Source organism: Streptomyces sp. NPDC054849 (genome assembly GCF_053610945.1).
Genome location: NZ_JBSGZI010000046.1, coordinates 1 through 54,778, shown reverse-complemented (window position 1 = coordinate 54,778; position 54,778 = coordinate 1). Strand labels below are relative to the sequence as shown.

The window sequence follows — 54,778 nt, the reverse complement described above, 5'->3', positions numbered from 1 at the left end:
GGAACGACGCGACGACATCCACGAGGCCTTCCTCGGCCTCGCCACCTGCCTCATCACCCACCGCCACGTCCAACGCCTTTGTTAGGACCCCTAAGTACCTGACGCTGTCGGCGATCTTGGTAGTCACATTCTTCGGGCCTAGGGTGAGCCGCATGGACATGCGCAGGATCGTCGCAGTGCTGGCCGAGGAAGCCGAACGGCAGATTCGAGAGCAGATGTGGGAACTGGCGCCGAGCGACCGCGTTCTCGCTCTTGAGGCCGAGGCCGGCCTGCGCCGCGTTGTCGGCCCGCCGGACGTCCAGGAGGCATTGCCCCAGATCGACCGGCTCGGACAGCTGCGGGAAGCTCTTGCCGTTCTGGCGGTCTCCCTCGCTCGTACCCACGGCCGCCTGGCCTGGTTCCTCTCCGGTGCTATCGACGCCCTCGAACCGGTCTTGCGCTGGCGTGCCCTGACTGCTGACCGGGGCAGCACTTTCGGCACTGTCCTCCCGAGCCTTGAGGAATACACGGAGGCGGAGGATGCCGTCCGCCGACTCCGCGACACCCTTGCGCAGATCACTGCCGAGTCAGTCAACCCCAGCAACGTTCGACCAGGTCAACAGACGAACGAGGCCTGAGACTCCGCCGGTGGAACCGTGGACCCTAACCTGGCCCTGCTCCTCGGCCTCAACTCCATCCACCCCAGCACTGAAGAGGACTGATCACGCACAGCGGCCCGGAGGGCAGGCCGCGCCTCCGGCGAGGCTGGCCAGCCCCCTCGGTATCGGAGCCGCGGGCTACGGCGTCGGCTCCCACGCTTCGGGGCCTGTCCCCTCCACTCCACGAAGTCGGGGGTCGGTGAGAACCACGTCCTCAGCGCGGCCAGGGCCGCAGGTAAGGAGCGTCTCATCGAAATCCCCCATGACGTGGCCTCCGGCCCGCACCTAGACCTGCGGAGAGGCTGCCCACCCACCGGGGAGCCCCCGCCCCCGTTTGGACCCGGCGGCCAGGGCGCGGAACCGGTGGCGTGCTTGGTCGTTGGAGGGCTGGGACGCACCTCGTCCCGGGCATGTCCTGCCGTTCTCCTCGGCCTGCCCGGGATGGTCCCGGGTCCTGACGTCTGACGCGTTCCGTTCCTTGCTGCTGTCGCCGGGGGAAGGGTGTCGCCGTTCGTGGTGGTGGCAGCGTCGGGTGTCAGGACCAGTTTCCGGGTTGTGCTTCGACCGGTGCGGGTGGCGGTTAGGGTCGTGGCCGGCCTGCGCCGATAGGGCGTGCGTGGGTGAGGCCCGGTGCTCAGAGCGCTCTGGGGCAGCAGTACCACCGGGCCGCCCCACCGTCACCAGCCGCCGATCAGCTCGTGTCCCGACTCCGCCCCGCGAAGCCGGCGGGACGGCGAGCCGGCTCTTACATCCGTGTCACGGTGGTGGGGTCGGCGTGCCACTCGCATCCGCCGCGCTCCGGCGAGATGAACGCCACCGTGTGCCGTCGGCGGCCGCCGGGCGGGTCGGAGGCGTCTTCCCAAGTCGATGTCCCGCAGGATCCCGGCCCGCCGTACGCGTCCTGGACACGCTCCCCCTCGGCTGCGCCCTCGGTCCCAGGGCCTCGCCATGGCCTGACGGGCGGGCGGGCTCGCTATTGCCGCGGTTTTCCGGGGTTTCGTCCTGCGCGCCTGCGGCTGCTGGGAGCATCGGGGTAGGTGAGAGGTCTTGCCCGTGCCGCCACCGCAGGAGCAGACGATGGAACCGACGACACGATCCCGCCCTTCAGCAGACGTGTTCCCCTTGAAGGTCGCCTTCTGCGGCTTTTGCCGGGCCACTGCGGCCACGGGCGGAGCTCGGACTCTCAGCGCCGAGGGGGAGTTCCTGTCGGTGACCTGGCACACCCCTGCCTGCCCGCACCACGCAGCCGATCTCATCCTCGCTGGGCAGTTGACGCCAACTATCTCCGCCGAATCGCGGGAGGCGCGGAGAACTGGCTAGGCACCCTGCCAAGGCCGCGCGGGAAGCACACGGGGAGCGCCTGGGGGGCTCCTGGCGCGGTGACATTCCTTGGGCGTGATCGTTTCTCAGCGCATGAAGCCCATGCCGCGCATCATCACTGTCGCCCTGTTGGCCGCCCTCCCGCTCACCGTCGCCGTTCCCGCCTTCGCCGACGGCCCCCATGGCCTTGGCGACATCACCGCCGACAAGGTGCCCGAAGCAGCCATCGCCGGGGCGGCTGGGCAGGCCAAGCCCAATGTCCCGTTCGGGGTCGCCAAATTCGTCCAGGATCGCGCAGGGGAGGCCTTCGTCAAGGCGCAGGGCAAGAAGGAAGCAGTAGTCAACTCATAAGGCGGCGGCCGTGGGGCTGTGTGAGTCGGGTTGCAGGGACGGCCATGGGCAGCCCTTGACCGGGCTGAGAGCCTGCGGTCCGCCGCCTGAGAGACCCCCCGACGAACCCCAGCGCGGGCTGCCACCACCCGGCGGCGGCCCGCGCTGTCGTGTGTCCGGGACCAGCCCCAGACGCCCGCAAGGGTGCATTTTTCCCTCGCGTACGCGTAGGAGGCTTGTGCGGTGTGCTCCCAGCTCGCTCCAGACTCAGGGCGTTCCCCGGTCCTGGGCACCGTCGTTGGCCTGATCGAGTGGTCGAGGCTGAAGCGGCCCTTTCGGGGACGTCGTGCGGCTTCTGTGACCGACACCATCGAGTAGCCCTGCACCGTGCAGGAAGCACACCATCAACGAAAGGGCGACAGCATGTCCGGATCGTGGAAGGTTTATGTGGACACCAACCTTGTGGGTTCAGGCAAGATCAGCGAGGCCGCCATCGTCGGCCATGACGGCGTCGTATGGGCAGCCAGCCCGGGGCTTCACATCTCGTCCGACGAGGTCGCAGGTTTCGTGAAAGCCTTCGACGACCCGTCCGCCGCCAGGACCCAGGGCCTCCGTCTCGGCGGCCGCAAGTACTTCACCCTTCACGCCACCGACAGCAGTATCTACCTGAAGTCGAACGCGGACGGGGTTGTCGCCGTTAAAACGGGCCAGGCAGTCGTCATGGGCGCATACCAGGCGCCCATCCAGGCAGGAGAAGCGACCCCGGTCGTCGAACAGTTCGGCGAATACCTGAGGGGTTCGGGCTACTAGGACACATTTCGCGTTGCTCTCCGAGCTCGTAGGTGTCCTTCGTGCGGCCCGGTCCGAGGAGCCGCTCCGCTACTTTGCGGCTGCTGTCTGAGCTAGGGCGCCGGAGCCAAGGAGGCCCGTACGGCATCCCGCCGACGGGCCTCCTTCATGCGTCCAGCGCCCTCCGCGGGGTCAGCGGCGGTACATGACGTACAGCTTGCCGGTGTGGGAGGCCGCGGCCGGCTCGTCCATGGAGGTGATGCGCTTCCCGCCGACGTAGCCGGCGTCGAGCCATGGGGCGGCGTCGGTGTAGGTGGCGGCACGCAGGGCGCCGTCCAGTTCCTGGCGGATGGCCCAGATCTTGGACTCGTGGACGGTGAGGGCGAGCCCGCGGGGGGTGCTCCAGTTGGCCTTGGAGACGTCAGTGCGCCAGCTGGTGTCCGAGCCGGAGATCATGAAGTGGACCTTGTTGTCGCCTCCGCAGGCCAGTCGCCACACCTGCCCGGTTCCGTGGGGGACCATCGCGGCGGCGCTCTTGACCCGCCAGTCGACGTTGGACTGGAAGGCACGGCTCCAGCCGCTGCCTCCGTCGGTGTTGTGGTAGAGCAGGCCGTCGGTTCCGACGTGTGTCAGCCAAATCCGGTTGGGGATCGCGGCAATGGAAGGGGCGAAGCCCGACCGGTAGCTGTCCCACTTGCCGATGCTGCTCCAGCCGCCGGACGTGGTGTAGGTGCGCCAGTACAGGCCGCCGTTGGTGCCGGTGACGGCGTAGAACAGCTTGCCTTTGAACGCGCACAGGGCGGGGGCGAAAAGGCTCTGGTCCTGGCCGATCCGCTCGGGCTTGCGCCACACCCCGTTCTCCAGGCGGCTCCACATCACCGCCTTGTCCTCGCGGATGAACGCGACGTGGAGCCTTCCGTCGAAGGAGGCCAGAGCGGGCGGGGTGATGCTCTTCCACGGAAGAGTGACCGGCGCGCTCCAGCTGCTCCCGGTACGCATGGCGTATTCGAGCGTGCCGACGGGGAAGGGCACCGGGTCGCCGGTGTACTTCACCCTCAGTTCGTGGTGGCCGTCGCCGTTGAAGTGCCAGGCGGTCTGGCCGCGGTGGGACAGGACGGCCAGGTCCTGGCGGTCCAGCCCGATGGTGCGGACACAGGACAGGTCGTCGTAGTTGCGGAAGAGGTGCATGAAGGTGACGAAGGACTTCCCGACCTCCCAGGCGATCGTCGCCCACGTGGGCATGCTGAACTTCGTCAGGATGTCAGCGGCCATGAGGTAGTAGTCGATGGACTTGATGGCCTTGTTCAGGGCCTTCTGGAGCTCGCTGAACCATGCGGCGTTGCTCTGGTCGGCTTCCCAGCAGCAGATCGTCGTGCCGACGAATCCGGTGGAGGGCCCGTCGAAGAAGACCTTCCTGGCGGCGTTGAAGGACCGGGTGTCGCCCTTCTTTCGACAACTGAGCCCCCGCCGCGTCCAGCAGGATCTGCTCCAGGTCGGTGGGCGTCTTCCCCTGCCGCAGCCGGTCCGCACCATGCAGCAGCGCCCCCAGCAGCACGTTTGCGTAAACGCCCTGACCCAGCGCCAACACCTGACCCACACGCTCCTGCGCCCGCTGCCCCGACAGCAGCCCCCGCAACCGCTGCAGCCGGTCCTGCTCCGTCGACTCCACCTGCTCAGACATCACGACTCCCTCACCATCAACCCTGTCCGTAACCAATCAGCTACGGACCGTTACAGGCTAGGGTGCTCCGACCGGCCCAATCAGCGCAGAAGCGTTAAATCAGACATGAAAGGGCGAAAAAACACCGTCTTGCGCCGGGCCTCTCCGGCGGGCAGGCACCCGGAATGCCTCTGGACCCCGCGTACAGGCCGTCGGACCACCGGAACAGCCAGTACCGCGCTGAGCATTGGGTCTTGTGGCCGGCCTTCCGGCCTGGGCCGGGCGGTGCGGCGTCGGGCAGGGTTCCGCCGGACGTAACCCGGCTGGCTTCAAGATCGTTGGCTGGGCATGAACAACACCAAGCGGGTACTTGCTGCGTTCGCCCTCGCGGGGGCCGCTCTGTCGTTCACGGGCACCGCAATGGCTGACCAGAGCGACGGTCTCGGGAACATCGGGAGCGTTGCACGGGACGAGTCGTTCAACTTCAACTCGCAGACCTTCGGTGACTCGGTGAACAACGGGATCGGAAACGTGATCAACGCAGTCGACGACCTCCAAGGGACAGGCGACCAGCTCACCTAGAAGCCGTTCCACCTCGGCCAGACCATGCCCGCCCCGGTACGGATGTTGTCACTGTGCCGGGGCGGAGCCGCGCCCGTCCCTCGGGTGAACGGCGCCCCAGGGCCTGCCGGGCCGGCCCGTCCGGCGGACCCTTGGAAGAGGGACCCGCGAGAAGGGCCCGGTGTGACGCTGTACCCGCCGGTTGAGCCGATGCTGGCGCAGGCTGCCGAGGCGCTGCAGGGCCCGGGTGTGCTGGCGGGCGGGGCTGCCTTTGAGCAGAAGTTCGACGGGCACCGCGCGCTCCTCTTCACCTCGGCCTCTCCGGGTGGGCGGGTGGTGGTGCAGACCCGCCGCGGATCGCTGGTGCAGGACCGGTTCCCGGATCTGGTGGCCGCAGCGGAGCGGCAGTTGCCGGGCGGCCTGGTCCTCGATGGCGAACTCCTCGTCTGGGACGCCGAGGCGGGCCGGCTGTCGTTCGAGGGGTTGCAGCGCCGGGCGGCGGCCCGCAGCCGGGGCGCCCCCGGCCTGGCCGTCAGGTGGCCGGCCTACTTCGTGGCGTTCGACGTGTTGCAGCTGGACGGGGTGGAGCTCCTCGCCCGCCCGTACCGGGAGCGCAGGGCGCTCCTGGAGGACCTGTTCACCGACCACGCCCTGACCGCCCCGTGGACGCTGTGTCCGATGACCACCGACCCGGTCACGGCGCGCGAGTGGCTGGAGTCCTGGACGGACGTGTCAGGTGTCGAAGGCGTCGTGGCCAAGGGCATGAACCAGCCCTACCGGCCCTCCGTACGGGGCTGGACCAAGGTCCGCCGCCGCGACACGACCGAAGCCATCATCGGCGCCATCACTGGCACCCTCGCCCGCCCGCAGCTCCTCGTCCTGGGCCGCCACGACCCGGCGGGCCGCCTGCGCGCGGTCGGCCGGACGGGCCTGCTGCGGCCGGAGCAAGCCGACCAGGTGGGGGCATTCAGGCGCGCAGCTTCGTTCACGTCCAACCGTTCTCGTGTACAGAGCCAACACAGTCATAAATGAGCGAGTAGCCCGAGGCCCGCTGGGTCACCGCCGAGGAGTTCACCGGACTGCGCCCCACGTTCGCCGGCAACCGTCCCTTCTTCGACGATGTGCTGCCGACGCGGGGACATCAGGTTCCCGAGGGAGCCTGTTCAGAACTGACTCCCCACCGCGCCGGCCACTCCGCTCCGGCTACTTCGCGCTCAGTGTTCGTGCGTCACCTGAGCCAGCAGCTCACGGATCTCCCGCAGGCTCATCCGCGTACCGGGGTCGGAGTCCCGCTCCTCGATCTGCGCGAAGTGCTGTTCGGCCGTGGCCAGGTCGCCGCGGCGCCGGGCCAGTCGGCCGGCGAGGCGGTGGCCGGCGAGGTGGCCCGGGTACTCGGCGAGGATGTCCGCGACGAGTGGCGCGGCCTCCTCGTCGCGTTCCGCCTCGACGAGCAGCTCGGCCAGCTCGGGACGGGGATCGACGCGCCGTTCGAGCGGTCCGGGCGGTGGGTCGAAGTCGCCGGAGCGCTCCACCGCGCGGCGCAGCCACTGTTCGGCCTCCGCGGTGCGTCCGAGCCGGCGCAGCGCCCTGCCGAGGTGGTACGCCGCCTCGGGGATGTCGTTCTCCCACGCCTTCACGAGCCACCGCTCGGCCTCGGCGTACCGCCCCCAGCGCACCATGCTGCGACCGGCCAGGAACGCGGGCCGCGCCAGACCGCCCTCGGCGGCGCGCACATACCAGCGCTCCGCGAACTGCGGGTCCCCGCCCCGCTCTTCGGAGGTCCAGCCGACGCCCCAGGCTGCCCTCGCGTGACCGAGCTCCGCGGCCTTCAGCGTCCAGATGCCGGCGGCCCGCTCGTTCTTCGCGTGGGTGTGGATCCCGGCGATGCTGTACGCAGCCCCCGCGTCCCCGGCCTCGGCGGCCGGCTCGAAGTACGGCACGAGCAGGGTCTCGTCGGCCTGGCAGTCCTGCAGCATGCGGCCGAGCTCGAGCAGCGCGCGCGGAGTGCCGGTCTTGCGGTACCAGTCGGCGGCGTCGGGCAGCCGGTAGAGGCGGTCGAGTGCATCGGCGTGCGCGAAGCACTCCTCGGGACCGCCGGACTCCGCAGCCGCCCGCAACTCGGGCAGGCGCGCCGAGAGACCGGGGTCGGGCAGCCGGGCGGGGTCGGCGCGAATCGCCGCGATCTCCTCGAGCTGCTCGACGAACATCTTGGGCAGGCCGCCGTACTGATCGTTCTCGTCCTCGGTGTCGCCGGTGAGACGCAGCCATCGCTCGGCCTCGTCCAGCCGCCGCTGCATGATGCCGATCAGACCGAGGTAGAAGCGGGCATAGTCGTGACCATCGGGTGCTGCGGCCGCCGTCTCGAACCAATGCTCGGCCGTGCGCTGGTCACCCCGCTCGAAGGCCCAGACACCCAGGACGTAGGCCGCGCCCGAGTAGCCGAGCTCGTGCGCCCGTACGGCCAGGGCGCGTGCCTCCTCGATCCGGTCGCTGTCGCGGGCCACCAGGATGGCCTGCTCGACCAGGGCCTGGTGCGATCCGACTGCCGCGGCTCGCGCGTAGAGAGCCTCCGCCGCGCGGATCGTGCTCGGGTAGTACGTGAACATGTCCGCGTACTCCGGGTCCCGCAGCGGACTCAGCGCCTCGAACGCGGCCTCGGCGTCCCCGTCAGCCTCCGCCCGCGTGAGCCGCTCCTCCCAGAGCTCAAGGTCGTCGACGATGTTCTCGATCACCTGACGGGCCGAGGCCGCCTTGCGGTCACCCAGTTCGGCCGCCTCGTCCAGCTGCGCCTGTGCTTCGGCGAAGGCACCGTGGCGGGCGGCCTTGAGCACCGCGCCGTTGGTGAGGCTCTGGACGTGGCCGAGTGCGGCTCCCCGCGCGTACCACTCCTCTGCTCCGTCCTGGTCGCCGGACTCCTTCAGGAGTGTGGCGAGCCCGAAGGCGCAGCCGCCGTCACGGTCGGCAGCGCTGCGGTACCAGCGCTCGGCTTCGGCGAACTCCCAGCGGTCCTTGTGGCAGATCGCGAGCGTGCGCGCCGCATCTGCGTCCCCGTGCTCGGCGGCCTTGGCCCACCAGGGCAGGGCCTGGTCCATCCGGCCGCTCTTGCCGAGGAATGTGGCGTAGGCGCGGTACGCGCCGTCCTGTCCGGCCTCGGCAGCGGCCGCCAACTCGGCTTCCTGGTCGCGTATGTGCTCATGCGTTTCCCCGTGTGTCATTCCGTGATCGTGTCAGGCGGCCACGGCCGGTGCGGATACGGGGGTGCCGGGGTGGAAGGACACGTTCCACCTCAACGCGAAGCGCCCCTCGACCTGCTGTGCTGCGCCTGGCCGAGGCAGCCCGACTGCGCCCGCCCCAGCCGCCCGTGGCCATGCGCACCGGCAAGCGGGGCGCCGTGGTGTGGGACTGGCGGGAGGTACGGGAAGCACACGGGTACGGGCCGACGCCAGCCGCCCGCTGACCGGCACGGCGGCCCTGCCTGAGGTCACACGAGGGAGAAGTCGATGAAGTCGATATCTCCGAGGACCACCTGCAGACCGTGCGCGTGCTCGCCGCCACCGCGGAAGTAGGCGTGCCCCAGGGCACGGGAGAGGATCAGCTCGTGCTGCTTCTCGCCGGCACCCCCCCCACGGCGGCGAACATCTCCCGCGTCACCGCGCCGGGCAGACGTGCCGTGATCAGCCGCAAGCGGGCATCATCCGAAAATGGGCGAACTTACTCAGGGGGTGTTGTGGCGCGGGCTGGGCTGCAGCTCACGATCTCGATTGCTGCGCGCAGTCCGCTGGGGTGGTCGCCCATGAGTCTGGTGGTGACGAAGATGGCGTTGATCATGCTCAGGCCTTGATCTTTCAGGTGCTGCTGGACCGTGTCCATGGACCTGCCTGTCACCAGGAGGCGTCGGCATTCGTCGATGTGGTCGGCGAACCACTGCGCACGCTCAGGGGTCAGACCGCTGACGTTGGTGAGGAGTTCTTCCGCCGTGGGGCTTGACATGTCGGTGATCTTTTCAGCGGATCACTGCCACCTCCACACAGTTTCTGCTCGGCCTACTGCGCCCAGTCCACGCCCAGCTTGGCGAGCGCCCGAAGCTGGTCGGGGTGGAGCCGGTCGCGGCGGGCTTTCTGGTTGCTGATCCAGATCCCGGTGCGGTGTTCGGTGCCGTCGGGGAGCCGCTCGACGACGGTCCGCCCTGGCATCCCGCTCTCCCGGACGATGTGCTGCGTGAGGGCCTGGAGGCCCTTCTGGAAGGCTTCTCCGCCTGCGCGTGGCCCGGACGCCGTGGCCGGCTTCGCCGGGGCCCTCCGGGCGCGTACGGCCTTCTGCGTTTTCACGCCCAGCGCGTCGAGCCTGCGCTGCTGCTCCTCGTTGAGCTTGCTGAAGTCCCGGCGCTGCGAAGCGAGCCAGCGGCCGACGTCCTCGTCGTGCAGGGTGACCCCGGGCACGACGTCGGCGAGCCGGGCGCCGCCGGCCAGGAGTTGGGCGAGGTAGGCGTAGTGCCGCTGCCAGTCGACCGTCCACCCGTTCTCGCGCGGCCGTGAGCTTCTCCGCCCGCCGACCGGCTGATGTGCCGCGTTGGGGTGTCTGGGGCTGGCCGCGTTGGTGTCAGTGGTTGTTTCCGCGGGTGAGGGGCGTGGTGGGGCTGACGCTTGTGCGGTCGTGGTTGTGGCGTGGGTGCGGTTTTTGTGGTGTCGGTGGAGTGCGGTGGGTGTGGGTCATGGCTTGGGTGGGTTGGTTTTGAGGTAGTTCTCTATCTCGCCGGTGAGGCTTGGTTGTGCGGTGGAGGGGCGGCCTTGGGGGCGGGTGGATGCTTCGTGGATGCCGAGGCTGCCGGTCCAGATGTAGCCGAAGGCGGATTCGTCGTCGATGTCCGGGCTGATCTGGATGTCGAGTTGTTTCAGGCGGGCTGTGGTGGCGGCGATGTAGAGGGTGGCTGTGACGCGTCGCTGGGGGTAGAGGGTGTAGTCGCGGATGGTTTCGCTGGCGGTGGTGTCGATGAACGCAGCGTGGCCGTCGGGGCCGACGCGGACGTCGTAGTGGTAGGTGTGTGCGGCGAGTTTGATGGTGCGGGATTCGATGCCGCGGTTTTCGAAGGTGACGTAGAAGCGGGCGTAGGTGAGGCCTTTGGCTTCTTGCCTGCGGCCGCGTCGTGGTTCGTCTTTCGTGAAGCTGTGTACGCGGACGCGTAGTCCGGTCCATTGCTTGGACTGGTACTCCTGCCAGTCACCGATGACGTTCGGGACGTCCATGTCTTACCCCCTGTCTGGCCTGGGGATTGTATGCGGGGCAGGCAGGTTGGATGTGTGGCGCGGGCGGCGCGTGAGGGCCTTCTGTGCCTGTTGCAGGTGGTGGCGGGCTTGGTGGAGGTGGGTGCGGGAGGCTGCGGGTTCGGGCTCGGGGAGGTGGTGGTGTGCCTCGAGCAGATGGGCTGCTGCCTGAGCGGCGTGCTGGGCGGCCTGGGTGAGGACAGCGAGCTGGCGGGCTTGGTGTGGAAGCCCCCGGGCTCGCCTTGGCCCACGCAGCAACTGACTCCACCGCAGCAGGCCCCCGAATCCGGTTCCGCGCTACGTACCGTTTCGGATCTTTGGCGCATCGTGCGGCCGGGTCGGGAATGGGCTGTGTCGGGAGGGAGGCGGGCCGGTCATTAGAGTGATTCGCATGGACATGCGAAGGATCGTCGCAGTGCTGGCCGAGGAAGCTGAACAGCAGATCGAAGACCGTGTATGGAAAGTGGCACCGGACGACCGCGCACACGCTCTTACTACCGAAGCCGGCCTGCGTGAGGCTGTAGGCCCGCCGGACCCCCAGGAGGCCTTGCCGCAGATCAAGCGGCTCGAACACCTGCGGGAATCGCTCGCCGTTCTGGCGATCTCCCTGGCGCGTACTCACGGCCGCATGGCCTGGTTTCTCTCCGGTGCTCTCAACGCGCTTGAACCGGTCCTGCGCTGGCGTGCCATGCCTACGGACGGTGGAGGCTCCTTCGGCACCGTCTTGCCAAGCGTTGAGGAGTACACGGAGGCGGAGGAGGCTGTCCGCCGGCTTCAGGACGTCCTTGCACAGATCAGCCGAGCCCGTTGACCCCGGTCCGACACGGTTGATCTAGGGATCATCGCGGGAGCGTGCGGATCGGTGCGTATAGCTTGGACGGTCTGGTCGATGAGTTGGCGGGGCGGGGGGGGGGTCGATGGTGGCGGGGTCGGCCGTGGCCCAACCATGACCGGCCGGCCCCGCCGCAGGTACGGCCCGGCAGTTGCTCCAGCGCCCGGCTTGGTACGCACACATCCTGAAACGGGGTCGTGGCCGCAGGAGGTCACACCGGGCGCACGGTGGCCGTGGGCGGCTTCCTGGTGCGCGGGGGTGCGGTAGGCGGTTAGGGCGGGTGGGCTACAGCCGGATCGGCACTACGGTGACGCGCGGATCCGGCCGTCCCGGGCTGGGCTGGGCTGGGCTGGGAAAGTCTGGTGTGTCTGTGCGCCCCGAGCCTGCTTCTCGCCGCCCTGTTCATGGCCACCCGGGGTGCGCGGCCGCTGGACGTCCGCGGCCTGCGCCGATGGTCAGCCGATGTTCAGCCAAGAGGTCCAGAGCGACTGGTTGAGGTTGTCGCCGTTGGCGCCGTCACGCCGCATCACGGAGAAGCGGATCTTCCCATCCTCGCGCATGTCGTAGTTGCATACGCCGGAGGAGCCCGTGCCTCCCGTCTGGTGGCACTCGCCGGTGCGTCCGTAGTTGGTTTCCCACTTGACGACGACCCTCAGGCCGTCAGACTTCCCGTCCTTGACCCAGATCTTGTCGCCGTAGGACTTGAAGCAGCCCTCTCCGGCGTACTGACCGGCGTAGTCTTCCACCCACTCGCAGGCGTCGAATGCAGCCGCTGCGTAGGGGTCTCCTGCCGGGATGGGTTCTGCCGTGGAGATCTCGTCCGCCGCGTGCGCGGGGGCGATAGCCAGAATGGTGCCGGCGAGGGCCATGGCCGCCGTTCCTATGAGCCGAAATCTCACTGAGTGCCTCCAGATTGCAAAAATGATCATGTTCCGGTCGTTGATCTTGCCTCATCGACTGGCGACTCGTCCAGGATGATCACTGCGCAAAAGCGAGGCATGAACTGACTTATGGCTTATATGGCGTTGCCTTCACCAAGGGCCGCCTGTGACGGCACCACCATGTGGTGGTGCACCGCGAACCCGGCGCCCCGCTCGTCTCCTGCGGCGGCTTCCTGGGTGCCGCTGAAAGGGGGGCTTGTTGGTGTGCGGGTGCTCGCTGGCCTGGTGTGTTAACGAGATGCTGAACCAGCTGGAGCAGGTGGCCGCGAACGGCGGGAGCTCATCCCGGCCCCTGCCTCAGCTCCGAGCTTCCGAGCTCCGTGGTCGCGCCGTGCCGCTGCCCGGGGGAACGCGTGGTGCGGCGCCGGCTGACGGAAACCCCCCCTGTACGGCCCCCACGCCGGTATATGCGGCGCCGGAGCGGGCTGACTACCTGTAGGCCGTTTGAGGGGAGGAGCGGGGGCCGCCACGGCGGCCCCCGCTCCCGTTTGTCCAGAGCCGGCTCGCCCCCTCAGGGGTGAGGTTCGCCCTCGTGTACGCGTAGGCGGCTTGCTCCAGCCGCTCGGGCAGGCCCAGCCGTACGGCGGCCCCCGCGGTCAGCGCGACCAGCGGATCGGAGTCCTTGCCGTTGCGGTCCAGGCGCGGTGTACCGAGCCCGGACTCCTTCAGCGTCCACTCCACCAACTGCGGAACAGAGCCGGCCGGGCAGTCCAGCACGATCTCGTCGACGGCCTACGTGCTCCCGTCACGGTCCAGGACCACGAGGGGACCGTGCGGGAACCGCGGGTCGACGGCCGCCTGCGGGGCGGCTTTCCTCGCCGGGCGGCGCGACGTCGCCGACGACCCGGCCACCTCCACGACCAGATCCGATGCAGCGGCGATGGCGGCGGGGGCGGGTTCTCCACGGGGCCGGTGAACGCCTCCGGAACCGCCGCAGGCTCGGGCGCGGGATCGGCGGCGGCCGGCGCGGGGTACCGCTCGGCCCAGCCGTCCAGCAGCCGCAGACGGGCCTGCATGCGCGGGGGGCGCGGCTCGAAGCGGCCGCTCTCCCAGTTCTTCACCGTCTGCGGCGTCGACTTCAACGCGGCCGAGTGCCGGGCCTAGGTGACAGCGGCCGCCTCACGCAGCCGCGCCCGCTCCGCTGGAGAGGGCAACTGCGGTTCGCCCTCCAGCCGTGCGTCCACTGCGTCGAACAGTTCTTCCTGGCTCGGTCCGAACGTGCCGTCGACCACGCACTGGTCGGCGTACGACGGTAGGGCCCGCCGTCCGCGCGCCGAGGCGCTCCGGGCGGTGTGCGCGTGCGGATGGAGCAGCGCGGCTCAGTACCCCCTGGCGACCGGCCCCTGTACGAAGCGGATGTAGACCTCGCGGGACCGCTCGCGGACTGGACTGCGCATCTGTCCGTGGTCCGGAATGCGCGGCCAGCCGCTGCCCGAGCCGCTGGCCGCGCTCCTGGTCGAGATGGCCGGGCAGCTGACCGCCACGGCCGCGGACGCGCCGTGGGCCGCGCTGCGCGCCGCGGGTGTGCTGGAGCGGATCGCCGCCCGGGTGGGCCGAGACGCCGCGGGCGCGCTGGGCGACGACGGTATGTCCGCCGATGCGGTGGCCACGGCGCTGGGGACCACCCGCTCCAAGGCCCTGGTCCTGACGGCGCAGGACAGGTAACGGCGGGACGTCCGTGTCTGGAGAAGTGACCGCGGTCGCCCTGGTCAGGTTTCGATGTAGGCGACCACGACGACGGTGCGCAGTGCGGTGACGAAGTACAGGACGCGGACGTCCTCGATCTCGTCGGCGTATTGGCGCAGCTCAGGCCGCGTGCCGTCGGCGGGGATCGGCTCGCCGATCTCGGGGTCGACGGAGATGGCGACCAGGGCGCGGTCCAGGGCGTGGATCTGACGCTCGGTGGTGAGTTCTTCGAGCTGCTTGGCCGCGGAGTCGCTGAACGCGATCCGGGCGCGCCGTGCGGCCATCAGGCGACGGCCGGGCGCTGGCCGGCGAGGCGCGCGAGATGAGCCTCGCGCAGCTCTTCCCAGGGCGTGCACTCCTCCACCGACGGGAGGCCGTTGGTGGCGATGTCCTCAAGGACGGCGGCGAGCCGGTCTGCGTTCTCGCGGGTTCTGGCGGCGTAGGCCCGGACCGCGTCCGCGGCCGCGGGTTCCAGTGGCTGGCGCACGGTGCTGGCGGGGGCCTGCTGTTGGCTCATCGGGTGCTCCTGGGCAGTCATTCGGCGTCTGGTACCACGGTATCGCCGGGGTAGGTCACCGGACCTTGGCACGGACGAACCCGGCCCCAGTAATCGGCGTGCGACGAACCGACCACGGCCCTCGACGTCAGCACCCAGGCCGAGATACTCGCGATCCTGGGACGGCTCCAGCGCGAACGGGGTCTCGGCCTCCTCCTCATCACGCACGACATCGAGCTCGCGGCCGCCGTCAGCGACCGGATCTACGTGATGTACGCGGGCCGGATCGTCGAGACGGCGCCCGTGGGGGAACTCTTCACCTTCCCCCGGCACCCCTACACCGCGGGCCTGCTCGGCTCGTCACCGCCGCTCGACGGGCCGCTCGACCGCCTCACCCCCATCCCCGGCGCCCCGATGGGACTGCTGGAGTCCGCTCCCGGCTGCAGCTTCGCGCCGCGCTGCCGATTCGCCGAGCCCGGCCGCTGCGACCTGGCCGCGCCCCCACTGCAACGGCACGGCCCGGCGGAGGTCGCATGCCACCGCACGGCCGAACTCGCCGGGGTGGCGGCCCCTTCCCCCGCATCCCGCAAGGAGGACCGTTGACCACCGACCCCACCCATGCGCTCCTGACGGTGAGCGGACTGCGCAAGACGTACCGGACCGGCGGGACCGAGGTCGTCGCGGTCGACGACCTGTCGTTCACCCTCCGGGCGGGCGGGGCCCTCGGCATCGTCGGCGAGTCGGGTTCCGGGAAGACCACCACGGCCCGGATGCTGATCGGACTCGAACGCCCGGACGCGGGACGGATCCTCGTCCAGGGCGAGCCGCTGGCCGCGTCCGTACGGGGGAGGGCGGCGCGGCTGGCCCGGGCCAAGGCCGTCCAGATCGTCTTCCAGGACCCCTACCTCTCCCTGGACGCCAGGATCAGCATCGGCGCGACGGTCGAAGGCGTGCTCCGGCTGCACGGGACCCACGACCGCACCGCCCGGGCCGCCCGCGTCAGGGAGCTGCTCGCGCAGGTGGGTCTGGGTGACCGGGAGGCGGCCGCCCTGCCCCGCCGGCTGTCGGGCGGGCAGCGCCAACGCGCCGCGATCGCCCGGGCGCTGGCGGTCGAACCCGCCGTGCTGGTGCTCGACGAGGCCGTGTCCGCCCTGGACGTGTCCGTGCAGGCGCAGGTGCTCAACCTGCTGTCCGACATCCGGCGGGACACCGGGATCGGGCTGGTCTTCCTCAGCCACGACCTCGCCGTCGTCCGCTACGTCTGCGACGAGGCGCTCGTCATGTACCGGGGCCGGACCATGGAGCACCGCCCGGTCGCGGAACTCCTCACCTCCCCCCGGGACCCGTACACCCGGCTGCTGCTCGCGTCCGTGCCCCGCCCGGGCTGGGACCCCGACTCGATCAGCCGCAGCAGGCGCCGGCTCGACCCGTTCACGGGCGCCGGCGACCGTGGAGGCAGCCGACCGGCCGCGGCGACGTAGCGCGTTGCGGCGTACGAGGCATGACCCTCTGAAAGGTCCTTGCCTCATAGGCTCCCCGGCCGGCTCCGCCGCGAGCCGTCCCTCACAGCCTGCGGTCCCGCTCACGGACGGCGGCGGCGTCCCCCGGGACGCCGTGCACCTGCCCGCCCGGGACCGCAGGCGGACGGGTGCGCGGTGACGCACCGCTTGCGGCGGCGGAGGCGTCGGAGGTCTGGAGACCGCACGACATCTCCGGCCACCGGCAGGCGCACGCCTTCTGCGTTCATCGGGAAAGGTACGTTTCCCGGCGCGGGCCGACATCCGTACGGGGGATTCGGGGCGCCACTCGCTGCCGAACTGCGGGTTGTGATTCACGATCGGCGGATGCAACCCCGGCCAGGGAGGACCCCATGAGCACTCCGTTCGCGTCCGCCGCCCCGTACCACGCCCGCTACCGGCCGCCGTACCCGGCGGAGTTCTACACGCTGCTCGCGGACCGGTTCGCGCTCGACGGCTGGCAGACCGTACTGGACCTCGGCGCCGGGCCGGGCGCGAACAGCCTCGCCCTGGCGCCGCTGGTCGACCACGTCTACGCCGTCGACCCGGAACCGGCCATGCTCGCCGAAGGGCGCAGGCTGGCCGAGGAGCGCGGCTGCACGAACGTCTCCTGGCTGGAGGGCGACGCCGCCGCCGTCAGCCGGCTGTGCCTGCCCCGGCTCGACCTGTGCGTCATCGGCAACGCCTTCCATCGGATGGACAGGGCCCGGGTGCTGGCCGACCTGGACGCCATGCTGGCGCCCCGGGGCGGGATCGTCCTCGTCTCCTCGCCCACCGGGCCGGACGGCTCGCACCCGCGCCCGCCCTGGCTCTCCGCCGTCGATGAGGTGTGCGCGCACTTCCTCGGAGCCGACTGGCGCACGGCGGACGGCCTGGGCGACCCGGACGGCCTGGGCGACCCGGCCGACCTGGGCGATTTGGATGACCTGGACGAGCGTCTCGCGAAGTCGGCGTTCTCCCGCGTCGACACGACCACCTGGAACCAGCATCTGCGCTGCACGGTGGAGCAACTGGTCGGTCTACAGCTTTCCTTCCCCCACTCCAGCCCGGCCCTGCTCGGCGACCGGCAGGGGGCCTTCGAGTCCGCGCTGCGTCAGGCCCTGCTGGACCACGACGCGGGCGGCACGTACACCCGGACCGTACCCGTCACAGCCGTCATCGCAACGCGGCCCCGGCCGTGACCGGGGGACCGATTCGCTGAGCGCACCCGGCCACCGCCCGGGAGTCGGGCGACCTGTTCTCCCGTCCACCGTTCGCTCGCGGTGGGAGTGGCCACGCTCATCAGGCTCGGCCATCCGTGGGACGCCGCCCTGATGGCCCCGTACGCACGGCTGGTGCACCAAGCCGACCTCCCGTACCGGGACTTGGTGGAGTCCTAGGCGGAGAAGGCCGAGGCCGCCGTCGCGGCGGCCATCCTCTTCCAGCCCGTGCTCACGGCGCTGTACCGCCTCGCCCAGGAGGAGGAGTCGGCCCGGCGGTACGGCGTGACCCGCCGGCCCGGTCTCGCCGCCGGGCGCTCTCGGACGCTCTCGGGCGCCGTCAGCCGTCGAGTGCCGTGAGAAGCTCGCGCTCGCGCGCGGTGCTCAGGCCGGCCCGGCGGGTCCGCTCCAGCCCCTCGGCGCGTTCCCACTGCAGAAGGTCCTCGAGCATCTCCACGCGCGGCCGGTGGCGCAGCCCGGCTGCCCGCGCTGCGGCTCCGCTGCGCGCGCAGAAGCCCGCCCACAGCGGGTCCGGCATCCACAGGGCCATCGACTCGGGGCCCATGAACGGCCCCACCCCCTGATCGAGCAGCCACTGCGCATCCGCCGGCGCCACCGGTCCGGTGTGGCCGGCCACGCGCCGCGACAGGTCGACCCATTCCTCGAAGGGGACGACCGGCCCGACGGCGTCGAAGGTCCCGGCGGCGCGCTTCTCGGCGAGGTCCAGGAGCCAGCCCGCGAGGTCGCGCACGTCGACCGTCTGCGTCGGCAGGCCGGGGGAGCGGGGAACGAGCATCGGCTGGTCCACCTCACGAGCGGAGCGGGCCACCCAGTACCCCGACCGGCCGCTGTGGTCGCCGGGTCCTCCGATCAGGCCGGCCCGGGCGACGACGAGCCGGTCTCCCACCGCCGCGTGCGAAGCCGCTTCGCAGGCGACCTTGGCCTCGCCGTACTCCTCCCGCTCCGCGTACCGCCCGGGGGCCGGGGCGAGCAGCGGAGCCGACTCGTCGGCGCCGACGGTTCCGTGGCCGGCGTAGGCGCTGACGGAGGAGACGTAGGTCCAGTGCCGGGCCCGCCCGGCCAGGGCCGCGAGCGCGCCCTGGACGAACGCCGGCTGCCACGACACCTCCATCACCGCGTCCCAGTCGCGGCCGCGGAGCTCGTCGTAGGCCGACTCCTGCTTCCGGTCCGCCGCCACCAGCCGTGCACCAGGGGTCACGGCGCCGCTCTCGCCGCGCGCCAGGCAGGTCACCTCGTGCCCGCGCTCCAGCGCCTGCCGGGCGATCTCACGGCCCAACCATGCGGTCCCGCCCAGTATCAGAAGATCCATTCCGCCACCTCAGCACATCGCAAGCGCGCCTGCGCACTCGGTTCGCGATCGGCGAAGGAGCGGTGCGCTGCGGTGCGGTGCGGTGCGGTGCGCTGCGCTGCGGTGCGGTGCGCTGCGGTGAACGCCGAGGTCGCGGACGGGCTGTGGGAGGTGACCGCCGACATGCTCACGTGCTCCGAGGCCTTCGCCCTGGTCTCCAGCCCCGGGTTTCGCGCCGGAGCCGGTGGTCACAGTTCCCGTCGCATACAGGCGCGGGGCCACCGGTCCAGGCCGTGTGCCGCCTCGTGTGCGCGGATCTCCCGGAGACCGGGGGTGAGTGCGGCGTCGTCCAGGAGGAGGAAACCGCAGCGCGCGTAGTACGGGGCGTTCCACGGGACCTCGGTGAAGGTGGTGAGGGTCAGGGCGGGAACCCCCTCGCGCAGGGCGAGTTCCGCCAGGTGTTCCAGCAGAGACCGGCCGATCCCGCGGCGGGCATGGTCCGGGTGGACGGACACCTGCTCGACGTGGAGGTTGCCGTCGACGCGGTCGGCGATCAGATAGGCGACCGGGACATCCGCCTCGTCGACCGAGACCCAGGCCAGCCCGGCCTGCCGGTAGGCATCGAGCTCGCCGATCGTGAGCGGCTCGTCGTCGGCGATCTCCGGCATGCCGATGTCCCGGAAGCAGTGTCCGGCCGCCCGCTCTATGTCCTGGAGGACGGTCAGTTCGTCGGGATGTACTCCGCGCAAGGTCATGGACGCATTGTCCGGCGCGGCCCGCCCGGGAGCACCCGAGTATCGGGCGCAATCCGCGCCGTGGCCACGCGGGCCGCGGGTCGCGAAGGGGTAAGGGAAGGGAAAGGGAAGGGGCGGGGCGGCCGGATTCGAACCGGCGTCCTCCTCCATGTCGTGTAGGCGCACTGCCTCTGTGCTACGACCCCGCCTTGCACTGATCATAAGCGGTCGCCCCGGGTGGGGGGCCAGTGGATTTTCACGGGGGCGCGACACCGTGCGATGTCCGAACCGCCCGCCGTTCCCGGGCGCTTCGCCGAGGCGTGGCGGGTGGGCTTGTGCTCCGTACGAGTTCACTTCGGGTGCCCGTTCGCCCGGAGGGCGAGTCCATGATCATCATTTTGACTCCCCATCGGTTTGATACGGCTATGCCACGAATGCGACGGACACAACCGACCAAGGCGTGGGGCGCCGTTGCGGCGGTGACGGGGGCCATGCTGGTCGTCGCCGCGGCACCGGGCCGGGCGCCCGGTGCGGACAGCTCGGAGGGGACGTTCGAAGGTCCCCCGCGGGAAGCGGCGCTCACCCTGCTGGTCGGGAGAGTGCTGGACGAGGGCCGTGAGACCGGCGGCGGGCGGTGCGACGTCCGCATGTTCCGGCCCGGACTGTGCAGCGGCTGGCAGGAACAGCGGGTACGGGCCACCGCGCGCGGAGTGGGATCCGTACTGAAGGAACCCTCCCTCGGCGATGCGGTGCACGCGGTACGGACGGAGGTCCTCCCCACGGACGCCGGCGGTCCGCTGGAGATCACCCTCGCGGAACCGGGCCGCCTCACGGACGTGACCGTACGCGACGGGCACGGCCGCCATCTCTCCGGTGAACTCGCTTTGCACAGCGAGCGCTGGCTGAACAACGAGCCGCTACGGGCGGGGGAGACCTACACCGTGCAGGTCGGCGCCCAGGACGCGGCCGGCACGCCGGTCGGCGTGACCATGGCGTTCCGGACCGCACCGCCCGCGGACGGGGGCAGGCTGACGGTCGAGTTCGGGCCCCGCCCCGGTACGTACGGTGCGGGGGAGATCGTGACGGCCGCCCTCAGCCGGCCGGTGCCCGCCGACGACCTCACGGCCCGTGCCCGCCTGGAGCAGGCACTGGAAGTGACCTCGGAGCCCCCCGTCGAAGGCGCCTGGCACTGGGTCGACGAATCCACCCTGCACTTCCGGCCGCGTACGTACTGGCCCGCGCACACCGTCGTCCGCGTCCGCAGCGGACTCGACGGGGTCGAGGTCGGTGACCACGGCTACGGCGGCCCCTCCGACGCGCTGCAGTTCACCATCGCGGACCGGATCGAGGCCGTCACCGACTCCGCCACCCACCGGATGACCGTACGCCGCAACGGACAGGTCATCAGAACGATCCCGGTCACCACCGGCAAGGCGGGGTTCAGGACGCGCAGCGGCATCAAGGTCGTCCTGCGCAAGGAGCCCAAGGTCCGGATGCGCGGCGACAGCGTCGGCATCAAGCGCGGCACCAAGGAGTTCTACGACCTGCCCGTCCTCTACGCGACGCGCGTTACGTGGAGCGGCGAATATATCCACGCCGCACCCTGGTCGGTCGAGGCACAAGGCGAGGAGAACGTCAGCCACGGCTGCACGGGCATGAGCACGGAGAACGCCGCCTGGTTCTTCCGGACGGTCCGCGAAGGGGACATCGTGGAGGTGGTCAACAGCGGGGGAGAGAAGATGGCCCCCTTCGACAACGGCATCGGCGACTGGAACATGGACTGGCGGACCTGGCTGGCGGGCAGCGCCCTGGCCGCCGTCGACGGAAGCACGGAGAGTTCACCGCTCACCCCGTCCCGGTTGCACCCGACCACATGACCACCTGACCCGGCCTGCCCTACGATCACCACATGATCAAGGGTGTGATGTTCGACTTCTCCGGGACGCTGCTGCGCATCGAGTCGACCGAGGAGTGGCTCCGTGCCACCCTCGCGGCGACCGGCATCCCGCTGGCCGGGGAACAGTTCGCCGGGACGGTGCGGCGGCTGACGGAGTACGGCGCACTGCCGGGCGGGCCGGCGCCCCGGCACATGCCCGCGCACCTCGAAACGCTCTGGACGCAGCGGGACATGAGCGCCGAACTGCACCGCGCCGCCTACGGCGGCCTGGCCGAGGCGGCCGGGCTGACGCCGGAGCTGACGCAGGCGCTGTACGACCGCCACATGAGCCCGGCCGCCTGGCGGCCCTACCCGGACACCGAACCGACGCTGCGTGAACTGCGGCGGCGGGGCATCCCGGTGGCCGTGGTGAGCAACATCGGATGGGACCTCCGGCCGGTCTTCCGCGCGCACGGACTGGACGGGCTCGTCGACGCCTACGTGCTCTCCTTCGAACTGGGCACGCAGAAGCCCGATCCGGTGATCTTCCAGTCCGCCTGCGACCGGCTCGGCCTGGCGCCCGCCGATGTGCTGATGGTCGGTGACGACCGCACCGCGGACGGCGGAGCGCGGGCCCTGGGCTGCCCGGTGCACTTCGTCGACCACCTGCCGGTCGACCAGCGCCCCGGAGGACTGGCGCCGCTCCTGGACCTGATCGCGTCCTCGTAGCCGACGGGGCTCCGCGGAGGGGGAGGTCCGGTGCTGCACGCCCTTGCGGTCAGCGCCCGCAACCGTCCACGTTCCACTCCGGTGGCAGGGCCCCGTCGCAGAAGACGCAGAACCAGCCCCCGGCCGCGGCCGTCGTCGGCGGGGGCAAGCCGCCGGTGGACGGGCGGCGTGGCGATGATTCCGGCGGGGGCAGCCGGTCTATACAGGGGAGAGGAAGGGAGATCCGCGATGTCAACACAGGGACGCGCGAAGCAACCCACGACCGAACTCGACGCACGCTACAGCTCCGCCCTCAATCCCCGCCCCGGTGCCGCGGACGTCACCGCCACGGAGTGGGCCGACGCCCAGCGGCACCTGGAGTCCGCCGAGATCTTCTGGGTGTCCACGGTGCGCCCCGACGGCCGCCTCCACGTCACTCCGGTGATCGCCGCCTGGCACGACGGCGTGCTGTACTTCTCCACCGGCGTGGGCGAGCAGAAGGCGAAGAACCTCGCGCACGACGGGCACTGTGCGCTGACCACAGGGGGGAACTCGCTCACCGAGGGCCTCGACCTCGTGGTCGAGGGCAGGGCGCGGCAGGTCACCGATCCGGCGCTGCTGGAGGAGGTGATCGCGGCGCACGAGGCGAAGTACGGGCGGCACATCACCTCGCCCGAAGGCGCCTTCCACGGGATCGGTGACGAGTTCCGGAAGGGTGCGGCGGTGGTCTTCGCGGTGGCCCCGGACACGGCGTACGGCTTCGGCCGGGACGACGGGGTCTACACCCACACCCGGTGGACCTTCTGAGCAACGGGGCCCCGCCAGCCCGTGGGTGGGCGTGGGCGGGCGCGCGCGGCCCACGTGGTGGACCTGACGCCGCGTCCGTCCTGTGGCTCTGCGGCCCGCGCACCGGCTACGGCCGGCGCGTCGTCGACCCGCAGGCCGGTCGGTACGTCGACCCGCTCGACGGAGCGACGTGGACCCGCCGGTTCAGGCTGTTCTCCCGAGCCGTCCGCCGTGCCGCCCCGGCCGGACGGGACTTCGACGCCACGCCCCGGGGCGAAGCGGCCGCGCCTGACCCGTCACCCGATCGGCCACGGGCCGCGCCCGCTTCCCTTCGTACGGTGGATCTAGCATGCCGTCCATGACAGGGGTGTCCAAGAAGATCGAGGGCGTTCGCGTGCAGGTCGCCCTGAAGACGGCCGAGGACGTCATCCATCTGATCGTCGCCGCGTTCCTGGTGCTGCTCGCCGCGCTGCTGGCGGTCGGAGTCGTCGGCGACGTCGTGGCGGCCTTCCGGGGACCCTACGACGAACAGGCGATCGTGCTGTCGGCACTGGACAGCAGCCTGGTGCTGTTCATCGTCGCCGAGCTCCTGCACACGGTGCGTCTGACCATCCGCGACCAGGCACTGAACGCGGAACCCTTCCTCGTGGTCGGCATGATCGCCGGTGTCCGGAAGGTGCTCATCGTGACCGCCGAGTCCGAGAAGTCCTTCACCTGGCAAACCCAGGGCATCGAACTGGTCATCCTCACGGCGCTGATCCTCGTGATGACGCTCGCCCTCTTCATCTGGCGTCGCGCCATGGCCACCGGCGCCCGCCCTGAGGTGGCCCTGCCGGGCTAGCAAGGTGAGGTGCCGGGAAGGGACGTGATGTGAAGGCGACGTGGGGTGACGTGGGGTGACGTGACAAATGTAATGGCCTGTCAAGGTGCTTCTCCTTCTGCAGGTTGATGCCCGGTTCGTCCTGGCGGAGGAGGCTCCACCCAGGGTCGGGGGCGAAGAATCGAGGTGACCAAGATCGCCGGGCCCTACCGGGCCACCGCCGAGGAGCCGCCGTGCCCCACACCCGCTCTGCCGACCGTCCTGCCGTCCGACCCGCCGACCGACGCGTACGGCGACTGCGCCGCGCCGCCTCTGCGAGCGCCATCGCCGTAGCGCTGCTGGCCGGCCTCGCTCCGGCCGCCGGCGCCGCAGGCCCGGCCCCGCTGCCCGCTCAAGCCCCGGCTGAGGCCCGGCACCTCGACCGGGCCAAGCTGCAGGCCGGGCTGAACGCGGTCCAGGAGGCCGGTGTGTACGGCATCTTCTCCGCCGTCCGCGACGGCCGCCAGCGCTTCGACGGCGCCGCCGGTCTCGCCGACGTCTCCACCGGACGCCCGGTCCGCCCGGACTTCCGCCACCGCGTCGGCAGCGTCACCAAGACGTTCACCGCCGTCGCCGTACTCCAGCAGTCCGCGAAGGGCCGGGTGGACCTGGACCGGCCGGTCGGCGACTACGTGCCCGAACTCCTGCCCGGCGAGCGCGGCCGCAAGGTGACCGTCCGCATGCTCCTCAACCACACCAGCGGGATCAACGACTACATCGCGGAAGCCTTTCCCTCCCTCAAGGAGGGGGCCACGACCAGCCTGGACGACCACCGTTTCCGCACGATACGGCCGGCCGAGCTGATCGGGTACGGAGTGGCCGCGCCGCAACTGTTCGAGCCCGGCACCAACTGGACCTACTCCAACACCAACTACCTGCTGCTGGGCGAGATCCTCCGCAAGGTGAGCGGCAAGGACCCGGAGAAGCTGATCACCCAGGACGTGATCCGGCGGGCGGGCCTGCGGGACACCTACTTCCCCGGAACCGACCCGCACATCCGCGGCGCCCACGCCCGCATGTACGAGAACTTCTACGGGCTCATCGACCCGCCGCGCGACTACAGCGTCTACAACATGACCTGGGCCGGCACCGCGGGCGCCCTCATCTCGACCCCGCAGGACCTCAACACTTTCTACCGAGCCCTGTTGACCGGCGACCTGCTGCCGCGCCGCCAGCTCGACCAGATGCGCACCACCGTCGACGTCAAGGACGAGTCGGGAGCCGTGGGCATGCGCTACGGCCTCGGCATCTACTCCTTGGACACGCCGTGCGGCCCGGCGTGGGGCCACGACGGTGGCGTCTTCGGCGCCGGCACGTGGGCGATGTCCAGCCCGGACGGCACCCGGCAGTTCGCCCTCGGATACAACCTGATGAAGTATCAGCGCCTCACCGCGGACAACACGGCCTTCATCCCGCACCCGGCCGACGCCGCCATGAGGGACTTCACCGGCCAGTCCCTGTGCGGAACCAGCACGCCCCGCACACCGGACCCGGCCGCGGGGAACCGCTCCGCGGAGTCCCCCGCAACGCAGTCCCCGGCCGCACCCCCCGTCCTGCCCCCGACCGTCTCGGCCCTCCCCGTGCCCCTGACCCTCCCCACCCGCTGAACCTTCCCGCGGCAGCCTGCCGCCCGCTGTCGGGCTGGGGCGCCGGCGGCGGCCAGGAGGAGGACGGCACATGATGCGGTTGCGGCGCTGAAGCGGTCGCCGATGGTGGCGGCTCGCGGCGGCGAGTCCACCACAAGGCTCCCGCCCGCAGCGCCGCGCCTCCGAGCAGTCAGGGGGTGAACTGCCCGAGGGCTCGGTCCCCGCAGGACCGGTTGAGGAAGGACGCGATGTCAGAACCAGAGCCTAGCCTCTGCGTCATGTCTGAGTCGTCTGAGTCTTCCAAGGGTGCGTCCCACGATGCGAGTGCCATGCTGTCGAATCCGGGGGTTCTGGTCGCGGCCGAACCGGGGCGCGTGCTCGAGTTGTTGGAACGGGCGCGGGATCCGGAGGCCCGCTTCGTCGCGGCGGTGTACCGCACCTCGGTCGACGTCCACCGGGCCCTCGGGGCCGCCTGCCGCCGTCAGGTGTTGGCCCTGGACGCCGCCCGGCTCGGTGACCGGGAGCTGGCCGCGTCGTTCGCGGTGGCGGAACTGCCCGGTGAGGCCCCCGCCGCATGGACCGTGGACTGGGCGAGCGGGCCGGACCACCGGCTGATGCGTATCCTCGTCGGCCACAGCGGACCGGTGACGGCGGTGGCGACGGCGGTGGTCGACGGCAGAACGGTCGCCGTCTCCGGCAGCCGCGACACCACCGTGCGCATGTGGGACATGGCGACGGGCGCCCCACTCCATGATCCCGTCACCGGTCCGACCGACCCGGTGTCGTCGATCACGGCCGAAGTCCGGTCGGTGGCCACGGCGGTGGCCGACCGGCAGGTCGTGGCGTTCACGCTGCACGCCGATGATGCGGTACTCGTGTGGGACCTGGCCACCGGCCGCACGGCCGGGGAATGCGTCAGGTTCGTGGAGAGCACCGTGCTGGACGGGCGCGGTGTCGTCCTCACGCGGGGAGCGGACGGGACCCTGTGCGTGTGGGACCTGCTCACCGGCCACCGGGTCCGCGTGTTCCCCTCGGCGACCGGCCTCGGAATGCTGGACGGGCGCCGCGTCGTCCTCACCGTCGACAGCACCGACGTCGACGGCTCCGTGCGCGTATGGGATCTGCGCACGGGCAGCGAACTGGGGCAGTCCCTGGAGGTGGTGAGGACCGCCGTGCTCGACGGGCAGTTCGTCGCCGTCACTTCCCAGGTGGACCAGGAGCCGTGCGTGTGGGAGTTGAGCTCGGGCCGCCCGGTGGACTTCGCCCGGGGCGACGACCCGGCCTTCTCCGAAGCCGAGAACCGGCCTGACGTGTCGACCGTGAATGTCGTGAAGGGGCGGGTCGTCGCCGTCGGGCTCGACGGCGAGGAGCCCGAGCTCATCGGGGACCTCGCCCCCGCCCGCCAGGACGGCATGTCCATACGGGGGCACGAGACCGCCGTGCTCGCCGGGTGCACTGTGGCCCTCACCGCCGGAGTGGACGGGACCCTGCGCATCTGGGACCTGACGACCGGGCACTGCCGCGCGGACGGCATGCGTGTGATCCACCGCATCACTCCGAACGGCCTGTCGCCTGCCCCTGCAGCCGACGCGGAGGAGCAGGAACCGCTGTGGTGCCTGCTTTCGGGCCGTGAGAACGGCGGGTCCAGCCGGGGCAGCACCGTCAGGGTCGCAATACGGGGCACGGCCGGGAGCGGTGCGGCGCGGGACGATCACGGGGTCGTGCTCACCGCAGAGAAGGACGGCACGGTGACGGTACGCGCAGCGAACGGGCTGCCCGTGGGCCGGCCCCTCACCGGGCACACCGAGCGGGTGTGGAGCATGGCCACCGTGGAGGCGGAGGCGGCGGCGGCGGAGGGGGACACGGGGCAGGACACGGGGCGCATCCTCGCCGTCACCACCGCACTCGACCAGACCGTACGGGTGTGGGACGTGACCGCCGGCCGTCAGCAGGGCTCACCGCTGACCGGCCACACCGGTCAGGTCTGGGACGTGTCCACCACGATGTCGGACGGGCGTCCGGTGGCCGTCACCGCAGGCGCCGACCACACCCTTCGCATCTGGGACCTCGCCGGCGCCCGTGAGACCGCCCCACGCGGCGCCGGACACACCGGACCCGTTCTGGCGGTCGCCACAGCAGTACTCGAAGGCCGTGCCGTCGCCGTCACGGCCGGCGCGGACCGCACCCTGCGGACATGGGACCTGACCACCGGGCGGCAGGCCGCCGCCCCCATGACGGGCCTCGAGGGTGAGACGGCCGCCCTGACCACGGCCGCCGTGGACGGGCGCGTCGTCGTCGTGGCCGCTGGTCCGGGCGCCACGTTGCGCGTCCTGGACCTTACCGACGGGCGAGACGTCCATGAACCCGTTCTCACCCACCACGGCCGGGTGTTGGCCTTGGCCACCGCCACCCTGGACGGTCACCCCGTCGCCGTCACAGCCGGCACGGACCGCACCACGGCCATATGGAACCTCGCCACCGGTCAGCAGGTCGGCGAGCCTCTCACCGGGCACTCCAGCAGGGTGACCGCCGTCGCCACGGCCGTACTGGAGGGACGGCCCGTCGCCGTCACGGGAAGCTGGGACAAGACCGTACGGCTGTGGGACCTCGCCTCCGGTCAGCAGATCGGCGGACCACTGACCGGCCACACCGACTGGGTGACGTCGGTGGCCACCACGGTGGTGGACGGGCGGCCCGCCGCGATCAGCAAGGGCCGCGACAAGACCGTGCGCCTGTGGGATCTCGTCGCCATGCGGCAGATCGGCGGCGCACAGCCCTCGCGGACGGATTTCAACGGGGCGATGGCCGTCACCGTCAGAGACGGACGGCCGACGGTGGCCATCGGGAACGCGCAGACCGTGCAGTTCCGGGATCCGGCCACAGGGCGCGAAGTCGACGAGGAGTACCTGCTCCCGCTCCCGGTGGGCCTCCTCACGGCTGCGCCGTGCGGGCGGCTCGTCGTCACCTACGGGCCGGAAGTCGTGGTACTCCGCCCGACCGCCCCCGAGCAGAGCGGGTAACGGCCGGGTGAGCCTCGCCGCCCTCCGGAGGCGGGGCGGCCGTGGGGTCGGCCGGGTGGCGCCGAGGTGTCACCGTGCGGCCGACCCCTGACGCCTTAGTTCAGGCCGATCTCGTCACAAGCGGCCTTGAGCCGGTCGGTGCAGATCTCGGCGATCGTGTAGACGCCGTCGTCGACCACGGTGGTCTTGACGTTCTTCTTGGTCAGGGCGACACCCGGGACGAGCATGGACGGCACACGCTTGGTGGTCGGGCTGTCGACGAGCTGGTTGATGATGCCGTCGATCTTCTCGCCCCTGGCGAGGGCGACGGCCATCTCCGCGGCGGCGGCGGCCTCGGGGGCGTACCGCTTGTAGACGGTCATGAACTGCTCGCCCGCGACGATCCGCTGCACACCGGCGAGTTCGGCGTCCTGGCCGGTGACCGGGGGCAGGGGGGACACACCGGCGGCCTTGAGGGCGGTGATGATGCCGCCCGCCATGCCGTCGTTGGCCGAGTAGACGCCGACGATCTTGCCCTTGCCGAGCGCCGAGAGCGCCGCGGTCATATTGGTGTGGGCGTTCTCCGGCTTCCAGCCGACCGTGTCGTACTCCCTGCCGATGTTCACCTTGCCGTCGAGGACGGCGTGCGCACCGGCCTTGAAGTCCTTGGCGTTCGGGTCGATGACCGAACCGTTCATCATGACGATCTGGCCGTCCTTGGCCTTGTCGCCCAGCGCCTCGAGCAGGGACTTGCCCTGGACGGTGCCCACGTCCTCGTTGTCGAAGGAGGTGTACGCGTCGATCGGGCCTTCGGCCAGACGGTCGTAGGCGATGACCGGGATACCGGCGTCCTTGGCCTTCCTGACCGAGCCGGCGATGGCCTTAGAGTCGACCGGGTCGATGATGAGGACATCCACCTTTTTGGCGATCATCGCGTCGACCTGGGCGTTCTGGGCGGCCGCATCCTGCTTGGCGTTGGCGTAGACGACCTGGCCCTTACCGCGCGTGAGCGTGGCGATTTCCTTCTCGATCAGCGGCTTGTCGAACTTCTCGTAACGCGCGGTCTGATCCTCCGGAAGCAGCAGGCCGACCTTGATGGCGTCGCCCTTCTCGGCGCCCGCGGGGCTCCCGTCGGCATCGTCCCCACCGCCGCAAGCGGTGAGCGAGACGGCGAGCGCGGAAACGGCGACAGCAACGGCGGCACGACACAGTGGTGCGTTCACGATGTAAACCTCCCTGACGAGGCCGTGTCCTTGCGGCCGAGGTAGAGGCAGTCAACTCGGCGCCGCCACCCTCGTCAAGAAGTGAATTATTAACGAGATGGCAACGTTGCCATTACCCTCTGCGTTCACGCATTCCAGGCTTTTGTGTTTCTTTTCAGCATCATTCGCTGCGATTCGCCACTTCAACTTATGAAGAGAAAAGGGGCCTCTCGCGCTCGTCGGCGGTGTCGTCGTCGAGCAGCCAAGGAGATCCGCACGCCGGATGAAAGCGGCGGTCCGGAGCGGAAGGCGGCGCGGATGGCGCCCGTTTCCGCATCGGACCCGGTTCGGGCGGTGGCCGGGCGCCCACGGGGGCGGCGGACCGGAGTGGCGGCCATGCGTCCCGGCGAGGCAGTCTGTACTCATGAGAGCGCCCTTGCGCTCGCCCCCGCGACCGGGAGCCGGCGGTCACCACCAGATCCTTTTCGCGCTCGCGGAGTGCCTTCCCTTCGCGCTCGCCCTGCTGGTGCTCTTCATCGAGCTCACGCCCGCGCACATCGTGTACACAGGTCCCCTGCTGGTGGCGACGCCCGCGCTGGCGGCGCTGACGATGGGCCCCACGGGCACGCTCGCGGCGGCGGGGGTCGCGGTCGGCGTCAGCGTGACCACGGCCACCTACAACCAGGCCTGGGGTGGCCAGCAGGTCTACACGAACTTCCTCGCCCTGTCCCTGGTCACGGCGGCGAGCTTCATGATGAGCCGCGCCGCGCGTACGCGCCGGGAGGGCGAGCTCAACCAGGTCCGCCGGATCGCCACGGCCGCCCAGGAGGTCCTGCTGAGGCCGGTGCCGGACCGGCTGGGCCCCGTACACGCGGCCAGCATGTATCTGGCGGCCGAGGAGGGCGCCCAGATCGGCGGAGACCTGTACGACGCGGTCCAGACCCGCTACGGGGTCCGGATCATCGTCGGGGATGTCCGCGGCAAGGGCCTGCCCGCCGTACGGGCCGCCGCGGTCGTCCTCGGCGCATTCCGGGAGGCCGTGCACTACGAGGACGACCTGGTGGAGGTCATCAACCACTGCGGAGCGGCGCTGCGGCGAGATGCCATCGTCGCGGGTGCGGGTGCGGGTGCGGGTGCGGGCGCGGGTGCGGGTGCGGGTACGGGTACGGGTTCCCGCACGGGTACGGATACGAACGCGGAGACGGCCGGCGGGGAGGACGCCCTCCTGGAGAGCTTCGTCACGGCGCTCGTGGCGCAGATCCCCGACGGCCCTCACATCGAGGTGATCAACCGGGGCCATCCGCCGCCGCTGCTGATGCGCGACGGTGTGGTCCGGCCTCTGATGCCCACCGCCCCCCTGCCGCCGCTCGGTCTTGAGGAATTCATCAGCGGACCACCCGTGGGGACGGACAGCTATCCGTTCGAACCGGGGGACCGGCTGCTGTTGTGCACCGACGGAGTCATCGAGGCCCGCGACCGCAACAGCACCTTCTTCGACCTGCCCGCGGCCATGGTGACCCTGCGCGACCACACCCGGCAGGCGTTCCTGGAGAACCTGCACCTGGCATTGCTCCGCCACACGCAGAGCCCCCTGGCGGACGACGTGGCGGTCATCCTCGTCGACCGGCGCGAAGACGACACTCCCTAGGTGCGGTGCCGGGCGTTGCGGACCAGGCGGGATGCGCAGGAGAGTGGTTTGGACCAGCCGGTTGCGTTGGCCTCGTCCGCGCGGAGCCCGAGAAGTCAGGCGCCGGTGCCGGCGAGGCGGCGCATCGTGTCCATGAGCTCGGGCGGCGGAGCGATGCTCATCGTCTTCGTCTCGTCGTCGAAGACGGTGATCGAGGTCAGGGTGCCCGCCTGCCACCAGAACACCCGCGGCGAGAGGCGCCCGGGCCCGTCCTCGTAGGCGCCGAGGCCGAACTGGGCGAGATCGTTGACGGCCTCGCCCACGTGGCGGTCGGCGAGCGGGTAGAAAACGAGGTTGTGCCGGTTCGGGACCGTCAGAAGCGCTCCCTCGGCGGGCAGTTCGGGACCGCCTGCGGCGCGGACCGCCTCTTCGAAAACGAGCGCCTTGCTGGCGGCGTACACGGAGTCGCCGCCGATGATGTGGAGTACGGCGCCGCCGGGCCGCTGGAGCGTGTCGTAGCCGACCGGTTCGGCGAGCAGGTTGCCGCGCGCGGCGGCGTAGAGCACGTCACGGTCCACCCGGGCGACGTCCTGGTCGTCCAGCAGACGGACGTTGTCCGGGGTGTCGTACGCGATGCCCTCCAGCAGGTCGGTGGCGACGGGGCGCAGGTAGCCGAACTGGTGCGCAGCCTCCGGCGGTATGGACTCGGCGGCGGCCAGTCGCAGGTAGACGTTGCGCAGCGGGTCCGCGGCGGTGTCCGGGGCGGTGGGAGGACTCTGGTCGGTCATGCGCGCTTCCTTGGGCAGTGATGGTCGAGGTCGGGCGGGCCCGGCGTGGGCGACCGCCGGGCGGGACCGGCGCTGCCGTGCGGACCGGCTCCGGGCACTCAGGGGCGTCCCGGCCAACCTGCCGGCCCGGCTCCATGCACGGCGCAGGGGGCCGTCGGCGAGGTCACGTGCCGGGCGAACCGGCGGAGCGCCCTTGCCGAGTGCGTCCCTGTCTGAGGGTCAGGTCCGGGATCAACCGGACACCCGTACCGTAGCAGCGCGTTGCGGAGCGCTGCGGTCCGGGCCGGGGGCGGGCCGGTGTGAGCGGACCGGCTACAAACGGGCGGAGCCGGCGCACGGAGCCGGCACGCGGATCAGGCGGGCCGGTGCTGCGAGCTGCGCTTGGCCGTCGTGGTGATCGAGGGTCAGGTGTCGGCCGAGACACGCAGCTTGTCGTGGTCCGAGACCGCGGTGTCGAGGGGGAGGACGTCGGCGCTCGCCGCCTGGAAGTGCGGGATGCTGAGGAAGAGGTAGTCGAGCTTCTTCGCGCCGAAGGTCGCCTCGCCCGACCGGCATGCAGGCGTCACGGCGGGCGGGCAGACGGCGGGATCGAACCATTCGGGGTCGCTCTCGTCGGCCTCGGTGAAGGACCCGTCGGCGCCGTCCCCCCGCTCCGGCCGGTAGAAGCGCGACAGCGTGGCCGTGCCGGGGGGGGGAGTGGATGACGTCCCCGCCGAGGACGACCGTGAATCCGTCGTCCAGCCACTGGCGTGCCTGCGCCGCCAGCCGGTCGGCTCCGGGCACCGCGAGCGTGCCGTCGTCCCAGTACAGGTGGACCGAGCAGGACCAGGTGGGCCGTTCCTCCAGGGAGCTCAGGGCGCAGGGCACCGGGATCGGCTCGCGCTCGCCGCCTACCGTCAAGCCGAGTGCGGCCGTCTCCACGACCGGCCCGCGTACCAGAACCGGCGTTCCCGTACGCGTGGCCCTCGCAGACGGCCGGGTTCCCGGCCGGGAGCGTGGCGCAGTGGAACCCGGCGTAGCCGAGCGGGCCCAGCCGGTCGAGGAGCCTGCGGTACTGGTGCTCGCAGACCTCCTGGAGGAAGAGCCGGTCGGCACCCCAGCCCCCGGATCCGCCTCGGCGGCCACGGCCCCGCCCGGCGGGCCGGATCGTACGGGGGACCGGAGCACATGTGGCCGCAGATGTTGTAGCTGGTCAGCCGCACCCTCCCGGCCACGGCTACGGCAACGGCAGGGGCAGTGGCAGTGGTCACCCGGGGAAGGCCGGGCGCATCGGCGGGGTGCGCAACGCATCGGGTGATTCTCGCTGGTGGGGGCAGGAACGTCCCGGTTAGCATCCGACGATGACGACGCCCGCAGACAAGCCCTTCCACGATGCGTTGCGTCGCGCTGACGTCGCCTGGTCGACCAGCCGTCTTGATGCGCAGCTCTGCACGCCGGCCGTTTTCGGAGCCCTGGTCCGGCATGAGGATCCCCGCCTGCGGCAGCTGGGGTTGGTCCTGTTGAACGAGCGCGTCATGTCGGGCCGTACGGGCGGCGAGCTCGAGATGACCGAGTTCGCGGGTCTGCTGCCGGTATCGCTTGAGGGATCACCGGAGGCGCTGCTCGTCCTGGCGCGGCTCCATGAGCGCCTGGGACCGTATCTCCCGGTGACCCGCCACCGGCCGTCGTGGCGTACGGCCGAGCTGCCGGCACGGGTACGGATCGCCTGGCTGCGCGCCGAGCTGGTGAACGAGCCGACCGTGATCCGGAAGGAACCGCCGGGCGAACTGCTCTACCAGGCCGTGCGGGAAACGACCGCCGCCTGCGCGCACCGGCCCGAGGAACTCGTGAACGAGCTGGTGGACAGCGGCGACCCGGTGTTGCAGGCCGCGGCGCTGCGGCTGGCCCGCGAGGGGCTGCACGCCGGCCTGCTGGCTCCCGCACGGGTCCGCGAACACCTGCTCGGCCTGCTGCACGCGGGCAGCGCAGACGTCGCCGTCGCCGCACTGGGCGAACTCGGCGAGCCGTGGGCGGCGTTGGATTCCCTGCCGTCCGGCCGCCTGACTCCCTTTCTGGCCGCCGATGCGGCGAGCGCACATCCCGAGGTGGCCCGTGCCGCACTCGCGGCTGCGGCCCGTCACGGGCATCGCCGCCTGCTGTGGCAGGTCATCGACGATCCGGATCTGCCACCGGGTTTTCGCCGACGCGGAATGGAACTGTTCGGTGACCTGGCGGAACGCGGTGACATCGACGCAGTGACGGCCATCGCCGCACGGGACCCGTTGCTGTTCGGCGGGCCGGCGGTGACATGCCTGCGCGGGCTCCACCGGCGCGGGCACTTCCCGGACGGTCAGCACGTCCCCTCCCTCATCGGCCTGGCGCTGGCCGATCACTCGATTGCGCCCCGAGAGGTCGCGACGATCCTGTTCACCTGCCGGCAGGTGATGTTCCGGGTGCTGATGGACGCGGCCGCCGACGATCCGAGCTGGCCGCGGCGGCTCACGCTGCTGGTCGCCCTGGCCCGGCAGGGGACGGGGGAGCTTCCGATCGCGGACGCGATCACACGGCTCCTTCCCTCGGCTCCCGTGCCGGGGCCGTTCCTCGACGCGATCCGTGCGTTGCGCCCCTCGGCCGCCGCGGCCGCCGAGGCCGCCGAGGCCGCCGAGGACGCCGAGGACGCCGTGATCGCCCTCCTGCCCTCGGTGCCCGCAGCGGCCCTGGCGGCTCTGGAGGCCATCGGCGGGCAGCGGACGCTGACGGTGCTGAGGGAAGGGCTCGGTCTCGCCACGGCGGAGACGGCGGGCGTGATCGCGCCGCATCTCCGCCCGGTACGGAACCACGCTCTCGAGGTCGTGTGGCATCTGACCGACGATCCGTCGCAGCGGCGCGCCCTCCTCGTCCGTCTCGACCCCGCCGATCTGCCGGCCCGCATCGCGGCGGATCTCGGAGGTCCGGACGAGCAGGAAATGGCCCTCCTGAGTTCCCATCTGGACCCGGACGACCCGGTGACGGCTCTGTGCAGACTGGCCGCCCACGGCGGCGCCGGCACGCTGCCGGTCATCGCGGACCTGCTCCTGCGCATCGTGGCCGAGCTGGCGGCGTCCCGGGAGCCGGGCGGGGCCGCCCCGCGCCGCGACGGCGGACAGCCGGCCGGGGAGCCCGTCGTACCCCAGGAGATCCTGGACGCCGTGCACGGTCTGGGCCGTCGTCTCCACGAACGGGGACGGATCAGACCGTCCTGCCTGCTCGACGCGGCGACTGCACGAGAGGCCGGACACGCACTGGTCGCCACCATGGCGCTGGATCTGCTGGACCGGCCCGGTCTGTCGAGCGGTGAGCAGGCGATCCTGCTCCAACTTCTGCTCCGCGCCCCCTTCGCGGGCACCCGGGCGCGGGCGCACCGCCTGCTCAGGCACCGCGACCGGCACGTGCGCAAGCACGTGATCGCCCTGCTGGCCCGCGACACCACGGGGGACGACGCTCACGCGCTGTCGGCGACCCTGATCACGCTGACCGCAGCCCAGGACGTCCAGACCGTCCGGCAGGCGCTCCTCGCCCTCGGCCACGCGCGGGCCCGCTGGGCCTCCACCGCCATCGCCGCATGTCTCGGTCATCCGAACATGAACATCAAGAAGACCGCCGCCGCGGTTCTGGTCGGTGCGGGCAGCCCCACGGCGGTACCGGCTCTGCTCGCCTGGCTCGGGCGTCACGACAATCCAGGCTTGCGCAGCGCGCTGATCGAGGCGCTGCGCGCCATCCTCGGCGACGCATACCCGGCGACCGTCCTTGCCGCCGCCGAACACAGCGAAGACGCCCGCGCCCGCGAACTGCTGCTGGAAGGTCTCGACCGCACCCTGTCGGCGCGCTCGGTCCGTGCACTGGACGACCAGGCGTCACCGGTCGCACCGACCCTGCTCGCCCTGGTGGCGACCGGCCGGGTCGGCCTCGCCTCCGGGGCGATCGGGGACCTGGCGGCGATCATGGCACAGCACGGGATCACCCCGGCCGCCGCGCCGCGGTCGGCAGCCGAGATCGGAGCGGAGCTCGACGTCACGTCGCTGACGGCCGAGGGCTGGAGTCCGTCGGTCGCGCTACGCATCGCCGCACGGCGCGAGCCGGTACACCCCGCCCTCCTGCGGGCGCTGCGGCCGATGCTGCCGGACTGGCTTCGCCTGGCCGGCTCCGAGCCCGCTCTGCGAGGCCGCGTACTGCGACTCACGTTCCGGCTCTGCCCTGCGCCCTGGACGCCCGAGGAACTGGCGGCCTTCGCCCGCTGCACCGGGGTCCTGCTCGACGGGCTCTCCGAGGCCCCCGCGGAAGACCGGCACGACCTCATGGCGGTACTCGAGGCGGTCGCGCCGACTCTCCCCGCGGCTCTGAGGCCGGCTGTCGCCGACGCGGTACGCGCGCTGCCCGCCGCACCCGCGGGCGGCCCGTCCATCCTGCCCCTGCTCCGCAGCCTCGGTGCGGTGCTGGTCCGCGCCGACCTTGAGCAGTCACTCGCCTCGGTCCGGCTGAACGCAAACCCCCGGCAGGCCGAGGCCGCCGTGCTGCGGGACGCGTTCGCGGTCCCGCAGTCCCCTGCCGTCACCGCGCCGGCCGAGGCCGAGGAGTGGAGAGCCGCGCTGGATGCCGCAGCACGCACACCGGGCGCCCTGGGGGAATTCCGCCGACTCTGCCGGAGTCGCGACGGCATCCCAGGCTCCCGGGACCGCCTGGCCGCGTTGATCGATGTCCACGCGTTCGCCGGCCCCGGGGTCCGCGCCGCCCTCGTCGACTGGATGACCGACCTCCAGCCTCTCGACGCACCACCCTGGACCATCACCGAGACGATCCACGCACCGGCGCCGCGGCAGCGGACGGTGCACGTCGACGACCTCGACCAGCCGCGTTCGACCGCCCTGCGGGAGCGCCTGCTGGCCATGCTGCAAGCACAGGAATCCGCTCCGGACCGCCGGCACACTGCGGCCCTGGCGCTCCTGGAGTGGCCCGAGCCCGAGACCAGACTCCCCGTGCTGCGAGCATTCCTGCAGGGCCGCATCGACGTACCAGTGGGGGCCGACCTGGCCCGCACCCTGTGCGCCTTCGACGAGACGCAACTGCGTGCGCACGACATCCTGCACGACCGGGTGGCTCTCGTGGCCGGCCGGCTCGACCCGTGGGACCTGGAACCGCTGGCGCCGTTGCTGCTGGAATGGTGGGAGCACGACCCGCCGTCCAGCAGCTCGGCAGCCGGGCGGGCGCTGCAACGGGTCCCCGCCGACGCGTTGGCGGAGCACCTGGGCGACCGCCTCGACGCCGGCGCCTGGGGGTTCCTCGACCTGCTCTGCGGGCGATCCCTGCTGCGGACCCCGGCTTTGACGCAGACCCGTCGGCGACTGCGCGCCGAAGGCCGCGACGACCTTGCGGACAGGCTGCTCCTCGTCGACGGTCCGCTGCGCTGCCCGGACTCCGTTCGGCAGGACGCCGCCGCGCTGGCGGCGCTCCGTGACCGGGCGCCGGCCGCACCGACAGGAGCATCGCAACCCCCCTCCCGCCAGGAGCTGTTGGCCATGGCCCGTACCGGCGACCCGGTGCGGATACGGCAGGCACTCACGCGACTGGCCGAGGGACACGGCGGCCCGGACCCGGACCAGGACCCAGGCCTGCGGGACCTGATCGGTGAGCTGCTGTGCCACCCCAGACCCAGGGTCCGGCTGCACGCCCACCGGACCTCGCGGGCCATGCTGGACCGGCAGACCTATCTGCACCACACGTCGATCTTGCTGGACGACCCCCAGCCGGACCTGGTGCGCACGGCGATCCGGACCCTCTGCCACGCGGCCTGGGCACCCGCGATCCCCGCCGTGACCGGCATGCTGGAGCACTCCCATCCCGCCGTCCGCAGGGCTGCGGCCGAGGGGCTCATCGCCATGGGCGCGCCGGCGATCCCCGCTCTCCGGCATGCCGCCGTCCACGTCCGCCCCGACAAGCGCTCCCTCTACACAGACGTTCTCGAACAGATCACGACCGCCGAGGCCGAGTAGCGCCCTTACGTTCTCCCCGCGCCGCCACACCTCCCACGCACGCACTCCAGTTCTCCCGCGCTCTCCGGGCAATCGTCGTCACGGCTTGCCTCTCCTATCGAATATCGATAGTTTTTCATCGTAGGTCGATCGAAGGAGAGGGATGATGGGAAAGCTGCCCGTTCTTGCGCTGCGCGCCGTGCTCGTGGTGCTGCTCGCCGGCTCGGTGTTCGTGGAGGCGGTCATGGTGCCCCTGCTGGCCGTCGATCTGGAGGGGCTCGACGCGGACGTGGCCCACCTGCGCACGCCGTTCCTCCTGATCACCGTCCTCGGTGTCGTGGCGAGCCAGGTCGTCCTGGCGTGCGTGTGGCGGCTGGTGACGATGGTGCGACGTGGAACGGTGTTCTCCCACGCTGCCTTCCGGTACGTGGACATCGTCATCGGCGCATTCGTGGTGGCGGCCCTCCTGGTGTTCGCACTCGGATTCCTTCTCGCTCCGGGTGAGGCCGTTGCCCCGGGTGTGGTCCTCCTGCTCGGCGGGGTCGGGCTGGCGGTTCTCGGGGTCGCGCTCATCGTGCTCGTGCTGCGGATGCTGCTCGCCAAGGCCGTCGCGCGCGACGTCCAGGCGGCCCGGTTGCAGGCGGAACTGGACGAGGTGATCTGATGCCGATCGCCGTTGACATCGACGTGATGCTGGCCAAGCGCAAGATGTCCGTCGGTGAGCTCGCCGAACGCGTGGGGATCACTCCTGCCAATCTGGCCGTACTCAAGAACGGCCGCGCCAAGGCGGTGCGCTTCACGACGCTCGCCGCGCTGTGTGAGGTGCTCGAATGTCAGCCCGGAGACCTTCTGCGCTGGCAGGCCGAAAGCGCCGCGGAGAGTGACGTCGAGGGGGCGGCGCCGAGGGGCTGACGTGAACCGGGGGAAGGGCTTGACCGGTGAAAGTGTGAGTGGTTAAGTACTCACATGAAGCCGGAACGTCCCCGTCAGTTGTCCACCGCCGAGGAGCGCCGCGCAACGGTGCTGCACACGGCCATCGGAGCCTTCGCCGCACGCGGCTACTTCGGCACCACCACGACCGAGGTCGCCAAGGCGGCCGGTATTTCCCAGGCGTACGTCTATCGGCTGTTCCCCAGCAAGGAGTCGCTGTTCGTCGCCGTCGTGGAGCACTGCTTCGTGCAGGTGCGGACCAGTCTGGAACGGGCCGTGGCGGAGGCCCGGGGGAGCAACGCGGAAGCTGTGCTGGCGGCCATGGGGGAGTCCTATGCCAGGCTGATCGGCGACAGCGACCTGATGCTGATTCAGCTCCAGGCGCAGGCTGCGGCGGCCTCGGAACCGGCCGTGCGTGAGGTCGTGCGCCAGGGCTATGCCCGGCTGGTGGAGTACGTGCGCGGCGCCTCGGGCGGCAGTGAGCAGCAGGTCCAGGAGTTCTTCGCCCGCGGCATGCTGTGCCACTTGATCGCCTCGACGGGGGCGGACCAGGTGGACGCCCCCTGGAGCCGGACTCTGTCGGCGGGCATCAGGCATTACTGAGTCCCCGACCCGGTCCGGTGGGCACTGTCGGCGGGGCGTCGTCGCCCCGCCTCTTCTTCGGCCCCCTTAGTGAGTGGTTGACCACACAATGAAGCGTGTCGTGCGGAAGCACCCCCGAACCACCGCCCGCCCCGGGGCCGCCCTCGCGGCACTGGCGGGGGCCCAGTTCACCGTCATGCTCGCCACGTCGATCGTGAACGTGGCCCTGCCCCGGATACGGGCCGGCGTCGGCCTGTCGGACAGCGGCACGATCTGGGCCGTCAACGCCTACGGTCTCGCCTTCGGGGCGCTACTGCTGGCCGGTGGCCGGGCGGCCGACCTTCTGGGCCGCCGCCGGGTCCTGCTGGCCGGCCTCTGGCTCTTCGGGGACGCGTCCCTGGCGGCCGGCCTGGCGACCTCGCCCATGGCCCTGCTGGCTGCTCGCGCAGTGCAGGGCCTCGGCGCCGCCGCGATCGCCCCGGCCGCGCTCGCGCTGGTGATGGACCTGTTCCCGCCCGGTCCCGGGCGGGGCAGGGCTCTGGGGGTATGGGGGGCGGTGTCCGGCGCCGGCGGCGCAGCCGGGGTACTCCTGGGAGGCGTCCTCACCCAGGCATGGGGCTGGCCCTGGATCTTCCACGCCGTCGCCATCGGCGCGTTCCTCGTCCTGGGCGCCGTAGGGGTTTTCGTGCCCTCGGTGCACGTGCCCTCGACGCCCGCGACCGAGCGAGGACGGTTCGACCTGCTCGGCACCGCGACCGTGTCGCTCGCGCTGACGTCCCTCGTATGGGGGCTGACGACCACACGCCGCTCCGGCTGGTCGGACACGCAGGTGCTCGGGGCGTTCGCCCTCGCGACCGTACTCCTTGCAGTGTTCGTCCTGGTGGAGAGACGCCACCCGAATCCGCTGCTGCCCCCACGCCTCTTCACCACTGGGCGGGTCGGGGCGGGGAACGTGCTCATGACGCTGTTCGGGTCGGTCTGGATCGCCCTGTTCTTCTTCCTGCCGCTCTACCAGCAGCAGGTGCTCGGCTCCAGTCCGCTCGTGACGGGCCTGGGCCAGCTTCCGCTCGCCGGAGCCAACATGCTCGGCTCCACGCTGGCGCCGAGGATCTCTCGCCGTATCGGAGCGACGGCGACCGTGACGGCGGCCCTGATCGCCGAGGCCGGCGGGCTGTTGTGGCTCTCGCGGATCAGCGCCCAGGGCAGCTATCTCACGGACGTACTCGGGCCGAGCGTCCTGATCGGCCTGGGCCTGAGCATCGCCTTCGTCCAGCTCACCGCGCTCTCCGTCGAAGGGGTCCCAAGAGCGGACGCGGGCCTGGCCGGCGGGTTGGTGAACACCACCCGCCAGGTCGGTGGAGCGATCGGCCTCGCCGTACTCGCCGTTCTCGCAGGCTCCGTCACCACCGACGCCGCGGCCCACCGGCCGCACCTGGAGGCCCTCACCGCCGGCTACCGCACCGCGTTCGCCCTCTCGGCCGCCGTCCTCACCGCCACCGCCCTCCTCGCTCTGCTCCTCCCGCGCCACGGCCGCCCGCACAGCCGGGCAGCCGAAACGATTCCCGCGCAGCAGGCCGCCTCGCGCACCCACACGTCCTGACCCGACCCGCACGAACCGTCACCACGAGAGGAAACCCGCCATGTTCACCATCGACGAGAACGCCCCCGTCGTCGCCCGCCTGTCCATCGTGATCGACGCCCCGCTGGAGGCGGTGTGGCACCTGCACACCGGCATCGGCGCCTGGGCGAACTGGAACAAGGACGTCGACCAGGCCGTCCTCAACGGTCCCCTGGTGCCGGGCGCCTCCTTCACCTGGAAGACCCACGGCCTGGACATCACCTCCACGGTCCGCGAACTGATCCCCGGTGAGCGGATCGTGTGGGGCGGCCCCGCCAACGGCATCACCGGAATCCATGTGTGGACGTTCGCGCAGACCGGCGACCAGACCACCGTCCACACAGAGGAGTCCTGGAGCGGCGCCCCCGTCGACGCGGCGCCCGAGGAACTCGGCCTGGCCCTGCACGGGTCCCTGCAGAGCTGGCTCGCCGCTCTGAAGTCCCAGGCGGAGCAGGGCATGTGACTCCGTCCCCGGCCCACCACCACGCACCCGGCCCACCACCACGCACCCGGCCCACCACCACGCACCCGGCCCACCACCACGCACCCGGCCCACCACCACGCACCCGACGCACCCGACGCACGCCACGCACCAGGCACCACCACCTGCGCCCCGCACCACGAGAAGTGAGGTTCCCGCCATGACCCGCAAGCCGTTCCTGACCGGCCACTACGAGCCCGCGGTCGACGAGGTCACCGCCACCGGGCTCACCGTCGAGGGCAGCCTGCCGCCGGAGCTGACCGGCCGGCTGATCCGCAACAGCCACAACCCCAGGCCCGGCGTCACCCCCGCCCACTGGTTCAAGGGCAGCGGCATGGTGCACGGTATCCGCCTGCGTGAAGGACGTGCCGAGTGGTACCGCAACCGCTGGGTGCACACCCCCGCCCTGGACGGCGCCCCCTACATGACCGAACACGGACCCGACCTGACCGCCAGCACCGCCGGCACCCATGTCATCGAGCACGCCGGACGCCTGCTCGCCCTGTGCGAGGCCAACCTCCCCTTCGAACTCACCCCGGATCTCGACACCGTCGGCGCCCACGACTTCGGCGGCAAGCTCCACAGCGCGATGACCGCCCACCCCAAGGCCGATCCGGTCACCGGCGAGCTGCACTTCTTCGGCTCCTCACCCTTCCCGCCCCACCTGATGTACCACGTGGCCGACGCCCAGGGCGACATCACACACAGCGCCGAGGTCCCCGGCGCCACGGCCTCCCTCAAGCACGACTTCGCCATCACCCGACAGCACATCGTCTTCATCGAAGGCACGGTCACCTTCGACCCGACCGAGCACTCGGGCATCCCCTACGGCTGGAGCGATGACCAGCCCGCCCGCATCGGCGTGATGCCCCGCGGCCCCGAAGGGGCCCGGCGCATCCGCTGGTTCCCCATCGAGCCAGGCAACATGCTGCACGCGGCCAACGCCTACGAGGACAGCCAGGGCCGCATCGTCCTGGAAGGTCCCTGCGTCGACCGCGAGGGCTTCCACCTCTCCTGGAACTGGTGGGTCGGCGCGCCGGGCCGAGGCACCGAACCCAACTCTCGCTCCTCCACGCGCCGCTGGGTCGTCGACCTGGCCGCCGGCAGGGTCGACGAGCAGGTCACCGACGACCTCGCCGTCGAGTTCCCCACCCTCAACGACGACTACCTCGGCACGGAGCATCGCTACCAGTACGCCGTCTCCTTCCCCGACCAGCACGGCTTCGGCGGCTACGGCGTCGTCAAGTACGACCGCACCACGGGCGCCCGCCGCATTCACCAGGTCGGCGACGCCCGGCTGCCCAGCGAGGCCGTCTTCGTCCCCGCCGCCGGAGCCACCGGTGAAGACGAGGGCTACCTGCTCACCGTGATCTCCGACCTCAAGCAGGACGCCTCCCAGCTCCTCGTCCTGGACGCCTCCGGCCTCGACAGGATCGCGGCCGTCCACCTGCCCCGCCGCGTCACCGCCGGCATCCACGGTTCCTGGATCCCCGACACCGCCCTCGACGGCATCCGGAACTGACGCACTCGTGGCTCGTCCCGGAGTGTTCCGACTCAGTCGATCGGTTTGCCGTTGGACTCGCCGTCGACGCAGATCCATGAACCCTTGGTGGACTCGTACTCCACAGTTCCGCCGCCGTCCATGCACGTCTGGCCGTCGATGGTGGGCACGGCAGCCTGTGCCACAGGGGCCATGGTGCCGAAAGCGACCAGCAGCGCGGCGGTGATGAACCCGAGAAGTCGTGTACGCATCAGGACCTCCATACAAAGGACGAGCGACACGGTCCTCACCAGCTTCACCCCGGACTGTGCCGAGGCGCGCCCCCGTTTACTCCATTCGAGTGACGGGGCGCCCCCGTCGTTGCACGGGAGGCACCCCCGGGACACCCCGCTCCAGGGGCGTTCGCCCACGTTCGGGCGCAGCCTGATGCCATGGAGAACAAGCCCGCTGTAGTCGTAAGGCCACCGGATGACATCGGCTTGCGGAAAGTCGTGATCGACGGCAAGTCCGCGGGCAAGGTGCTGTGCCCTCACGAACTGCAGAGGGTCCTGCAACGTGCCGGCGTGGCACCTGACACCGACATCGAATGGCACGGCGGAAACTGCACCGTCTGGCCGGCTCGCAACTGGAAACGGCGGATTACCGGCACCTTCATGGCGCTTGGCTTCCTGGCCGCTGCGGCTCTGTGCGGCTGGATAGGAGCGAGGGACTCCGTTGACGCCCTCACCTTCGCCGGGCGGGTGACAGGGTTCCTCTTCTTGTTCATGGCCGTCGTGGAACTGATCGCCTTCGCGGCTGTTTTCGACTATTGGCGCAAGCGGAGAATGCAGTATTCGGGGCCGGTCCTGTTGCTCGGAGCACTGGTCGAACTTCTTGTCGGTTCGGTGCTGCTCCTCATGTACCTCGCCAACAGGGACAGGCCGTCGTACGCGCTGTCCTTGCTGCTCTGGGTAGCCCTCATAGTCTGCGCTTCGTGGACTCTGTGGGAACTCTGCAGCCGCCGGGTGTGGAAAGTGCTCCGCTATCCTGGGCGAATCGCGATCGGGACGATCGTCTCCACGGTCCTCGTCATCACCAATCTGGCGTATACGCAGGTGTATCTTCCCTCCATGTCCCGTCCGCTGGTGCAGGGTGCGGCCGAAATCGGGAAGCCAAGCCTGAACAAGGATGGGACGAAGATGTATCTGAGGGTCCGTCTGTACCTGAAGAACTCCGGCGAGGTTCCGGTCCACATCCTCGGCAGCATCTATTGGATCCATGTCAAGCTCGCGAGCGATCCGAAGGACAAGTACAAATTGCTCAAACCTGGCGAGCTGGTCAAGCCGCCGGGGCGGGAGTTGAGTCCGGAGGAGGAAATTTCCGAGGATGTGGTCGTTGAGATCAAAGACCCCGGAAAGCTTGACTATGAAGCGGTCACGGCCCAGGTCGAGGCTTACGCGTTCAGGCAGGACAGAATGACGATCGATGCAAATTACGACAAGTCCGGGAAGTGGCGGGGGAAGCTCAAGGCCGAAGGGAAGGACGACGATCCTCCCGGGCCCCTGCCCGCCGAAAAGGAATATTTCAGATACCAGTCCGGAATCTCGCAAAGCAGTGAGCTTCTCAATATGACGCGAGGCAGGGAGCGTGTGACGGTCTGGTGGCTGTACCGTCCCAGGCCGGTCGTCTATGTGGACGTCGCGAGCCCGGGCGAAAGGAAGGTCTTCGACCTCAACAATCCCAAGGAGCAGAGGCAGGCGGTTGATCGATACGGGCTGGCATTCGTGCGAGGCTCGATGGCCCAGACCCCGTACGCGCAACTACTGAAGGAGGCTCAGGCTCAGCGCCCGCGCTGATCCTGACGACGACGGCCCGCGCTGGACCCGGCGACACTCGGGTTGCCAGGTCCGACGCCGCCGGCCGCGACTGGCACTCACGGCAGGTCGGTACGTCCCAGCCGCGCCGGTTTCACGGGTATGCCGTCCTCGTCGCGCACCACCGCCCCCGGCCGCACCTCGGCCGTCACGGCGCCCTCGCCAGCGGCCCTCATTGCCCGGCCTCAACGGTCACCCGCTCAACGGCGAACCCCAGGCGGGATCGTGTCGCGATCTTCTCATCAGGCGGGTCAGCAGGTGCTCCGCCGTGTGGGGAGCGGTGCCCTGCGGGGCTCCGGCCGCAATCAGCGCGGCGCCGAGCCTGGACGGCGCCGTCTCCGGCACGTCCAGGTCGTCGAGCAGGGGGAGGAGCAGCAGGAGGCGCGCGGCGGAGTCCTCGACACCGCCGGCTGCACGGCACGGGTCGTCGGCGATGCGGACCAGTTCGTGCCACGTCAGCCCGGTCGCCGAGACCTCCGCAGCGCTCCCGTCCGGAGGGGTGCGGAGGTAGTCGGTTCCGTAGTCGCCGACCAGGTTGCGGAAGATCACCACGGCTCCGGGACCGTGTGGCACGAGCCGCCCACGGATTCGATCTTCCGTCGCCGCACCGTCACTCGGGGACGAGTATGGTCACAGAGAGCGTCGAGTTGATGCCGCTGAGTCACAGTCCGAGGGTCATGGCCAGTCGGGTGAGCTCGGCGGTGGTGTGGACGTTCAGCTTGGCGCGGATGCGGCGGAGGTAGGCGTCGACGGTGTGCTTGGAGAGTCCCATGTGGCGGGCCGTCTGCAGGTAGGTGCGGCCGGCGGCGATGTGGCGCAGGGCCTCCTGCTCACGCGGGGCCAGGGTGGCTGCGGGGGCCTGGGTGTGCGGCATGGTGAGGGTGAGGCTCATGGGATTTCCTCCGCCGGATCGGCTCGGTCATCGCTGCTCACGCCTTCGGAAGCAGAGGGCTGAATGCCCTGTTTTGTTCCTATATGAAGAGCCTGGCCGAGTGACTTCGCGAGCGTGTCCGCCGACTGTCACAGGCGTGTGACAGGCCACGCCGCATCGTGCGCGCACCGGTGCGGGCGGTCGGTACCCGGCATGTGGCGCCTTGCGTCGTCCTCGGTACGGAGGACGGTGCTGCGGTCACCGGGACGATTCGGCCGGAAGAGACGGCCTAAGCCGGCCCGTGGCCCTGCGGCGGCTTCGTGCCGCTGAGCGGATGGCCGGTGCGGCGCAGGGCGGCGGGTGTGGTGCCGTACCAGCGGTGCACCGCGCGGCGCAGAGCGCGGGCGTCGGCGTAGTTGCTTCGGGCGGCTATCGCGTCGATGCCGAGGTCGGTGCTGCAGAGCAGCCGCGTGATGTGGTCGCGCCGTAGGGTCTCGACCTCGCTGGTCCACGTGGTGCCGTGTTCGTCGAGGCGGCGCTGGAGGGTTCGCGTGCTGATGGCCATGCGCCGCGCCACCGCGGCCAGCGTGGCGGTCGCCTCCTCGTGGGCGGAGGCGAGGGCGGTGCGGAAGAGGTCCAGCCAGTTGTGCAGCGGGATCGCGCTGGCGAGCGTCTGCTCGGCGTGTCTTCGCAGCACGGTCGACAAGCCGGGCTGGGCGCGTGGTGCCGGGGCGTTCAAGTCGGAGGCGAGAAAAGTGATCGAGCTGACCGGGGCTTCGAACTCGATGGAGTTCGTGCCGTAGAGCTCGGTCAGGGCGTGGTGCCGGCGGGGTGTCCTGGCGGCCAGCGTCACGTGGACGGGAACGAGGCGCCGCTGTGCGGCATCGCTGAGACGGCGCAGGTACAGGCCGAGAGCGCAGGCGCGGACGGCACAGGCCGCCTCGTGGGCCAGGTCGGCCTCGTTGATGTGGCTGATGGTGATCCGGTCACCGTCCTCGGTGATCCGGAGGGTGTCCGTGCTCACGTCCACGACAGTGGCCAGATAGGTCCCGGCGTCCCGGATCCCTTCGAGGGGAGTGGGCGCGGAGGTGATCAGGTAGTCCCAGACCCCGAGCGAGCCGATGGTCGACTGCTGTGCCATCAACTGGGCCACTTCGGTCCAGGGAGTGTGGACGGTCGCCAGTTCGGTGATGCGGATGCTCGTGACCACGGGGGGACGGCACAGGTCGTCGTTGAGGTGCTCGGGCGCCAGGCCCAGCAGGTGCGCGTATCCGGCCGGGGGTAGGCCCAGCAGACGTGCGGCGTTGACATTAAGCCGGGTGAGGGCGGAGGAGGTTGTTCCCTGATGCGCATGCGAGACCACAGGGGCTGAGCATAGACCAGCGTGAAATACCAGAGCAGCGCCGGTAGTCGGGGCCTTGTGTCCCCAACGCGGCGCGAAGAGTCCCCCTGTGGCGCGTTCGGTCCCCTTGCTGGCGCGTGGTGCCATGGGCCGAGTGCCCCTCTCGGCCCTAGCGTGGTGATCGTTCTCGCACGGTGCGCGTGACCCGGTGAAGCGGGGGCATCTCCGGCGCGGAGTGCGGAAGGTGCCCGGCCGGAACGGAGCCCCCCCACGGGGGTGGGGGGCGCCCGGGATCCAGTGGAACGGGTCACCTCCTGCACTCCGCGCGTGTGCATCGCAGGGGTGCGGGCAGGGGTCCGGCACCGTCGCCGGGCGCGGCGGTGAGCGCTGCGGTGTCGGGGTCCGGGACGCTCCGGCGGAAATGCGGGTGCTTCGGCGGCAGGGCCGCGTTATGGTCCCTGCATGAACGTCACAGGCCCTCACACCACCGCGACCGGGCGAGCGACCAGCTCGCCGGTTGCCGCCGCCTGACGTTCGATCCCCGGCGACCGGAAACGGTCCGTCGGTGGTGTCGTGGCGCTCCTGCCCCCGGCCGGTGACTGCACGGTCCCGTTCTCCGGTGCCTCCCCGCTGTGACGCGAAGGAGCCAACCCCATGAAGACCGAAGTCCTGTTGCGTACGTTCGTCGAGTACTTCGAAGAGCGCGGCCATCGCCGGATCGGCGGATCGACGCTGCTGCCACCACCCGGAGACCCCGTGCTCTTCACCACCTCCGGCATGCACCCCCTCACCCCGTACCTGGAGGGCCGCCCCCATCCACTGGGCAGGCGGCTGGTCAACGTCCAGCGCTGCCTGCGCACCACCGACCTGGAGGAGGTCGGTGACGCCACTCACCTCACGGTCTTCGAAATGCTCGGCACCTGGTCGCTGGGCGATTACGGAGGTCCGCTCAGTCTCGACTGGGCCTACGAACTGCTGACCGAGGGACTGGGCGTCGACCCCGGCCTGCTGTACGCCACCGCCTATGCCGGCGACGGACGGACCGGGCCGGACACCGATTCCGTCCGGCTGTGGCAGGAACGCGGCGTGCCCGTCGAACTCACCGTGGACGACAACTGGTGGTCCAACGGGCCCGTCGGGCCGTGCGGTCTCGACTCGGAGATCTTCCTGTGGAGCGGCGACGGCCCACCCCGGTCGACACCCACCCGTGACGACCGCTGGGTGGAGGTGTGGAATCACGTGACGATGAGCCACCGCCGGCTCGACGACGGTTCCCTCGTGCCTCTTCCCCAGCGCAACGTCGACAGCGGACTCGGCCTGGAGCGGCTGGCCTCACTGCTGCAGGGCAAGTCGTCCGTCTTCGAGTGCGACGTATTCGATCCCTGGCGCCGCCTCGTACCGGCCCTGTGGCCCCTGGACGAACCGTCGCTGCGCCTGGTCTGCGACCATCTGCGCTCGGCCGTCGTGGTGCTCGGCGACGGCGTGCGCCCGGCCAACACCGGTCGGGGCTACGTGCTGCGACGCCTCCTGCGACGGGTGCTCACCGTCCTGTGGCGGGACGATCCCTCGCGCGGTGTGGAGGACCTGCCGGAGGAACTGGTCCGGCACACCCTGGACCACTTCCGGCAGGACATGTGCCCGGGCGACGTGCTGCGGATGCTGCTCGAGGAGGAGAGCCGGTTCCGCCGGCTTCTGGAGCGCGGCCGGCAGGTCCTCGCCCGGCCCCGCTTCCGAGGCCCGTTGACCGAGGAGGACTTCCACTACCTCCACGACACCCATGGTCTGCCACGCGACCTGATCACGGGCTTGCGGAACGAGTGAGAGACGCGGGCGCGTGCGAAACGCGGGCGCAAGCGGGCTGCCCGGCGCAACGCGTCCTCCGCACGCGTTGCGCCCCGCGGGTCCCCGTGCGTCCCCGTGGTCCCCGTGCGTTCCCGCGGTCAGCCGACGAGGGCGGCGAAACGTGCCGGGACCTGCCCGCGCGGCGGCCAGGTCCCCGCCGTTCGGCCGCTGCTTGTCGCTGCCGCCGACGAGTTGAAAGTCGGTCATGCGGGAGTGGAGCCTGCTGTAGAAGACGCCCGAAGCCGAAGGTCGACGCGCAGGGCTGCAAACCGGTATTCGATGAGCTTCAGGTGTATAACAGCACTTTCCGTAGCGAGGGTGACGTACTCCTGGAGGCATCATGAGCGAGCGGCCGGTCCTTCTGCCCTACGCCGACCCGGCCTTCGTCGCGGACCCCTTCCCGCTGTACCGGCGCCTGCGCGAGGACGGCCCGGTGCGCAGGGTCGTCATCGCGGGCGGCCTCGACGCCTGGCTCGTCACCCGCTACGAAGACGGACTGGAGGCCCTGTCCGACCCCCGCCTCAGCAGCGACGTACGTGACGCCTCCGACGCCCGCCTCCTGGAGCAGCTGCCCGACACGGAGCGCGAGTCGATCCTGAGCAACATGCTCCGCAGCGACCCGCCCGACCACACCCGCCTGCGCCGCCTGGTCTCCAAGGCGTTCACCGCCCGCAGAGTGGCCGAGATGCGGCCCCGGATCCAGGCCGTGACCGACCGGCTGCTGGACGCGGTCGTCCCGGCCGGGCGCGCCGACCTCGTCGCGGACTTCGCGCTGCCGCTCCCGGTCACGGTCATCAGCGAACTGCTCGGGGTGCCGGTGGACGACCGCCACGACTTCCAGCGCTGGACCGACCGCATGATCATGCGGGGCGCGGAGCCGCCGGATCCCGCCGTGGTGAACGAGGCGTGGCAGCACATGCGTGCCTACGTGACGGAGCTCATCCAGGCCAAACGGGCACAGCCCGGCGACGACCTGCTCAGCGGCCTCATCACCGCCCGCGACGAGGAACAGCGGCTCAACGAAGACGAGTTGATCGCCATGGTGTTCCTGCTGCTGGCCGCCGGCTACATCACCACGGTCAACCTGATCGCCGGCGGCATCGCCGTGCTGCTCGCCCACCCCGAACAGCTCGCCCTGCTGCGGGCCGACCCCGAGCTGCTGACGGGCGCGATCGAGGAGATCCTCCGCTACGACGGCCCGGTCAGCCCCGGCATCGCCCGGTTCGCCCGCGAAGACGTCGAGATCGCGGGCGTGACCGTCCCGCGCGGCGCGACCGTCCTGATCGCCTCGGCCGTCGCCGACCGTGACCCGGCACGTTTTCCCGACCCCGACCGCCTGGACATCACCCGGCAGGACAACGCCCACCTCGCGTTCGGGCACGGCGTCCACTACTGCCTGGGCGCCCCGCTGGCCCGGTTGGAGGGACACGTCGCGATCGGGACCGCGCTGCGCCGGCTCCCCGGCCTCGCGCTCGCCGTGGAGCCGGACGAGATCCGCTGGCGCCCCGGCGGCCTGCGCGGACCTCTGAGCCTGCCGGTGACCTTCACCCCCGGCGTCACGTAGGGGAAGCGGCGCGGCAGCTCCGGGCGACGCCCCTGTCCACGCGCGTCGGAACGGCCGATCGCATGTGGGAAGACACCAGCGGGAAGAGGCTTGATCGGATCATCGGCCACACATGTGCCAGCAGTGGAATCAATCACTCCAACCTCGGGAGAGAATTCCGGCCCGGGCCGTCTACGGGGTACCCCCAGGCCCGATGTGACATGCGCAGTGACGAGATCCGAGCGAAAACAGGGGAACACACCCGTGCGACGAAGGATTTTCGGTGCGGCCGCCGGTGCGGCCGTGCTCGGCTTGCTGATACCCCTGTCCGGCTGCGGCAGGGGGGATGAGGGCGCGGGGAAGAGCAGCACGCTCCGCCTGGTGGCCGCCGAGTACGGCGACACTCCGGCCACCAGTTCCAAGGCCTACTGGGACAAGGTGACCGGTGATTTCACCGCCGCCAACCCCGGTATCAAGGTCGAGGTCCAGCTGCTGCCGTGGGCCGACATCGACCGAGAGGTCTCCCGCATGGTCAAGGCGGGCAAGGCGCCGGACGTGGCGCTCATGGGCTCCTATTCGGACTTCGCGGCCCGGGGGAAGCTCTACTCCGCGGAGGAGCTCCTCTCGGTCGGTGCCGAGGCGAACTTCCTGCAGCCGCTCGCCGAGGCGGGGACCGTCAACAGCCGCCTCTACGGCCTGCCCTTCGTGGCGAGCAGCCGTCTCCTGTTCTACAACGAGGCACTCTTCACCAGGGCCGGTATCGCCGCGCCGCCCAAGACCTGGTCCGAGCTCAAGGCCGCCGCCAAGGCGCTCAAGGACAAGGGCGTGAAGTACCCGTACGCCCTGCCCCTGGGCCCGGAGGAGGCGCATGCCGAGGCGCTCATCTGGGAGCTCAGCAACGGCGGCGGCTACGCGGACAGCAGCGGCAATTACAGCCTGGCCTCCGAGCGGAACATCCGAACCTGGCAGTGGGTCAAAGACAGCCTGGTCGGCCCCGGCCTGGTCGGGCCCACCGCGCCGGCGCAGCTGAACCGCGCCGACGCTTTCGCCGCCTTCCTGCGGGGCGAGGTCGGCATGCTCAACGGCTACCCTTCGCTCGCGCACGAGGCGGCCGCGAAGGGCATCGGCGTCGGCACTGTCGCCATGCCGGTCTCGGACTCGCTCGGCTCCGGGGAGAGCCCGCCGGCCGTGGGCGTGGCCGACTGGATGGTGGCCTTCAATCAGAACGGCAAGGGCGCCGAGATCGGCGCGTTCCTGGAATTCGTCTACCAGGACGAGAACCTGTCCGACTTCGCCGGCCGCTATCACCTGCTGCCGGCCACCGCCTCCGCCGCGCGCACCCCGGCCGGCGGCGGCCTCAGCCGGACCGACGAGGACTTCCTGAGCGCACTGCGGACCGCCCGGCTCTACCCGGTGAACGACCCGTCATGGGTCACGGTCAGCGACACGATCAAGCGCAACATCGGGCGCGCCGTGGAACCGGGCGGCGACCCGAAGACCGTCCTGGAGGACATCGCGAGGAAGGCGGTGGAGGCCGGCGACAAGAGCTGAGGTCCGCCCCGGCCCTGCTGCCGCCGTCACCGGGGTGGCGGTTCGTGCACTCCCGCCTGCGCCGTGGTGCGGTCGGTCCCGTTCTCCCCGAGGAATTCCGCCAGTGCCATCGCGAAAAGGAGGACGAGTACGATGCAGACGATGACCAGGCCGGTCGGGTAGCTCCACAGGATGAAGGTCAGCACGGCCGCGGCGACCAGGATCCAGGTGATCCAGCCGCGGTGGCGGTGGACGAACGGGCCCACCGGGCCCGTGCGCAGGCCCGCGCGGTCCGCCGTGGAGCGGACGGCGCCGATGCCCGAGTGCCACCCCTGCCGCACGAACGTGGCCCAGCGGCCGGGTCCGGTCAGCCAGGCGGCCAGCGCGATCACCACACCGAGCACCACGGCCATCCGGACCGTCGTACGGAGGTAGCGCGTCATGGCGTCGTAGATGCTTCCCGCCGCGGGCTGCGAGACGCTGTCGGGCAGCGCGTTCAGGTACACGACGCGGAAGACGGTCAGGCCGACGCCGAGCATGAGCGTGGCGAAGGCGAAGCCGAGTGCCGCCGCCACGAGAACGTGGCGGCGGTGGCGGGAGAGGAGCACGCCGGCGGCGATCAGCAGGACCGAGAGCACCGGAAGCCAGGTGCCGGCGATCTGCAGGAGGCGGAAGTAGGTCTTGACCTTGCCGATGTTGTCCGCTCGCAGGACGGTGAAGTCGGTGTGCACCTCGGGGATCTTCGCGGCCACCGTCATTCCCTCGTCGACGAGGCGCTGTTTCACCTGATCGACGACCGGGCCCAGGTCCACGGTCACCGAGTCGTTGTTGATCTTCACGGCGCCCCCGCCGCTGCCCGTGAGGGCCTTGTCCACCGCGGTGTGGATGCGGCGGTTGGCCTCCGTCCAGATCCGCTCGAACGTCTCGGAGGCGACGATGTCCTGCGCCTTGTCGTGGACGAAGCTGCGGACGGCGTTCTCCAGCGAGTCGCCGAGCTTGCCAAGTGCCTTCTCCACGAGGGGCCGGTCGGCGGGTCCCACGCCTTCCAGCAGGGCCGGGAGGTCGATGTGTTCCATCACCGCGTTGGTGACCCGGTTGGCCGCTGCCGCCTGGATGTCCGGGTCGGACGCGAGCGGGGCGACCGTCTGCACGTAGCGGTCCGTGTCGCCGACCTCGCTCGACGCCCACGCCGCGACGGCCGCCAGCGGGGCGAGCACGCAGCCGATGATGATGAGCAGGGCGGCGAAGAACGACTTCCACCGGTGCCGGGGCTCCCGGGCCGCCTTGTCGGTTTCCAGAGCCGCCACCCGTGTGCGCAGCTGTTCGAGTTCAGAGCGCTCCGCGTCCGTACCGGGATCGCGTGCGGGCTCCCTGCCGGGGGCGGTGGCACCTTCGTCCGTCATGGCGCGTCCTCTCCTGCCCGTGGGGGTTCACATTGCAGGGGACCTCGTGCAGCGGGCGGCGGCCAGCGTTGCGCGTCCGAACGAGTGAACGGCTCATCGGGAGGGTGCGCTCGGGGGTCGCAGCCCACCGCCGATGCCCTGCCGGTCGGCGGTCTGCGCACTGGCGCGGCGGGCGGGGTCGGTGAACGCGCGCAGGACGGCCTCGTCGAGGAGAGCGAGCTCTGCGCGCACCGCGGGCAGACGCTCGGCCGGCTGGCTCTCCAGCAGGTCCTCCAGCAGCGCGCGGAGCCGCCTGCACACCTGGAGGGATGTGGCCCCGTACTCGCGGATCTCGGTGACGCCGACCTGGAGGTAGTCCTCCCAGCTGCGGCCCGGCACCACCAGCCGCGGCCGGCCCCGGTCGTCGGCGAGCACGTACCGGCCGCGGAGCCGCGCTCGGCCGACCGTGTGCAGGAACATGTCGATGTGGTTGAGCACCTGTACGGCGGTGGTGGGGTCGTTCACGGCGGGGGACAGGGCCCGGATGGCGATGTCGACGAGGATGCGCAGGGCGAAGGCCGGATCCTGCTCGATGGTGCGCTCGGTTCCTAGGGCGACGAGTCCGGTCACCCGCCGCGCGTCGGGCGGCGGCGTGGAGCCGTGGGCCTCGACCAGGGTGGTGCCGGGCGGCACGAAGTCGCCGACCTGGTGGGCCAGTACGAGCACACAGTCGTTGCGGGCCGCGGCGGCGATCAGCCCCGCCGCGTCGAACGCCTGGATGACTCCGCCCCGCTCGGAGCGGATGTGGGTGACAAGGCCGGCGGGCGGCGGAGAGGCCCCGTCGCCCGCCGCATGGCGGTGGATGCGTTCCGCCCCCCGGACGAGCACCTTCTGGCCCAGACGCCCCACCAAATCGGCGATGGCGACGGGTCGGAGGTTGTGGGTGAAGCGGTTGAGGTAGATGAGCAGCAGCACGAGGCTGACGGAGACCGCCACGCCGGACAGGGTCACCCCCAGGTCGGGGACGGAGTCCGACTCGATGCCGCGCAGGAGGGAGTAGGCGTAGGCGAAGGTTCCGGTGAACGTGGCCAGCACGGCCTTCTGCAGCCGGTCACGGTACCACAGGCGCATGTACCGCGGGGACAGGGTTCCCGTGGCCTGCTGGACGACGAGTACACCGATGGTCACGACGAACCCCAGCAGCGCGACCATGGACCCGACGACCGAGCTGAGCACCGTGCTCGCCGTCGCGGCGGAGTACTGCCAGGTGTCCGGCAGCCAGCCCGCTCCGTCCGCGTCGGCGGCCCATTCGGCGAGCACCGCCCCGAGCAGAAGTCCGATCAGGGGGACGATCCACAGGCTCGCCTTGGCGTACTGCCGCAACCGGAAGCGCGACGCCCAGGACATCATCGTCCGCACCCGCGCAGTCCACACCGGACGCCCGCGTGGGTTCCGGGAGGCGGCGCAAGGGTCCACAGCACGGGCAGCCTCCGGATTTCGGCGGTGCGACGCGGCCTGAACGGCCAGTTCGTGCGGTCCCCATGCTAAAGCCGTTCTCGGGCGGGTGCAGAGGCGGCCTGAGGGAGGCCTGCCCGGCAGGCCCCCGGCCTGAGGG

General features: G+C 70.8%; 48 protein-coding genes, 1 tRNA gene and 1 pseudogene. 29 read left to right on the top strand and 21 right to left on the bottom strand.

All coding sequences use genetic code 11. The features are described from left to right. The first annotated feature begins 152 nt into the window (after positions 1-152). The 3 genes from ACWGIF_RS20950 (at position 153) to ACWGIF_RS20940 (ending at position 3,098) form a co-directional block, all read left to right on the top strand. Complete coding sequence (locus tag ACWGIF_RS20950) at positions 153-617, top strand: hypothetical protein (RefSeq protein WP_453499450.1); 465 nt, start codon at positions 153-155, stop codon at positions 615-617. A gap of 1,416 nt (positions 618-2,033) precedes the next feature. Continuing rightward, positions 2,034-2,309 (top strand): hypothetical protein, encoded by a 276-nt coding sequence (locus ACWGIF_RS20945; protein ID WP_453499449.1) that lies wholly within the window; start codon positions 2,034-2,036, stop codon positions 2,307-2,309. A 366-nt stretch (positions 2,310-2,675) separates the two neighbouring features. Continuing rightward, positions 2,676-3,098, top strand: coding sequence for a profilin (locus ACWGIF_RS20940; RefSeq protein ID WP_453499447.1), 423 nt, complete (start codon positions 2,676-2,678; stop codon positions 3,096-3,098). Between the two features lie 171 nt (positions 3,099-3,269). Here ACWGIF_RS20940 and ACWGIF_RS20935 read toward each other — a convergent pair whose 3' ends face one another. Then, complete coding sequence (locus tag ACWGIF_RS20935; RefSeq protein ID WP_453499445.1) at positions 3,270-4,610, bottom strand: hypothetical protein; 1,341 nt, start codon at positions 4,608-4,610, stop codon at positions 3,270-3,272. Positions 4,611-5,085: 475 nt separating this feature from the next. Between ACWGIF_RS20935 and ACWGIF_RS20930 the strand changes: the two genes are divergently transcribed. Further along, positions 5,086-5,319, top strand: a complete 234-nt coding sequence (locus ACWGIF_RS20930) for a hypothetical protein (protein WP_453499443.1) — start codon at positions 5,086-5,088, stop codon at positions 5,317-5,319. A gap of 162 nt (positions 5,320-5,481) precedes the next feature. Beyond that, positions 5,482-6,330, top strand: a complete 849-nt coding sequence (locus ACWGIF_RS20925; RefSeq protein WP_453499441.1) for an ATP-dependent DNA ligase — start codon at positions 5,482-5,484, stop codon at positions 6,328-6,330. A gap of 182 nt (positions 6,331-6,512) precedes the next feature. Here the strand turns inward: ACWGIF_RS20925 and ACWGIF_RS20920 are convergent, their stop codons facing one another. The 4 genes and pseudogenes from ACWGIF_RS20920 to ACWGIF_RS20905 all read right to left on the bottom strand — a co-directional run bounded on the left by ACWGIF_RS20920 (position 6,513) and on the right by ACWGIF_RS20905 (position 10,541). After that, positions 6,513-8,513 carry a tetratricopeptide repeat protein gene (locus ACWGIF_RS20920; protein ID WP_453499439.1) on the bottom strand — a complete coding sequence of 667 codons (2,001 nt, stop codon included), beginning with the start codon at positions 8,511-8,513 and terminating at the stop codon, positions 6,513-6,515. A 496-nt stretch (positions 8,514-9,009) separates the two neighbouring features. Beyond that, positions 9,010-9,288 carry a hypothetical protein gene (locus tag ACWGIF_RS20915; RefSeq protein ID WP_453499437.1) on the bottom strand — a complete coding sequence of 93 codons (279 nt, stop codon included), beginning with the start codon at positions 9,286-9,288 and terminating at the stop codon, positions 9,010-9,012. Positions 9,289-9,341: 53 nt separating this feature from the next. Next, positions 9,342-9,800, bottom strand: a pseudogene (locus ACWGIF_RS20910) (helicase associated domain-containing protein); the annotation flags it as partial. A gap of 207 nt (positions 9,801-10,007) precedes the next feature. Continuing rightward, entirely contained in the window at positions 10,008-10,541 is a 534-nt protein-coding gene (locus tag ACWGIF_RS20905; protein ID WP_453499435.1) for a hypothetical protein, read from the bottom strand. A gap of 409 nt (positions 10,542-10,950) precedes the next feature. Here ACWGIF_RS20905 and ACWGIF_RS20900 point away from each other — a divergent pair, with 409 nt between their 5' ends. Beyond that, positions 10,951-11,370 carry a hypothetical protein gene (locus ACWGIF_RS20900; RefSeq protein WP_453499433.1) on the top strand — a complete coding sequence of 140 codons (420 nt, stop codon included), beginning with the start codon at positions 10,951-10,953 and terminating at the stop codon, positions 11,368-11,370. A 476-nt stretch (positions 11,371-11,846) separates the two neighbouring features. Here ACWGIF_RS20900 and ACWGIF_RS20895 read toward each other — a convergent pair whose 3' ends face one another. Beyond that, on the bottom strand, positions 11,847-12,290 hold the full coding sequence (locus ACWGIF_RS20895) for a hypothetical protein (RefSeq protein ID WP_453499431.1): 444 nt from the start codon (positions 12,288-12,290) through the stop codon (positions 11,847-11,849). Positions 12,291-12,761: 471 nt separating this feature from the next. Continuing rightward, positions 12,762-13,049 (bottom strand): hypothetical protein, encoded by a 288-nt coding sequence (locus ACWGIF_RS20890; RefSeq protein WP_453499429.1) that lies wholly within the window; start codon positions 13,047-13,049, stop codon positions 12,762-12,764. Positions 13,050-13,244: 195 nt separating this feature from the next. Here ACWGIF_RS20890 and ACWGIF_RS20885 point away from each other — a divergent pair, with 195 nt between their 5' ends. Both ACWGIF_RS20885 and ACWGIF_RS20880 read left to right on the top strand, forming a co-directional pair. Continuing rightward, the gene (locus ACWGIF_RS20885) at positions 13,245-13,436 is read left to right on the top strand and encodes a hypothetical protein (protein ID WP_453499427.1); all 192 of its coding nucleotides are present in this window, start codon (positions 13,245-13,247) and stop codon (positions 13,434-13,436) included. Between the two features lie 309 nt (positions 13,437-13,745). After that, positions 13,746-13,997: a hypothetical protein gene (locus ACWGIF_RS20880; RefSeq protein ID WP_453499425.1), complete on the top strand. Its 252-nt coding sequence runs from the start codon at positions 13,746-13,748 to the stop codon at positions 13,995-13,997. Positions 13,998-14,041: 44 nt separating this feature from the next. Here the strand turns inward: ACWGIF_RS20880 and ACWGIF_RS20875 are convergent, their stop codons facing one another. Both ACWGIF_RS20875 and ACWGIF_RS20870 read right to left on the bottom strand, forming a co-directional pair. After that, entirely contained in the window at positions 14,042-14,302 is a 261-nt protein-coding gene (locus tag ACWGIF_RS20875) for a hypothetical protein (protein WP_453499423.1), read from the bottom strand. Then, complete coding sequence (locus ACWGIF_RS20870) at positions 14,302-14,535, bottom strand: hypothetical protein (protein WP_453499421.1); 234 nt, start codon at positions 14,533-14,535, stop codon at positions 14,302-14,304. Before ACWGIF_RS20870 ends, ACWGIF_RS20875 begins: the two co-directional genes overlap by 1 nt. Positions 14,536-14,784: 249 nt before the next feature. Here ACWGIF_RS20870 and ACWGIF_RS20865 point away from each other — a divergent pair, with 249 nt between their 5' ends. The 3 genes from ACWGIF_RS20865 to ACWGIF_RS20855 all read left to right on the top strand — a co-directional run bounded on the left by ACWGIF_RS20865 (position 14,785) and on the right by ACWGIF_RS20855 (position 17,212). Then, complete coding sequence (locus ACWGIF_RS20865; protein ID WP_453499419.1) at positions 14,785-15,117, top strand: oligopeptide/dipeptide ABC transporter ATP-binding protein; 333 nt, start codon at positions 14,785-14,787, stop codon at positions 15,115-15,117. Next, positions 15,114-15,995 (top strand): ABC transporter ATP-binding protein, encoded by an 882-nt coding sequence (locus ACWGIF_RS20860; protein WP_453499417.1) that lies wholly within the window; start codon positions 15,114-15,116, stop codon positions 15,993-15,995. The genes ACWGIF_RS20865 and ACWGIF_RS20860 overlap by 4 nt, the downstream gene beginning before the upstream one ends. Positions 15,996-16,384: 389 nt before the next feature. Continuing rightward, on the top strand, positions 16,385-17,212 hold the full coding sequence (locus ACWGIF_RS20855; protein ID WP_453499415.1) for a class I SAM-dependent methyltransferase: 828 nt from the start codon (positions 16,385-16,387) through the stop codon (positions 17,210-17,212). A 358-nt stretch (positions 17,213-17,570) separates the two neighbouring features. Here the strand turns inward: ACWGIF_RS20855 and ACWGIF_RS20850 are convergent, their stop codons facing one another. The 3 genes from ACWGIF_RS20850 to ACWGIF_RS20840 form a co-directional block, all read right to left on the bottom strand. Then, the gene (locus ACWGIF_RS20850; RefSeq protein ID WP_453499413.1) at positions 17,571-18,560 is read right to left on the bottom strand and encodes an NAD-dependent epimerase/dehydratase family protein; all 990 of its coding nucleotides are present in this window, start codon (positions 18,558-18,560) and stop codon (positions 17,571-17,573) included. Positions 18,561-18,787: 227 nt separating this feature from the next. Further along, positions 18,788-19,294: a GNAT family N-acetyltransferase gene (locus ACWGIF_RS20845; RefSeq protein ID WP_453499411.1), complete on the bottom strand. Its 507-nt coding sequence runs from the start codon at positions 19,292-19,294 to the stop codon at positions 18,788-18,790. Between the two features lie 112 nt (positions 19,295-19,406). Further along, positions 19,407-19,481: transfer RNA gene (locus tag ACWGIF_RS20840), tRNA-Val, on the bottom strand. A 226-nt stretch (positions 19,482-19,707) separates the two neighbouring features. Here ACWGIF_RS20840 and ACWGIF_RS20835 point away from each other — a divergent pair. The 6 genes from ACWGIF_RS20835 to ACWGIF_RS20810 all read left to right on the top strand — a co-directional run bounded on the left by ACWGIF_RS20835 (position 19,708) and on the right by ACWGIF_RS20810 (position 28,108). Continuing rightward, on the top strand, positions 19,708-21,150 hold the full coding sequence (locus tag ACWGIF_RS20835) for an Ig-like domain-containing protein (protein ID WP_453499409.1): 1,443 nt from the start codon (positions 19,708-19,710) through the stop codon (positions 21,148-21,150). A 32-nt stretch (positions 21,151-21,182) separates the two neighbouring features. Continuing rightward, positions 21,183-21,878, top strand: coding sequence for an HAD family hydrolase (locus ACWGIF_RS20830; protein ID WP_453499407.1), 696 nt, complete (start codon positions 21,183-21,185; stop codon positions 21,876-21,878). A 228-nt stretch (positions 21,879-22,106) separates the two neighbouring features. After that, positions 22,107-22,664 (top strand): pyridoxamine 5'-phosphate oxidase family protein, encoded by a 558-nt coding sequence (locus ACWGIF_RS20825; RefSeq protein ID WP_453499405.1) that lies wholly within the window; start codon positions 22,107-22,109, stop codon positions 22,662-22,664. A gap of 337 nt (positions 22,665-23,001) precedes the next feature. Continuing rightward, positions 23,002-23,484, top strand: a complete 483-nt coding sequence (locus ACWGIF_RS20820) for a phosphate-starvation-inducible PsiE family protein (RefSeq protein ID WP_453499403.1) — start codon at positions 23,002-23,004, stop codon at positions 23,482-23,484. A 212-nt stretch (positions 23,485-23,696) separates the two neighbouring features. Further along, positions 23,697-25,109: a serine hydrolase domain-containing protein gene (locus ACWGIF_RS20815; RefSeq protein WP_453499401.1), complete on the top strand. Its 1,413-nt coding sequence runs from the start codon at positions 23,697-23,699 to the stop codon at positions 25,107-25,109. 257 nt (positions 25,110-25,366) lie between these two features. Next, the gene (locus tag ACWGIF_RS20810) at positions 25,367-28,108 is read left to right on the top strand and encodes a WD40 repeat domain-containing protein (RefSeq protein WP_453499399.1); all 2,742 of its coding nucleotides are present in this window, start codon (positions 25,367-25,369) and stop codon (positions 28,106-28,108) included. A 95-nt stretch (positions 28,109-28,203) separates the two neighbouring features. Here the strand turns inward: ACWGIF_RS20810 and ACWGIF_RS20805 are convergent, their stop codons facing one another. Continuing rightward, on the bottom strand, positions 28,204-29,298 hold the full coding sequence (locus ACWGIF_RS20805) for a sugar ABC transporter substrate-binding protein (RefSeq protein ID WP_453499453.1): 1,095 nt from the start codon (positions 29,296-29,298) through the stop codon (positions 28,204-28,206). A gap of 415 nt (positions 29,299-29,713) precedes the next feature. Here ACWGIF_RS20805 and ACWGIF_RS20800 point away from each other — a divergent pair, with 415 nt between their 5' ends. Next, on the top strand, positions 29,714-30,937 hold the full coding sequence (locus ACWGIF_RS20800) for a PP2C family protein-serine/threonine phosphatase (protein WP_453499397.1): 1,224 nt from the start codon (positions 29,714-29,716) through the stop codon (positions 30,935-30,937). A gap of 95 nt (positions 30,938-31,032) precedes the next feature. Here ACWGIF_RS20800 and ACWGIF_RS20795 read toward each other — a convergent pair whose 3' ends face one another. Together ACWGIF_RS20795 and ACWGIF_RS20790 are read right to left on the bottom strand one after the other, a co-directional pair. Beyond that, a complete protein-coding gene (locus ACWGIF_RS20795) occupies positions 31,033-31,704 on the bottom strand; it encodes a hypothetical protein (RefSeq protein WP_453499395.1) in 672 nt (223 codons plus the stop codon). A 404-nt stretch (positions 31,705-32,108) separates the two neighbouring features. Next, complete coding sequence (locus ACWGIF_RS20790; RefSeq protein WP_453499393.1) at positions 32,109-32,270, bottom strand: hypothetical protein; 162 nt, start codon at positions 32,268-32,270, stop codon at positions 32,109-32,111. A 774-nt stretch (positions 32,271-33,044) separates the two neighbouring features. Here ACWGIF_RS20790 and ACWGIF_RS20785 point away from each other — a divergent pair. The 7 genes from ACWGIF_RS20785 to ACWGIF_RS20755 all read left to right on the top strand — a co-directional run bounded on the left by ACWGIF_RS20785 (position 33,045) and on the right by ACWGIF_RS20755 (position 42,821). Beyond that, the gene (locus ACWGIF_RS20785) at positions 33,045-37,709 is read left to right on the top strand and encodes a HEAT repeat domain-containing protein (protein WP_453499391.1); all 4,665 of its coding nucleotides are present in this window, start codon (positions 33,045-33,047) and stop codon (positions 37,707-37,709) included. A 145-nt stretch (positions 37,710-37,854) separates the two neighbouring features. Beyond that, positions 37,855-38,352, top strand: a complete 498-nt coding sequence (locus ACWGIF_RS20780; RefSeq protein WP_453499452.1) for a DUF2975 domain-containing protein — start codon at positions 37,855-37,857, stop codon at positions 38,350-38,352. After that, positions 38,352-38,600 (top strand): helix-turn-helix domain-containing protein, encoded by a 249-nt coding sequence (locus ACWGIF_RS20775; protein ID WP_453499389.1) that lies wholly within the window; start codon positions 38,352-38,354, stop codon positions 38,598-38,600. Before ACWGIF_RS20780 ends, ACWGIF_RS20775 begins: the two co-directional genes overlap by 1 nt. A gap of 54 nt (positions 38,601-38,654) precedes the next feature. Further along, positions 38,655-39,221: a TetR/AcrR family transcriptional regulator gene (locus tag ACWGIF_RS20770; protein ID WP_453499387.1), complete on the top strand. Its 567-nt coding sequence runs from the start codon at positions 38,655-38,657 to the stop codon at positions 39,219-39,221. A gap of 100 nt (positions 39,222-39,321) precedes the next feature. After that, entirely contained in the window at positions 39,322-40,800 is a 1,479-nt protein-coding gene (locus tag ACWGIF_RS20765; RefSeq protein ID WP_453499385.1) for an MFS transporter, read from the top strand. Between the two features lie 40 nt (positions 40,801-40,840). Further along, positions 40,841-41,281 (top strand): SRPBCC family protein, encoded by a 441-nt coding sequence (locus ACWGIF_RS20760; protein WP_453499383.1) that lies wholly within the window; start codon positions 40,841-40,843, stop codon positions 41,279-41,281. Positions 41,282-41,459: 178 nt separating this feature from the next. Further along, complete coding sequence (locus ACWGIF_RS20755; RefSeq protein WP_453499381.1) at positions 41,460-42,821, top strand: carotenoid oxygenase family protein; 1,362 nt, start codon at positions 41,460-41,462, stop codon at positions 42,819-42,821. A 32-nt stretch (positions 42,822-42,853) separates the two neighbouring features. Here ACWGIF_RS20755 and ACWGIF_RS20750 read toward each other — a convergent pair whose 3' ends face one another. Next, on the bottom strand, positions 42,854-43,051 hold the full coding sequence (locus ACWGIF_RS20750) for a hypothetical protein (protein ID WP_453499379.1): 198 nt from the start codon (positions 43,049-43,051) through the stop codon (positions 42,854-42,856). A gap of 180 nt (positions 43,052-43,231) precedes the next feature. Between ACWGIF_RS20750 and ACWGIF_RS20745 the strand changes: the two genes are divergently transcribed. Next, positions 43,232-44,635, top strand: coding sequence for a hypothetical protein (locus tag ACWGIF_RS20745; protein ID WP_453499377.1), 1,404 nt, complete (start codon positions 43,232-43,234; stop codon positions 44,633-44,635). A gap of 210 nt (positions 44,636-44,845) precedes the next feature. Here ACWGIF_RS20745 and ACWGIF_RS20740 read toward each other — a convergent pair whose 3' ends face one another. From ACWGIF_RS20740 to ACWGIF_RS20730, 3 genes are all read right to left on the bottom strand, one after another. Beyond that, positions 44,846-45,202, bottom strand: a complete 357-nt coding sequence (locus ACWGIF_RS20740; protein WP_453499375.1) for a hypothetical protein — start codon at positions 45,200-45,202, stop codon at positions 44,846-44,848. A gap of 112 nt (positions 45,203-45,314) precedes the next feature. Continuing rightward, on the bottom strand, positions 45,315-45,545 hold the full coding sequence (locus tag ACWGIF_RS20735; RefSeq protein ID WP_453499373.1) for a response regulator transcription factor: 231 nt from the start codon (positions 45,543-45,545) through the stop codon (positions 45,315-45,317). Positions 45,546-45,813: 268 nt separating this feature from the next. Next, positions 45,814-46,887 carry an AraC family transcriptional regulator ligand-binding domain-containing protein gene (locus ACWGIF_RS20730; protein ID WP_453499371.1) on the bottom strand — a complete coding sequence of 358 codons (1,074 nt, stop codon included), beginning with the start codon at positions 46,885-46,887 and terminating at the stop codon, positions 45,814-45,816. A gap of 633 nt (positions 46,888-47,520) precedes the next feature. On the opposite strand from ACWGIF_RS20730, the gene ACWGIF_RS20725 reads away from it, so the two are divergent. The 3 genes from ACWGIF_RS20725 (at position 47,521) to ACWGIF_RS20715 (ending at position 51,802) form a co-directional block, all read left to right on the top strand. Next, complete coding sequence (locus tag ACWGIF_RS20725; protein ID WP_453499369.1) at positions 47,521-48,687, top strand: alanine--tRNA ligase-related protein; 1,167 nt, start codon at positions 47,521-47,523, stop codon at positions 48,685-48,687. A gap of 361 nt (positions 48,688-49,048) precedes the next feature. Continuing rightward, positions 49,049-50,272 carry a cytochrome P450 family protein gene (locus tag ACWGIF_RS20720; protein WP_453499367.1) on the top strand — a complete coding sequence of 408 codons (1,224 nt, stop codon included), beginning with the start codon at positions 49,049-49,051 and terminating at the stop codon, positions 50,270-50,272. Between the two features lie 243 nt (positions 50,273-50,515). Beyond that, entirely contained in the window at positions 50,516-51,802 is a 1,287-nt protein-coding gene (locus tag ACWGIF_RS20715; protein ID WP_453499365.1) for an extracellular solute-binding protein, read from the top strand. A 26-nt stretch (positions 51,803-51,828) separates the two neighbouring features. Here the strand turns inward: ACWGIF_RS20715 and ACWGIF_RS20710 are convergent, their stop codons facing one another. After that, positions 51,829-53,184, bottom strand: coding sequence for a hypothetical protein (locus ACWGIF_RS20710; RefSeq protein ID WP_453499363.1), 1,356 nt, complete (start codon positions 53,182-53,184; stop codon positions 51,829-51,831). A 93-nt stretch (positions 53,185-53,277) separates the two neighbouring features. Next, the gene (locus ACWGIF_RS20705) at positions 53,278-54,573 is read right to left on the bottom strand and encodes a DUF2254 domain-containing protein (RefSeq protein ID WP_453499451.1); all 1,296 of its coding nucleotides are present in this window, start codon (positions 54,571-54,573) and stop codon (positions 53,278-53,280) included. Positions 54,574-54,778: the final 205 nt, after the last annotated feature.

Excerpts from the sequence above, each read along its gene's own strand:
- ACWGIF_RS20950 (WP_453499450.1), top strand. The coding sequence starts at position 153 with ATGGACATGCGCAGGATCGTCGCAGTGCTGGCCGAGGAAGCCGAACGG.
- ACWGIF_RS20935 (WP_453499445.1), bottom strand. The coding sequence starts at position 4,610 with ATGGTGCGGACCGGCTGCGGCAGGGGAAGACGCCCACCGACCTGGAGC.
- ACWGIF_RS20930 (WP_453499443.1), top strand. The coding sequence starts at position 5,086 with ATGAACAACACCAAGCGGGTACTTGCTGCGTTCGCCCTCGCGGGGGCC.
- ACWGIF_RS20920 (WP_453499439.1), bottom strand. The coding sequence starts at position 8,513 with ATGACACACGGGGAAACGCATGAGCACATACGCGACCAGGAAGCCGAG.
- ACWGIF_RS20915 (WP_453499437.1), bottom strand. The coding sequence starts at position 9,288 with ATGTCAAGCCCCACGGCGGAAGAACTCCTCACCAACGTCAGCGGTCTG.
- ACWGIF_RS20905 (WP_453499435.1), bottom strand. The coding sequence starts at position 10,541 with ATGGACGTCCCGAACGTCATCGGTGACTGGCAGGAGTACCAGTCCAAG.
- ACWGIF_RS20900 (WP_453499433.1), top strand. The coding sequence starts at position 10,951 with ATGGACATGCGAAGGATCGTCGCAGTGCTGGCCGAGGAAGCTGAACAG.
- ACWGIF_RS20880 (WP_453499425.1), top strand. The coding sequence starts at position 13,746 with ATGCGCGGCCAGCCGCTGCCCGAGCCGCTGGCCGCGCTCCTGGTCGAG.
- ACWGIF_RS20875 (WP_453499423.1), bottom strand. The coding sequence starts at position 14,302 with ATGGCCGCACGGCGCGCCCGGATCGCGTTCAGCGACTCCGCGGCCAAG.
- ACWGIF_RS20870 (WP_453499421.1), bottom strand. The coding sequence starts at position 14,535 with ATGAGCCAACAGCAGGCCCCCGCCAGCACCGTGCGCCAGCCACTGGAA.
- ACWGIF_RS20865 (WP_453499419.1), top strand. The coding sequence starts at position 14,785 with ATGTACGCGGGCCGGATCGTCGAGACGGCGCCCGTGGGGGAACTCTTC.
- ACWGIF_RS20855 (WP_453499415.1), top strand. The coding sequence starts at position 16,385 with ATGAGCACTCCGTTCGCGTCCGCCGCCCCGTACCACGCCCGCTACCGG.
- ACWGIF_RS20850 (WP_453499413.1), bottom strand. The coding sequence starts at position 18,560 with ATGGATCTTCTGATACTGGGCGGGACCGCATGGTTGGGCCGTGAGATC.
- ACWGIF_RS20845 (WP_453499411.1), bottom strand. The coding sequence starts at position 19,294 with ATGACCTTGCGCGGAGTACATCCCGACGAACTGACCGTCCTCCAGGAC.
- ACWGIF_RS20835 (WP_453499409.1), top strand. The coding sequence starts at position 19,708 with ATGCGACGGACACAACCGACCAAGGCGTGGGGCGCCGTTGCGGCGGTG.
- ACWGIF_RS20830 (WP_453499407.1), top strand. The coding sequence starts at position 21,183 with ATGATCAAGGGTGTGATGTTCGACTTCTCCGGGACGCTGCTGCGCATC.
- ACWGIF_RS20825 (WP_453499405.1), top strand. The coding sequence starts at position 22,107 with ATGTCAACACAGGGACGCGCGAAGCAACCCACGACCGAACTCGACGCA.
- ACWGIF_RS20820 (WP_453499403.1), top strand. The coding sequence starts at position 23,002 with ATGACAGGGGTGTCCAAGAAGATCGAGGGCGTTCGCGTGCAGGTCGCC.
- ACWGIF_RS20810 (WP_453499399.1), top strand. The coding sequence starts at position 25,367 with ATGTCTGAGTCGTCTGAGTCTTCCAAGGGTGCGTCCCACGATGCGAGT.
- ACWGIF_RS20800 (WP_453499397.1), top strand. The coding sequence starts at position 29,714 with ATGAGAGCGCCCTTGCGCTCGCCCCCGCGACCGGGAGCCGGCGGTCAC.
- ACWGIF_RS20795 (WP_453499395.1), bottom strand. The coding sequence starts at position 31,704 with ATGACCGACCAGAGTCCTCCCACCGCCCCGGACACCGCCGCGGACCCG.
- ACWGIF_RS20785 (WP_453499391.1), top strand. The coding sequence starts at position 33,045 with ATGACGACGCCCGCAGACAAGCCCTTCCACGATGCGTTGCGTCGCGCT.
- ACWGIF_RS20780 (WP_453499452.1), top strand. The coding sequence starts at position 37,855 with ATGGGAAAGCTGCCCGTTCTTGCGCTGCGCGCCGTGCTCGTGGTGCTG.
- ACWGIF_RS20775 (WP_453499389.1), top strand. The coding sequence starts at position 38,352 with ATGCCGATCGCCGTTGACATCGACGTGATGCTGGCCAAGCGCAAGATG.
- ACWGIF_RS20770 (WP_453499387.1), top strand. The coding sequence starts at position 38,655 with ATGAAGCCGGAACGTCCCCGTCAGTTGTCCACCGCCGAGGAGCGCCGC.
- ACWGIF_RS20760 (WP_453499383.1), top strand. The coding sequence starts at position 40,841 with ATGTTCACCATCGACGAGAACGCCCCCGTCGTCGCCCGCCTGTCCATC.
- ACWGIF_RS20755 (WP_453499381.1), top strand. The coding sequence starts at position 41,460 with ATGACCCGCAAGCCGTTCCTGACCGGCCACTACGAGCCCGCGGTCGAC.
- ACWGIF_RS20750 (WP_453499379.1), bottom strand. The coding sequence starts at position 43,051 with ATGCGTACACGACTTCTCGGGTTCATCACCGCCGCGCTGCTGGTCGCT.
- ACWGIF_RS20745 (WP_453499377.1), top strand. The coding sequence starts at position 43,232 with ATGGAGAACAAGCCCGCTGTAGTCGTAAGGCCACCGGATGACATCGGC.
- ACWGIF_RS20735 (WP_453499373.1), bottom strand. The coding sequence starts at position 45,545 with ATGAGCCTCACCCTCACCATGCCGCACACCCAGGCCCCCGCAGCCACC.
- ACWGIF_RS20725 (WP_453499369.1), top strand. The coding sequence starts at position 47,521 with ATGAAGACCGAAGTCCTGTTGCGTACGTTCGTCGAGTACTTCGAAGAG.
- ACWGIF_RS20720 (WP_453499367.1), top strand. The coding sequence starts at position 49,049 with ATGAGCGAGCGGCCGGTCCTTCTGCCCTACGCCGACCCGGCCTTCGTC.
- ACWGIF_RS20710 (WP_453499363.1), bottom strand. The coding sequence starts at position 53,184 with ATGACGGACGAAGGTGCCACCGCCCCCGGCAGGGAGCCCGCACGCGAT.
- ACWGIF_RS20705 (WP_453499451.1), bottom strand. The coding sequence starts at position 54,573 with ATGATGTCCTGGGCGTCGCGCTTCCGGTTGCGGCAGTACGCCAAGGCG.